The 57,671-nt window shown below is 44.2% G+C and carries 43 protein-coding genes and 1 rRNA gene (1 of these 44 running past the window's edge); 5 read left to right on the forward strand and 39 right to left on the reverse strand.

Annotation, left to right across the window (positions count from 1 at the left end; all coding sequences use genetic code 11):
* Positions 1 to 85, reverse strand: a 16S ribosomal RNA gene (locus AC3Y23_RS27760); the annotation flags it as partial.
* A 454-nt stretch (positions 86 to 539) separates the two neighbouring features.
* Here AC3Y23_RS27760 and AC3Y23_RS27765 point away from each other — a divergent pair.
* Positions 540 to 1,796, forward strand: coding sequence for an MFS transporter (locus tag AC3Y23_RS27765; RefSeq protein WP_379205264.1), 1,257 nt, complete (start codon positions 540 to 542; stop codon positions 1,794 to 1,796).
* Positions 1,797 to 1,856: 60 nt separating this feature from the next.
* Here the strand turns inward: AC3Y23_RS27765 and AC3Y23_RS27770 are convergent, their stop codons facing one another.
* The 29 genes from AC3Y23_RS27770 to AC3Y23_RS27910 form a co-directional block, all read right to left on the reverse strand.
* Positions 1,857 to 3,710 (reverse strand): transglycosylase domain-containing protein, encoded by a 1,854-nt coding sequence (locus AC3Y23_RS27770; RefSeq protein ID WP_379205266.1) that lies wholly within the window; start codon positions 3,708 to 3,710, stop codon positions 1,857 to 1,859.
* A gap of 59 nt (positions 3,711 to 3,769) precedes the next feature.
* A complete protein-coding gene (locus AC3Y23_RS27775) occupies positions 3,770 to 4,309 on the reverse strand; it encodes a hypothetical protein (protein WP_379205268.1) in 540 nt (179 codons plus the stop codon).
* A 215-nt stretch (positions 4,310 to 4,524) separates the two neighbouring features.
* Entirely contained in the window at positions 4,525 to 5,634 is a 1,110-nt protein-coding gene (locus AC3Y23_RS27780) for a sensor histidine kinase (RefSeq protein WP_379205270.1), read from the reverse strand.
* A gap of 20 nt (positions 5,635 to 5,654) precedes the next feature.
* Positions 5,655 to 6,362, reverse strand: coding sequence for a response regulator transcription factor (locus AC3Y23_RS27785; protein WP_379205272.1), 708 nt, complete (start codon positions 6,360 to 6,362; stop codon positions 5,655 to 5,657).
* Positions 6,363 to 6,505: 143 nt separating this feature from the next.
* Positions 6,506 to 8,518, reverse strand: a complete 2,013-nt coding sequence (gene ligA, locus AC3Y23_RS27790; protein ID WP_379205274.1) for an NAD-dependent DNA ligase LigA — start codon at positions 8,516 to 8,518, stop codon at positions 6,506 to 6,508.
* 75 nt (positions 8,519 to 8,593) lie between these two features.
* The gene (gene pcrA, locus AC3Y23_RS27795; RefSeq protein WP_379205276.1) at positions 8,594 to 10,945 is read right to left on the reverse strand and encodes a DNA helicase PcrA; all 2,352 of its coding nucleotides are present in this window, start codon (positions 10,943 to 10,945) and stop codon (positions 8,594 to 8,596) included.
* Between the two features lie 63 nt (positions 10,946 to 11,008).
* Complete coding sequence (gene pcrB / locus AC3Y23_RS27800; RefSeq protein WP_379205278.1) at positions 11,009 to 11,752, reverse strand: heptaprenylglyceryl phosphate synthase; 744 nt, start codon at positions 11,750 to 11,752, stop codon at positions 11,009 to 11,011.
* Between the two features lie 130 nt (positions 11,753 to 11,882).
* On the reverse strand, positions 11,883 to 12,761 hold the full coding sequence (locus tag AC3Y23_RS27805; RefSeq protein ID WP_379205280.1) for a phosphatidylinositol-specific phospholipase C/glycerophosphodiester phosphodiesterase family protein: 879 nt from the start codon (positions 12,759 to 12,761) through the stop codon (positions 11,883 to 11,885).
* 105 nt (positions 12,762 to 12,866) lie between these two features.
* Positions 12,867 to 14,273, reverse strand: a complete 1,407-nt coding sequence (locus AC3Y23_RS27810; RefSeq protein ID WP_379205282.1) for an undecaprenyl-phosphate glucose phosphotransferase — start codon at positions 14,271 to 14,273, stop codon at positions 12,867 to 12,869.
* Positions 14,270 to 15,217, reverse strand: coding sequence for a glycosyltransferase family 2 protein (locus AC3Y23_RS27815; protein ID WP_379205369.1), 948 nt, complete (start codon positions 15,215 to 15,217; stop codon positions 14,270 to 14,272). The genes AC3Y23_RS27810 and AC3Y23_RS27815 overlap by 4 nt, the downstream gene beginning before the upstream one ends.
* Before the next feature lie 135 nt (positions 15,218 to 15,352).
* Positions 15,353 to 16,321, reverse strand: a complete 969-nt coding sequence (locus AC3Y23_RS27820) for a glycosyltransferase family 2 protein (RefSeq protein ID WP_379205285.1) — start codon at positions 16,319 to 16,321, stop codon at positions 15,353 to 15,355.
* 105 nt (positions 16,322 to 16,426) lie between these two features.
* Complete coding sequence (gene rfbD / locus AC3Y23_RS27825) at positions 16,427 to 17,290, reverse strand: dTDP-4-dehydrorhamnose reductase (RefSeq protein ID WP_379205287.1); 864 nt, start codon at positions 17,288 to 17,290, stop codon at positions 16,427 to 16,429.
* A 100-nt stretch (positions 17,291 to 17,390) separates the two neighbouring features.
* On the reverse strand, positions 17,391 to 18,413 hold the full coding sequence (gene rfbB, locus AC3Y23_RS27830) for a dTDP-glucose 4,6-dehydratase (RefSeq protein WP_379205289.1): 1,023 nt from the start codon (positions 18,411 to 18,413) through the stop codon (positions 17,391 to 17,393).
* A gap of 78 nt (positions 18,414 to 18,491) precedes the next feature.
* Positions 18,492 to 19,040, reverse strand: a complete 549-nt coding sequence (rfbC, locus tag AC3Y23_RS27835) for a dTDP-4-dehydrorhamnose 3,5-epimerase (RefSeq protein WP_379205291.1) — start codon at positions 19,038 to 19,040, stop codon at positions 18,492 to 18,494.
* 20 nt (positions 19,041 to 19,060) lie between these two features.
* Positions 19,061 to 19,804 (reverse strand): sugar phosphate nucleotidyltransferase, encoded by a 744-nt coding sequence (locus AC3Y23_RS27840; RefSeq protein ID WP_379205293.1) that lies wholly within the window; start codon positions 19,802 to 19,804, stop codon positions 19,061 to 19,063.
* Positions 19,805 to 19,858: 54 nt separating this feature from the next.
* On the reverse strand, positions 19,859 to 20,755 hold the full coding sequence (locus AC3Y23_RS27845; RefSeq protein ID WP_379205296.1) for a decaprenyl-phosphate phosphoribosyltransferase: 897 nt from the start codon (positions 20,753 to 20,755) through the stop codon (positions 19,859 to 19,861).
* Positions 20,756 to 20,770: 15 nt separating this feature from the next.
* Positions 20,771 to 21,172 carry a divergent PAP2 family protein gene (locus AC3Y23_RS27850; RefSeq protein WP_379205299.1) on the reverse strand — a complete coding sequence of 134 codons (402 nt, stop codon included), beginning with the start codon at positions 21,170 to 21,172 and terminating at the stop codon, positions 20,771 to 20,773.
* A 40-nt stretch (positions 21,173 to 21,212) separates the two neighbouring features.
* Positions 21,213 to 22,331 carry a glycosyltransferase family 4 protein gene (locus AC3Y23_RS27855; RefSeq protein ID WP_379205301.1) on the reverse strand — a complete coding sequence of 373 codons (1,119 nt, stop codon included), beginning with the start codon at positions 22,329 to 22,331 and terminating at the stop codon, positions 21,213 to 21,215.
* A gap of 1 nt (position 22,332) precedes the next feature.
* Complete coding sequence (locus AC3Y23_RS27860) at positions 22,333 to 22,710, reverse strand: GtrA family protein (protein ID WP_379205303.1); 378 nt, start codon at positions 22,708 to 22,710, stop codon at positions 22,333 to 22,335.
* Positions 22,711 to 22,901: 191 nt separating this feature from the next.
* Positions 22,902 to 25,028, reverse strand: a complete 2,127-nt coding sequence (locus tag AC3Y23_RS27865) for a hypothetical protein (RefSeq protein WP_379205305.1) — start codon at positions 25,026 to 25,028, stop codon at positions 22,902 to 22,904.
* Positions 25,029 to 25,077: 49 nt separating this feature from the next.
* Positions 25,078 to 27,432, reverse strand: coding sequence for a glycosyltransferase (locus AC3Y23_RS27870; protein ID WP_379205307.1), 2,355 nt, complete (start codon positions 27,430 to 27,432; stop codon positions 25,078 to 25,080).
* The gene (locus AC3Y23_RS27875) at positions 27,429 to 28,634 is read right to left on the reverse strand and encodes a glycosyltransferase family 4 protein (protein WP_379205309.1); all 1,206 of its coding nucleotides are present in this window, start codon (positions 28,632 to 28,634) and stop codon (positions 27,429 to 27,431) included. Before AC3Y23_RS27875 ends, AC3Y23_RS27870 begins: the two co-directional genes overlap by 4 nt.
* 19 nt (positions 28,635 to 28,653) lie before the next feature.
* Positions 28,654 to 29,793 (reverse strand): class I SAM-dependent methyltransferase, encoded by a 1,140-nt coding sequence (locus tag AC3Y23_RS27880; protein ID WP_379205311.1) that lies wholly within the window; start codon positions 29,791 to 29,793, stop codon positions 28,654 to 28,656.
* Positions 29,786 to 31,084 (reverse strand): ABC transporter ATP-binding protein, encoded by a 1,299-nt coding sequence (locus AC3Y23_RS27885; protein WP_379205313.1) that lies wholly within the window; start codon positions 31,082 to 31,084, stop codon positions 29,786 to 29,788. Before AC3Y23_RS27885 ends, AC3Y23_RS27880 begins: the two co-directional genes overlap by 8 nt.
* 13 nt (positions 31,085 to 31,097) lie before the next feature.
* Positions 31,098 to 31,874 (reverse strand): ABC transporter permease, encoded by a 777-nt coding sequence (locus AC3Y23_RS27890; protein ID WP_379205315.1) that lies wholly within the window; start codon positions 31,872 to 31,874, stop codon positions 31,098 to 31,100.
* 12 nt (positions 31,875 to 31,886) lie between these two features.
* On the reverse strand, positions 31,887 to 32,840 hold the full coding sequence (locus tag AC3Y23_RS27895) for a GDP-mannose 4,6-dehydratase (protein ID WP_379205317.1): 954 nt from the start codon (positions 32,838 to 32,840) through the stop codon (positions 31,887 to 31,889).
* A 1-nt stretch (position 32,841) separates the two neighbouring features.
* The gene (gene gmd, locus AC3Y23_RS27900) at positions 32,842 to 33,834 is read right to left on the reverse strand and encodes a GDP-mannose 4,6-dehydratase (protein ID WP_379205319.1); all 993 of its coding nucleotides are present in this window, start codon (positions 33,832 to 33,834) and stop codon (positions 32,842 to 32,844) included.
* Positions 33,835 to 33,878: 44 nt separating this feature from the next.
* Complete coding sequence (locus tag AC3Y23_RS27905) at positions 33,879 to 34,955, reverse strand: mannose-1-phosphate guanylyltransferase (protein ID WP_379205322.1); 1,077 nt, start codon at positions 34,953 to 34,955, stop codon at positions 33,879 to 33,881.
* Between the two features lies 1 nt (position 34,956).
* Entirely contained in the window at positions 34,957 to 36,243 is a 1,287-nt protein-coding gene (locus AC3Y23_RS27910) for a glycosyltransferase (RefSeq protein ID WP_379205324.1), read from the reverse strand.
* Positions 36,244 to 36,421: 178 nt separating this feature from the next.
* Between AC3Y23_RS27910 and AC3Y23_RS27915 the strand changes: the two genes are divergently transcribed.
* Positions 36,422 to 38,878 carry an O-antigen ligase family protein gene (locus AC3Y23_RS27915; protein WP_379205326.1) on the forward strand — a complete coding sequence of 819 codons (2,457 nt, stop codon included), beginning with the start codon at positions 36,422 to 36,424 and terminating at the stop codon, positions 38,876 to 38,878.
* Between the two features lie 102 nt (positions 38,879 to 38,980).
* Here the strand turns inward: AC3Y23_RS27915 and galU are convergent, their stop codons facing one another.
* From galU to uvrB, 5 genes are all read right to left on the reverse strand, one after another.
* Positions 38,981 to 39,868 (reverse strand): UTP--glucose-1-phosphate uridylyltransferase GalU, encoded by an 888-nt coding sequence (galU, locus tag AC3Y23_RS27920; RefSeq protein ID WP_379205328.1) that lies wholly within the window; start codon positions 39,866 to 39,868, stop codon positions 38,981 to 38,983.
* 428 nt (positions 39,869 to 40,296) lie between these two features.
* Positions 40,297 to 42,849 carry a U32 family peptidase gene (locus AC3Y23_RS27925; RefSeq protein WP_379205331.1) on the reverse strand — a complete coding sequence of 851 codons (2,553 nt, stop codon included), beginning with the start codon at positions 42,847 to 42,849 and terminating at the stop codon, positions 40,297 to 40,299.
* 221 nt (positions 42,850 to 43,070) lie between these two features.
* Positions 43,071 to 43,280 carry a DUF2759 family protein gene (locus AC3Y23_RS27930; RefSeq protein WP_379205333.1) on the reverse strand — a complete coding sequence of 70 codons (210 nt, stop codon included), beginning with the start codon at positions 43,278 to 43,280 and terminating at the stop codon, positions 43,071 to 43,073.
* A gap of 427 nt (positions 43,281 to 43,707) precedes the next feature.
* The gene (gene uvrA, locus AC3Y23_RS27935) at positions 43,708 to 46,581 is read right to left on the reverse strand and encodes an excinuclease ABC subunit UvrA (RefSeq protein ID WP_379205335.1); all 2,874 of its coding nucleotides are present in this window, start codon (positions 46,579 to 46,581) and stop codon (positions 43,708 to 43,710) included.
* Positions 46,582 to 46,807: 226 nt separating this feature from the next.
* Complete coding sequence (gene uvrB / locus AC3Y23_RS27940) at positions 46,808 to 48,799, reverse strand: excinuclease ABC subunit UvrB (protein ID WP_379205338.1); 1,992 nt, start codon at positions 48,797 to 48,799, stop codon at positions 46,808 to 46,810.
* Positions 48,800 to 48,976: 177 nt separating this feature from the next.
* Here uvrB and AC3Y23_RS27945 point away from each other — a divergent pair, with 177 nt between their 5' ends.
* Both AC3Y23_RS27945 and AC3Y23_RS27950 read left to right on the forward strand, forming a co-directional pair.
* Entirely contained in the window at positions 48,977 to 49,759 is a 783-nt protein-coding gene (locus AC3Y23_RS27945) for a flagellar motor protein (RefSeq protein ID WP_379205340.1), read from the forward strand.
* The gene (locus AC3Y23_RS27950) at positions 49,756 to 50,625 is read left to right on the forward strand and encodes a flagellar motor protein MotB (RefSeq protein WP_379205342.1); all 870 of its coding nucleotides are present in this window, start codon (positions 49,756 to 49,758) and stop codon (positions 50,623 to 50,625) included. The genes AC3Y23_RS27945 and AC3Y23_RS27950 overlap by 4 nt, the downstream gene beginning before the upstream one ends.
* A gap of 94 nt (positions 50,626 to 50,719) precedes the next feature.
* Here the strand turns inward: AC3Y23_RS27950 and AC3Y23_RS27955 are convergent, their stop codons facing one another.
* Positions 50,720 to 53,464 (reverse strand): S-layer homology domain-containing protein, encoded by a 2,745-nt coding sequence (locus AC3Y23_RS27955; RefSeq protein ID WP_379205344.1) that lies wholly within the window; start codon positions 53,462 to 53,464, stop codon positions 50,720 to 50,722.
* A gap of 385 nt (positions 53,465 to 53,849) precedes the next feature.
* Here AC3Y23_RS27955 and AC3Y23_RS27960 point away from each other — a divergent pair, with 385 nt between their 5' ends.
* Positions 53,850 to 55,535 (forward strand): methyl-accepting chemotaxis protein, encoded by a 1,686-nt coding sequence (locus tag AC3Y23_RS27960; RefSeq protein WP_379205346.1) that lies wholly within the window; start codon positions 53,850 to 53,852, stop codon positions 55,533 to 55,535.
* A gap of 87 nt (positions 55,536 to 55,622) precedes the next feature.
* On the opposite strand, the gene AC3Y23_RS27965 is transcribed toward AC3Y23_RS27960, so the two are convergent.
* The 3 genes from AC3Y23_RS27965 to AC3Y23_RS27975 form a co-directional block, all read right to left on the reverse strand.
* A complete protein-coding gene (locus AC3Y23_RS27965; protein ID WP_379205348.1) occupies positions 55,623 to 55,811 on the reverse strand; it encodes a hypothetical protein in 189 nt (62 codons plus the stop codon).
* 66 nt (positions 55,812 to 55,877) lie between these two features.
* Positions 55,878 to 57,032, reverse strand: coding sequence for a cation:proton antiporter (locus AC3Y23_RS27970; protein ID WP_379205350.1), 1,155 nt, complete (start codon positions 57,030 to 57,032; stop codon positions 55,878 to 55,880).
* Between the two features lie 196 nt (positions 57,033 to 57,228).
* A protein-coding gene (locus tag AC3Y23_RS27975) for a M56 family metallopeptidase (RefSeq protein ID WP_379205353.1) crosses the window boundary here: on the reverse strand, positions 57,229 to 57,671 show its 3' end. 1,798 nt of this gene lie beyond the right edge of the window; 443 of the gene's 2,241 nt are visible here — the last part of the coding sequence; its start codon lies beyond the right edge, outside the window — the gene reads right to left on this strand; it ends in the stop codon at positions 57,229 to 57,231.

Below are 57,671 nucleotides of genomic sequence, written 5' to 3' on the forward strand. Positions count from 1 at the left end.
AGCTTTCAAATCAACTCCGCTCGACTTGCATGTATTAGGCACGCCGCCAGCGTTCGTCCTGAGCCAGGATCAAACTCTCCAAATAGGTTTTTTCGAGTGTTCACTTCCTCGAATTACTCCGAGAAAATAACCATCCGAAAACTTATCGAAAAGAGCGATTGCTCATTTTGAAACTGACGATTCATTAAATGAATCTTGTTAAATCAACGTGTTCCATTTGTTCAGTTTTCAAAGAACTTGCTCCAGTTCGTTAATGACTCTCGTCCGAACCAGGAATTAGATCATATCATGTTTCTTTATTTCTTGTCAACTTATTTTTTCAACGCTCTCGTTTCCGTTAAGCGATGTCTCATAAGCACAAGAGATAATATACCATGGGAATCGAATGATTGCAATACTTTTCTTAAAATAATCTATTACACGTATATTTCTCCCCCCTACAGCACAAATTGTTTCCCATAATCCATTGCATATGGCTAAAATAGGATCTATCGTAAACATAAAAAAGAACCCTATCACACATATGGAGAGGAGCCATAATGAAAAACAATTCAACAACCGCTGCCCCTAAGCCAGGCCTCCCGGCTGCAGAGCAGCGCAATATGCAACAGGCCACGATTTACCGCATTCTACTCGCTGTAAGTTTTGTTCATTTATTTAATGATTCTATTCAAGCAGTCATTCCGGCGATTTTCCCGATTCTCAAAGATAACTTGCTGCTTTCCTTTGCTCAGATCGGCTGGATTTCGTTCGCCTTGAATGTAACTTCCTCGGTCATTCAGCCTGTTATCGGCTATGCCGCCGATCGCAAGCCACGCCCGATTCTACTCCCGCTCGGGATGTGCTGTACGTTTGCCGGGGTCTTTTTGCTGGCCTATGCCAACAACTATATACTCGTGCTATTTTCAGTTGTTCTTGTCGGATTCGGATCCGCTGCCTTTCACCCGGAAGGTATGCGTGTTGCCCATATGGCCGCAGGACTTCGCAAGGGACTATCCCAATCCATTTTCCAGGTAGGGGGCAATGCCGGGCAATCGCTTGGACCCATGCTGACGAAGTGGATCTTCATTCCTTTCGGGCAAATAGGCGCCCTCGGCTTTACTATCGTTGCCGCCGCAGGAATCGCCGTGCAGACCTATGTAGCTCGCTGGTATCGGGAAATGCTGAATTCCGGATATACGTTCCGTAAAAAATCCACAGCCAAGCTAATGGACCCTGCAAGGCGCAAAAGCATCCGGAACGCAACGATCATTCTTGTCTTCCTGGTATTCGTGAGATCCTGGTACGGGGCTTCCATCGGCAGTTATTATGCATTCTACTTAATGGATAAATACCGGATGTCTCTGGATAGTGCACAGGTGTATATTTTTATGTACTTGGCAGCCGGAGCTGTAGGTACATTCTTTGGGGGACCGCTGGCAGACCGTTTCGGGCGGCGTAATTTGATTCTCTTTTCCATGGTAGGCACGGTTCCATTTGCATTGGCTCTACCTTTCGTCAGTCATTTCTGGGCTGCAGTGCTGCTGCTGATTGGCGGCTTCGTACTTCTGTCCAGCTTCTCGGTTACCGTCATTTATGCGCAGATGCTGTATCCCGGCAATATCGGGACCGTATCTGGACTAATCACCGGACTTGCATTTGGACTTGGTGGCATCGGCTCACTCGTGATTGGGAATCTTATTGATGTGATCGGGATTTCAAAAGTATTTGTGGCCTGCGGCTTCCTGCCTCTGCTGGGATTATTGGCTTTATTGCTCCCAGGTGACAACAAGCTGGAGGAATGGGCGGCGGAGTAAGTCTCCTCCCCTATTAGATAGCTCATCCGTTCTCTACTTGAGGACCGATGAGCTTTTTTCTTATTTTCCAGTCTTCGCCAAGGCTTGGGACATGATCTTGGAGAAGAGCGCTGCCGCCGTCCCACTGCCTGCCGTCATATAATTGTGCTCATCCGTCCGGTCAAAACCAATCCATACCGCTCCCGTCCATTCCGGGGTGTATCCGACAAACCAGAGGTCCCGATTGCCCTTACGACTCACCCCAGGCAGATCCAATTGGGTCGTCCCGGTTTTTCCTGCAACTGGGCGGTTCATCTGAGCCTTTTTTCCGGTACCTTCATTAACTACACTCCGAAGCATTGTGGTCATCCTGTCTGCTGTAACTGGCGAGATGACCTGAGGTGAAGCTGACGTGTACTTATAGATGACTTCCCCACGGGCATTCTTCACCATCCGTACAAGATGACCTTCATTGTACTTCCCTCCGTTTGCGAACACGCTGTAGGCCTGGGCCATTTTTAACGGAGAAATGCCTTTATGCAGGCCACCAAGTGCGATTGCGAGATTATTGTCCTCCTCTGTTAATTCAATACCAAGCTTAGTCGCAAACTTACGCGCCTGACCTATACCTACCTGCTGCAACAGCCACACCGCTGGTGCATTGATGGATTGCTTGATCGCTGTCTGCATAGTTACCTGTCCACGGTAATTCCCGTTCAGATTCTCCGGTTGATAGCTTCCATAGGCCGCCCGTTGATCAGACAACAGACTGTCAGGAGTAAATTTCCCACTTTCCAGCGCAGGTCCGTAATCGATAATTGGTTTAAAAGAAGACCCCGGCTGTCTGGCATCCATAATCGCCCTGTTCAGCCCCCCTTCCTTAGGCTCCCTCCCTCCCATAAGCGCTACTACCTCACCATTGTGATGATCCATAATTACCATAGCCGCTTCCACTTGTCGGTCCTTCCCATCTGGAGGAAAAGAATTAGGCTGCGAAAAGGCCTTCTCAAGCACGCTCTGAACCTGCACGTTCATGGCAGTAACAATCGTATAGCCGCCACTCTGCAATTCTTCTCTAGACTTGCCGGTTAGCCTGGCTGCTTCCTGAAGCGCGGCATCGCCATACGATATCCCGACAGCCGAAAGCTGCGATTCCACTGATGGAGCCTGATACTTATGAAGCAAAGCAGTATTCATCTGTGCATGAGAAATCAAACTTCGCTGCTCCATGATGCGCAGAACAAGCTCCCGTCTTTCAGCAGATCGCTTTGGATCATCCACAGGATTATAGATCGAGGGGCCTTTAGGAATCGCTGCGAGCGTAGCAATTTGCCAAATCTCGAGCTTTTTCAGATCGGTAATGCCAAAGTACCGCTCTGCGGCAGCCTTGATTCCATACTGACCTCGGCCCATATACAACTGGTTGAGATACAACTCCAGAATCTCGCTTTTGGACAAACGCCTCTCCAGCTCCAAGGCAATAGACGCCTCGTTCACCTTACGTAAGAGGTTCTTATCCCTGTTCAGATACAGATTCCGGGCCAGCTGCTGGGTGATGCTGCTCCCGCCCTCAGCTATTTCCATATTCGTTGCATTGGTTACCAGTGCCCGCAGTATTCCTTTGTAGTCCAGTCCCTCATGGATATAAAAACGGCGGTCTTCCACCGCCAAAAACGTAGCAGTCAATAGCTTCGGCACCTCTGCAAGTTGTAGGGAACTCCTGTAACCAGACCCAGGCAGAGGAACTCTGCGCATTAAGGACCCATCCGCAGCAAGCATTACACTGGACTCCGGTAAAATCAGCTTGTCAGGATAACGACTAACTACGGTGCTTCCATATTCATGAATGTACACAAGACCGGCTAACATCAGCAGGACAGCAAGTACCCCAAGATCAAACAACAGGTACAGGATGCGCATAACCCTAGCACGCATGTTGGACCAATGAATCCTTCTATAGAAGCTCTCATCGGGTCTCCTCTCCAGCGAACTACTCATGACCCAGTAATCAGGCGCTCCAGAGCCTGCTCCATTGCGGTTGCCTCCTGCCTGGCTATTACGAGAAAACCAAGCATAGCACTACTGTCATCCCCCGCGGCTTCCGCCTCATCAAGACATCGAATTGTAGCTTTAACCCTGAGGATCATTTTCATGACTTCTTCGGTGGTCAGCACCGAGGGTGAAATAGAAGCCGGGTTGGGAGCGAAATCCCCTGTAACAAGATGTGGGTCAAAGCCTCTCCTATTGCTATTTATCCGCTCCAGATGTCCGGCTAATGCCTGTAATTCCCCCGCGGACAACACCTTCAGTTCCGTGAAAGAACCGTGATTGGCGAGCTGCTCGGCTGCTTGAAGCAGTGATTGCATATCCTGTGCCGGCTTCTGCGAGCGCAGCAAAAAGAGCCCCGAGAATACCAGCACAAATAGCATGGCAGCAAAGGGAGCTTTTCCAATATGATTGATAATCCAATGAGCCAACGTTACAACTAAAGCCCCCGAATCCGGGCTGTGACGGGAATACATCCATACAAACATTCGATATAACACAAAAAGAAAAGCAGCACTCAAGAGTGTGCTTCCTCCAAAAATATATAGATATACCAACCTCACAGTACGCCGCTTCCTCAATCCAATTCCTCCTTTCAGAAGGGGGTATTTCCCTCTGACACAAGGATAAGGAGCAAATCTTAAGAATGGCTCTATAACTTCTTAAGATTTGCTGAAGAAATAAACGAGAAGGTGGACAAAAGCTACCCTTGTGAAAGCGGAATACGGGCGATAAAGTCCGTACGTTGCCTGTTGCTTACGGCCAAAATAACACCCCCGTGCAGTTCAATGATCCCCTTGGCAATCGCCAGCCCCAATCCGGAACCGCCGGTATGCTGTGAACGCGAGCGCTCCGCCCGATAAAAGCGTTCAAAGATATACGGAAGATCGCCTTCCGCTATCATTTCTCCGAAATTGCTAACTCGCACCACGGCTTCATTACCCTCCCGGCTCAGTCCAATCTCCAGCTTCTTGCCGTCACGACCATAGCGGATTGCATTGGTGATCAGATTATCAAAAGCACGAACCAGTTCATACGGAGCTCCTAGTATCCATAGCGATTCGGTATCGTCTTCAATCTCATATTTCATACCGGCCGCAGTCAGTGCGGGAACAGCTTCCTCTGTGAGTTGCCGCATGAATGCCTTTAGATCCAGGGGGGCCAGAACAAATGGCAAGCCACCACTGTTCACCCGTGTGTATTCAAAGAGATCATCAATCAGCTTTCTGAGCACCAGCGATTTCTGATAAGCAATGCCTACGTAATAACGCATTTCTGTCTCATCCCGGCAGCGGTCCTGCTCAATGTATTCCAGATAGCCTAACACAGAGGTTAACGGAGTACGAAGATCATGGGATACACCGGTAATCAGCTCGTTCTTGGCGGTTACCGCTTTGCGCTCTTCCAGCAGGGAATGCTGAAGACGATCGGACATGATGTTGATGTTCTCGGCCAGCACACCCAGTTCATCCCCTGACCTTACTTCAATCCGGTGTGACTCCCCTAGCTTGGTGATTTGTTGGATGCCTTTGGTGATCTCTTCGAGGTAAGAAATGATTTTACGGGTATAGATGAAGAAGAATAGCAAAAAGCTGATGATTCCGGCCGCCGCCATAAGCGGAGCTGAACCGATATGGTTAATAATCCATTTCAGGATCAAGGAGTACGGTGCAGAGGGCGGAGCCGGATTCAAATACACCATGGAGTTCACCAACTGATAGCATGCTGCGAGCAGGATAGCGCCCGAGAATACACTCAGCAGAAAAGCCCATATAAACTTCCAGCGGATTGTACTGATATATTTGGAGTTCAAAATTAATCACCTCCGGCCGATCAGGACGGCCCGTCCAGTTTATAACCAATGCCCCATACGGTCTGCACATAACGAGGCTGTTTGGGATCAAGCTCGATTTTTTCACGGATATTGCGAATATGTACCATTACTGTATTGCCTCCGTCAAGAAAAGGCTCATTCCAGAGATTGCGATAAATCTGTTCCATGCTGAGCACCTGACCCTGATGCCTCGCTAGCAGCTCCAGAATAGCAAACTCCCGGGGAGTCAGCTTGACCTTGCGGCGATCCACACTGACTTCATGTTTGGCCGTATCGATGATCAAATCCTCAAACACCAGTTCATTCTCATTCCGACGTATGGGACTGCCTGTGTTCAGTTTATGATAGCGACGCAGCTGCGATTTGGCCCGGGCTACCAGCTCCAGCGGGTTAAAGGGCTTGCCCACATAGTCATCAGCACCGATGCTGAGTCCGGCGATTTTGTCCATATCGGTATTTTTCGCGGACAGCATAATGATCGGCATGTTCCGTTCCTGTCGTATTTTCATACAGGCAGCAACGCCATCCAGCTTTGGCATCATCACATCCAGAATAATGAGATCCACCTCTTCATTGTTCAGGCACTCCAGTGCTTCCAGTCCATCATAAGCCTTAAGCAGCCGATAGCCCTCGTTGCGAAAATAGATATCCAGCAGGTCCACGATCTCTTTCTCATCGTCTACCAGCAATATTGTCTCAGGTCTCACAGAAAGAACATCCTTTCCAGTTCTTTTGTTAACGTTCCTTCCTTATTCTAACAAAAGATCCCGGCCAATTCGCCTATGCAAATTAACCGGGATCTATAATATTTATGCTGAGCCTGAGCCGCAACACTTATTGCACTGTAATTCTAGCCTTCCAACAGCCGAATCAGTTCTTCCTCGTCCTCAATGACCTGAATGCCGAGCTGCTGGGCTTTGGCCAGCTTGCTGCCTGCCTTCTCGCCGGCAATGACCAGATCCGTCTTCTTGGAGACACTTCCGGTGACCTTCGCTCCCAGCGCTTCCAGACGTTCCGCCGCTTCGTCGCGTGTCAGCTTATGCAGTGTACCCGTAAGAACAACGGTTTTGCCGCTAAAGAAGGAATCCGTACTTACCACACGCGGTGCTTCCGGAGCCTTCGCCTCAACGCCAAGCGCCAGCATACGATCAATCCCTGCCAGCACGAACGGATCAGCAAAGAATCCTACGATGCTCTCAGCCACAATACCGCCAATATCCGGCAGTTCAGCGAGTTCTTCGGCTGTCGCCTTCATCACTGCTTCCAGATCGCGGAAATGATCGGCCAAGGTACGCGTCGTTGCCTTCCCTGTGTTAGGGATACCTAGCGCGTACAGGAAGGAGGCCAAATCCCGTCCCTTGCTATCTTCCAATGCCTGAAGGAGATTGCGAGCTTTTTTCTCACCGAAACGCTCCAGCCCTAGTAGCTGCTCGAAGGTCAGACCATAGAGATCAGCCGGCTGGCGAACACTTAGCTCCTCAAAGAGCTGTCCTGCTGTCTTCTCGCTGAAGGTCTCAATGTCCATGGCATCCCGTGAAGCAAAATGCGTAATCCGGCTGACGATCTGTGGCTTGCAGTCCAGCTTGTTGTTGCAGAAGAGATGCGCACCGCGCATTTCCAGCGTAGACCCGCAAGCAGGGCATTTATCCGGGAAAATAATCTCCCCACCGTCGCTCTCCTCGGTCACTTTGCCCAAAATCTCCGGGATCACATCATTAGAACGACGGATGAAGACTCTTGTGCCCAGTGCATGCTTCAGGTTCTTCCGTTCGATGTCGCCCACATTGTTCAGTGTGCAGTTCTGGACAGTAACCCCGGCCAATTCAACCGCCTCAACTCGCGCCAACGGCGTGATTTTGCCGGTCCGTCCCACATTCCAGCTGACGGATTCGAGAATCGTCGTTGTCTCTTCTGCCTCGAACTTGTAAGCAACTGCCCAACGTGGAAATTTGTCTGTATAGCCGAGCACTTCCCGAATCCGGAAATCGGTGACCTTGATCACCGCTCCGTCTATGAGGTAGTCCAGAGAAGAGCGTTTTTCTTCGATCTCTGCCAATTGCTCAGTCACATCGTCAAATTTGTCGTAGTAAGTCACATAAGGGTTCACCTTGAACTGATTATTCCGCAGGAAGTCCATCATCTCCTGATGATCGCTAAACTGCACTCCCTCTGAATAGCCTATATTGTAGAAAAAGGCATTCAGACGTCGCTCGGCTGTCGTCTTAGGATTCAAATTCCGCAGTGCACCCGCCGCGCCATTACGGGCGTTCTTCAACGGCTCGGCTGCCCGGGTATTATAATCGGCCAACACCGAGAGATTCATGATTCCCTCGCCCTGCACCTCAATCAGGCCTTCCTTGAACGGGATGGTCAGCGGAACCGACTTAATCGTCTTCACTTGGGCCAGAATGCCCTCGCCTGTCACCCCGTTGCCACGCGTGGCAGCTTGCTCCAGCACACCATTACGGTACGTCAGATTCAGCGTCAGCCCGTCAAATTTGAGCTCAACAGCATAACACGGGTCTGGCAATGGGGTATCCGGGTTCTTGGTGTTATAATCATTGACCAGCTTCAGTACGCGGGCATTCCAGCTCCGCAGCTGTTCAATATTCTGCGCCTTGTCCAAGCTCCACAGGGGGGCCAGATGGCGGTGCGGTGTAAAGCCCTTGAGCAATTCTCCACCCACCCGCTGTGTTGGTGAATGGGGAAGTACAATACCGCTCTCTGCCTCCAGCGCCACAAGCTTGTCATAGAGAACGTCGTACTCTTTGTCACTAACGAGCGGTGTGTCGAGCGTATAATAATGATAGTTATATTTGTGAAGCTCTGCTACGAGCTCTTCCATTGTATGCATAACATCCATACAGGTATATCCCTCCGTCAATAAGTGTCCTATGATTAGCGTCGTCCAAAAAGACAATCGTTAATCGCAGCCGATCTATTCCACCTTGGCGATCGGCGCAAAGCCGGCCAGCAGCCGTTTCACGCCCACCGGCGCCGGAAAAGCAATCTGCAGCTCCGTATCGTTGCCGGTGCCTTTGACGGACACAATGGTGCCTATGCCCCATTTACCGTGGGATACCTTGTCGCCCGCCTTGAAATCGGCGGGCCCTGAAGCCCCTGCTCCGGCTGAGGGCTTCGCCCCGCCGGAGGTCACGGTCACACGGCCCTGGCCAGCAGCGGCCGTGGCCGTGCTTCCGCCGAAGCCTGCGGCATTCGGCGTAGATCCGGCGGCCCCGCCTCGGCCGCCGAAATTGCCCCGGCCGCCGCTGGCGAAGCCGCGGCCGCCATAGGCTCCTCCCACTTCCGTCCCGCCGCGGCGGAAGCGGTCGTGGGAGGCTGGGGCGGTATCTTCCTTCAGCTCCTCTGGAATCTCCTCCAGGAAGCGGGACGGCGGGTTGGCCGTCGTCCGTCCGAAGAGCGTGCGCACCCGCGCGCAGGAGAGAAACAGCTGTTTCTCGGCGCGGGTAATGCCGACATACGCCAGCCGTCGCTCCTCTTCCAGTTCATCATTGTCCTGGAAGGCCCGGCTATGCGGGAAGACACCTTCCTCCATCCCGACAATGAACACTGTCGGGAACTCCAGCCCCTTGGCGCTGTGCATCGTCATCAGCACCACCGCATCGCTGCGATCTTCCTCTTCATCATTCATGCTGTCAATGTCCGCGATCAGCGCAAGGTCTGTCAGGAAGGAGACGAGCGACTTGTCCTCATTATTTTTCTCAAACTCCATCGTTACAGACAAGAACTCGTCGATATTCTCCAGTCTGGAGCGGGATTCAAGCGTGTTCTCATTTTGCATCTCCAGACGGTATTGCGACAATTCCAGCACTTTCTCGGTCAGTTCAGTCACCGACAGGAACTCTACCATCCGGTGCAGCGCTTCGATCATATCGTAGAACTCCACCAGCGCATTCCTGGTGCGTCCGGCAAAGCCCAGATCGTCCACCGTCTCCAGGACACGGAAGATCGATACGCCACGTTCGGCTGCAGCAGCGGCAAGCTTGCCAACGGTCGTATCCCCTAGCCCGCGCTTCGGCACGTTGATAATCCGTGTTAAGCTGATATCATCATCCGGGTTAGACAACAGGCGCAGATACGCCAAAATATCCTTGATTTCTTTACGGTCGTAGAACTTGATGCCGCCCACGATTTGATAGGGAATATCCGACTTAATCAAAATTTCCTCGATTACCCGGGACTGGGCGTTCGTCCGGTACAGGATCGCGTGATTCTGGTAAGCCTGACCTTGTTTCACATTCTTGCTGATTTCTCCGGTGACAAAATACCCCTCATCATGCTCAGAGTCTCCGCGATAAACCTTAATCTTCGCCCCTTCATCAGAGTCCGTCCACAGCTTTTTGGGCTTGCGTCCAGTGTTGAGCGCGATGACACCATTGGCGGCATTCAGGATATTGGAGGTGGAACGATAGTTCTGCTCTAGCAAGATAGTTTTCGCTTCAGGGTAATCCTCTTCAAAATTGAGAATGTTAGTGATATCCGCGCCGCGCCAGCGATAAATCGACTGGTCACTATCGCCGACTACACAAATCCGGTGATGGCTGTCAGCCAGCATCCGGCACAGCATATACTGCGCACGGTTCGTATCCTGATACTCGTCCACATGAATGTACTTGAATTTCTTCTGATAAAAATCCAGAACCTCCGGTACTTCTTTGAACAGTTGAATCGTAGCCATGATCAGATCATCAAAATCCAGAGAGTTGTTGCTCTTCAACCGCTTCTGGTACATCGTGTAGACCTTGGCAATCAATCCTTCAAAATAATCGCCGACCTTCTGCTCATACTGGGCCGGGGTTACCAGCTCATTCTTCGCCGTACTAATCACTGACTGAACAGCCTTCGGCTCGAACTTCTTCGTGTCGATGTTCAGTTCCTTCATACAATTTCGAATCACCGACAACTGGTCTGTGGAATCCAGAATAGAGAAGTTGGAAGTAAAGCCGATCCGCTCGATATCCTTCCGTAAAATCCGTACGCACATGGAGTGGAAGGTCGAGACCCAAATGTCGCGGCCCTCCGGCCCGACAAGCTTGGATACACGTTCCTGCATCTCCCGCGCCGCTTTATTCGTAAAGGTGATAGCCAAAATCGCCCAAGGCGGCGCCTTGCGGTTCGCAATCAGCCACGCAATTCGGTGCGTCAGCACCCGCGTCTTGCCGCTGCCCGCGCCAGCCATGATCAACAGTGGTCCTTCAGTAGCCTCCACAGCCTGTCGCTGCGGAGGATTGAGCCGACTTACGGCGTCTTGTATGTTAACAGGTTGCATGTATAACATGCTCCTTTCTTCATTCATATGAATTGCATTTCAGAGTAATTCTCTCTATAACGACTACTCAAAATGCATTTGCCCTGTATTCTTTACCGCCTGAACCGTCAGCAGTGCCTGCTGTAAATCCTGATAGATGATATTGCCGACCACAACCGTATCACATAGCGCTGCCATCTGCACGGCTTCTGCTTCGGATGTAATTCCTCCGCCATAAAAGAGCTGACTATGTTCAACTGTCTCCCGTACGGTCCGCACAGTTTCCACCTCTCCGAATCTACCGCTATACTCCAGATACACCACAGGCAGGGACATCAGCTTGTCCGCAACCTGTGCGTAGGCTGCAGCTTCTTCAGCTTGAAGCTCCGTATCAGCTTCTGTAAGTCTAGCCACAGTAGAATTGTCGTTCAACACAATGTAACCCTCAGTCAGTAGCATATCCCAAGGGATCAAGTAGCCGTAGCGTTCAATCGCCCGGCGGTGATGACCCACAATCCAGCTCGGATCCGGCGTGTTAAGCACCATAGGGATCAGATACAGATCAAATCCCGGGACAGCCGCCTCCAAATCCGATACCTCCAAGGCTACAGGCAGCGCATAGCGTCTGATTCTCGACATCAGGTCCACAGTATTCTCATAAGTGACCCCTGAAGAGCCCCCTACGATTATGGCATCCGTTCCCGACAAACATAATGCCTCCAGCTCTCCATCCCCCAGCTCACGGTCCGGATCCAGCTTGAATACATGCCGCCACGGCTTGATCATCTGCTGCACTGCTCTCATGTTCTTCCATCCCTCATCAGTCATTTAGGCAGGACAAAATCCCCCCTGCCTCCGCTAAAGATATAACTCTAGTCTATGCCAGCGGGAAGGGGGGTGTCAATTTAAAGCAGGTAAAAAATACGAACATTTTTTCGCTTTTTTACCATATGAAAGACTACAGACTGCTGCGCAGTCCCTTGATCCGGTTCAGATCATTCTCAGCCACAAAATCAGTATAAAATCCGTCTACACCCATACGGGACAGCTTCACAATCTGATCTTCCTCGTTCACGGTGTGAACGTATACCCGCGCCCCCGCCTTTTTGAGCTTCTGCACAAAATCTCTGCTCGCCCGGCTAGCTGGCATTGTTATATCCACCTTATTGTTTTGCACAAATTCAAGGACCTCAGCATCTGTATCCTTGGAGTTATAAAGGGTATAAATTACCGTGGGGAACATGTAAATATTGTTAAGCTCATCCAGCATAGCACGACTGTAAATCTGGGGAACGATCCGCTCCAATAATGCGGAATCTCTTGTCCGGGCCGCTTCAGTCAGCATCTCGAATTGTTCCATGATTAACCCGGAATCAAACTCCTTGGTATCCGTAACTATGTACGCATCTGTATAGTGCTGCATCAAATCCAGAATCTTCTCTAAATCCAATGGAGAATAGATATTCATTATCGGGCTGTTCATAAACTCATCGTGGCTTAGCGGAGCCCCTACTTTATCGGACGAAAGGACTTCGGTCTGACCCAGCAGCTTGCTCATATTCGCCGTCCACTCGTGTCTGGCAATGAGCTGATTATCCGTACTTAACAATAGATCCGTCTCAAAAACTCGGGTGCCCTGCTCATAATTCGCTATAAAAGCTTCAAAAGCATTAGTATATGTATGTCCCCCGATTCCGCCCATCGCATGAGCAACGACCCGGTGAGCGGCAAAGCCCGAGGCCGGCTGTTCCTGTTTCTGTCCAAGTGCGAATATAACTAAGAGTCCTAGTGCCAAAATCATGATTACAGAAGCCATTATCTTCTTTTTCTTATTCATATAAAAGTTTCCTTTTAGTAGTAAGATTGGAGAAGCTTAAACACAATACCCCGCTTTGCCGGAGGCAAAACGGGGTATCTCTCATACGTTCACCAGGCGTTTGGTTTAGTAGGCATTCTTATTCATAAATCCGTTACGAATCGTCTTAAATATAATTCGAATATCGAACAGCAGTGACCAGTTCTCAATATAGAAAATATCATGCTTAATGCGCTCCTCGATCGAGGTATCGCCACGCAATCCATTGCTTTGAGCCCAGCCTGTAATACCGGGACGCACATGGTGTTTCACCATATACTTTGGAATCTCATCACGGAACTGCTGTACATAATATGGCCGCTCCGGGCGCGGACCCACAACGCTCATATGGCCGAGAAGAACATTAAAGAACTGTGGCAGCTCATCCAGACTGGTCTTGCGGATAAAGGTGCCGAACTTGGTTCTACGCGGATCTTCGCGTGTACTCCAGCCGGTATCTTCTCCGGTATCCACCTGCATCTTCATGGAGCGGAACTTGTACATCATAAAGTTACGGCGATTCAGTCCCACCCGCTCCTGCTTAAAAATAACCGGACCAGGTGAGGTGAGACGCACACCAAGCGCAACAATCAGCATTACCGGCAGCATCATCACAATCGCAAACAGCGCGAACACGATGTCAAACATTCGTTTGGCCAGCTTGTTGCCTGCCATATCCAGCGGAATATCCCGTACATTGATCATCGGCATGCCCGCAAAATTATCGAAGTATGGCCGGGCCGGCAAATAATCGAAGAAATCAGGAATGATGAGTGTACGTACACCTGCTTTTTCACAAGCGGCAATGATTGAGGGATACTTCGAGTGAGCATCCAGCGGCAGCGCCAGGATCACCTCATCCACAGGCAACATCTCCAACATCCCGGACAACTGGTCTATCGTTCCCAGGATTGGTTTGTAGCGCTGTTCCTCGATTCTGTCCCAGGTATGGTAATCATCCAGAAAACCTACAGCCTCATAGCCCAGTTCAGGGTATTGCTCCAGATTATTGTAGAACCTTTTGCCAAGTGTACCGGCACCTAGAATAAGTACGTATTGACGATTGAAGCCTTTTTCGCGAATGGATTTAAGCATGGATTTGACAAAATAGCGGTAGAACATGACGGAGAGCAGATTAAAGCTCATGTAGAGTGCCAGATAAGTACGTGAAATATTGATTTCCTTGACGAAGAACATGAGACCAAGCATGATGAAAAGCGCCATCACATGCACTTGAAAAATCTTCATGAATTCATCGACAAAACGTTTCTTACGCTTCGGTAAATAAAGCGATATTAAAACCCCAATCAATACGGCAATAACGCCATAGATCATACTCCAGTAAGCATAAGACTCTACAGGCAGCGGGTTCTCATATTCCATCCATCCGCTCTTGAATTTCAGCCACCAGGCCGCCAGAAAAGACATCTGTATGACCACAAAGTCTGCAACCATATACATTTGCGTTAAAAATTGTTGATTACGGCGAATCATAATCTCACCTCATCTTTCGATTCAGTGCGTGTACCGGCATCGCCGGCAGCCGACAGACTCTGAGCTGGAAGAGGTACTTTTCTAGGTGATATCATGGCGTTCCGCACCAGCGATAAAACAAACTTGAGACCCACTCCGGCATAAACCATTCCATTAATCATACTGTTGTACTGCTGGCGATAATGCTTACGATGAAATAAAATCATTGCTCTATGAAATTCATACACAATCTTGAATGGTCTGCGACGTGCGCTACCGCCCTTAAGATGGATAATAGAGGTCTGGGAATAGTAATAAATCTTCCATCCTGCTGCCTTGATGCGGTAACACCAGTCTAAGTCCTCTCCATACATAAAGAACTCTTCATCCAGACCGCCGACATGTTCAATCGTCTCCCGCCGGAGCAGCATGAACGCGCCAACCAGACAATCGACAGGATAATTCTTATCCGGGTCCAGATAACCCAACTGGTAACCGTTGAAGCGAGGATTATTTGGAAATAACTTACTGAAGCCAAAGGCATAATAAAAAGAGGCCGAAGGTGTAGGGAAACCACGTTTGCAGGCCTTATCCAGTGATCCGTCGGGCAAAATGATTTTGCAGCCAGAAGCCCCAACGTCTGGGCGACTATCCATAAAGGAAATCATCGTCTCCAGCGTATCTTTACGCACGACCGTATCGGAATTCAGCAACAGTACGAAGCGTCCGGTAGCAATCTCCATGCCCTGATTATTGGCCCTAGCGAATCCTGTATTCTCCCCATTAGCTATCAAGGTAACGTTCGGAAACTCCCTACTAATGGTCTCTACTGACCCATCATGGGAATTATTATCTACTAAAATAATCTCATAGGAAAACTTCGTCTCCGAGTCATATACCGACCTTAGACAGTCCATCGTCAGGCGACAGGTGTTGTAATTAACAATCAATATACTTACATCCACACTCAATGCTATTACTCTCCTGACAAATATAGTAATCTCTCGACAAATAGTATAACACAAAACCTCCAAGAAAGGCGTGGCCTTGGCAGGGAGGTTTTGTATAAGATATCCTATATTGTTGTTACTTTCTTATATTCATCTTGCCCTGTCCTTCACCTTACGCTGCACCGCCTTACGCTTCTCCTTAAGAGCCGGCAGCTGCGAGAAAAAGGACTTCCATGCTTTAAATAACCCAGGCTCTTTAAGAAGCATGTATCCATGTGCGGCAATTTCGTAGGGTAATGATATGAGTACGGTTGCCAGCAAGTTGCGGCTGTGTTCATTTTTATACATCATTTTATATCTATTAATATACGATATCCGCCTAATGAACATCGATTTCCCACTTCTCCCGGAAGTCTTCCAGCCACGCTCATGATATCCAAGAGCTTCTGCATCATAGTAACCTTGCCAGCCCAGCAACTGCGCCCTCCAGGCTACATCTACATCTTCCTTATATGCAAAAAAGTCCGCATCAAAAAACTCGCCGCCTACGCTTATATCATCTATCATTCTCCTGGAATACATCGCAGCGGCACCCGATACGCCAAATACTGGACCAGATTCCTGCCAGTTTGCAGCCGCTTCTCCAGCCCCCCGGTCAAAGGCACGACGTGCTCTGTTCATTCTGAGACCTGTACTGTCGACCAGATTGGGATCTGCTTTTAACAAAAGCTTTCCCGTTGCACTCCCAATCTGCGAATCGACTGCCATATCTGCAACCAGTCTGCTAACATAATCAGGTGCCAGCGTCAGATCCGGGTTAAGCACAAGAACATAATCTGTATTGGTTAAAGAAATGGCCTGATTATGCGCAGGGGCAAAGCCAGTGTTAACCGAATTTTGAATAAGCTGTATCCGCTTATGAGAGGAATCGGGGTTGCTATGTCCACTTTGTAGGATATAGTTCTTAACCCTTTCCGCTGTTCCATCTCCGGATGCGTTATCAATCACCACAATTTGTTCAAGAGGATAATCCTGCGCCAACACCGCATCCAAGCATTCTACGATATCCTCTCCACTATTATAAGTAACAATTTGCACGCTAACTGTTTTGTTATTCATAAGGATCCTCGAATCTTTATTTTTCACTATACAGACTATTGCTCTATTATAGCGAAAAAATTAAAAAAACTCCCGCACCGTGTGTCGGTTCGGAAGTTTAATTTGTTATTCTTTTAACTCAAGCAAGAAATCCCTTAATCCTTCACGCCAATGCCGAATATCTTCAAATCCATTGGTGCGGATAGATAGATGCTCCAATACGGAGTTACGTGGCCGAGGCGCAGGCAGCGGGAACTCCTCTGTAGTACAAGGCTCTAGCTTGGCTGTGAAATCCAACCCCAGAATATCATGGGCATCTTCAAAAATAGCCTGAGTAAACTCATACCATGTACAAGACCCACTGTTCGTAGCATGATACACTCCGTACTTTTCAGTCTGGATCAATTCCAGCACAAAGCTGGCCAAATCCACCGTATATGTCGGCGAACCCTTCTGATCATTCACAACTTTAAGTAATGGCTTTTCCTGGCCGAATTTCAGCATCGTCTTCACAAAATTCTTACCGTATTTGCCGTATACCCAAGCCGTACGCACGATGAAATACTTGCTGGATAAGCTTTGTACTAAATTTTCACCGGCCCGTTTGGATTTTCCGTAAATGCTCCGCGGTGCAGTATTATCATATTCATGGTACGGTTCTGAACTCAGCCCTTCAAAAACATAGTCCGTACTGATGTACACCAGCTTGGCACCAACTTTTTCAGATGCAAGAGCTACATTACGGCTTCCCGTGGCATTAATTAAATAAGCACCGTCCACGTCGCTCTCTGCAGCGTCTACCGCTGTGTAGGCAGCGCAATGTATAACCGCATCAGGGTTAAAGTCACCAACCACTTTTACCGTTTGTTCCAGATCGGTGATGTCCATCTCTTGTCGGTCACAACCAAATACCTCATGGCCTTCCTTTTGCAGCAATAGAACAACGTCCTGCCCCAGTTGTCCAGCAGCACCGGTAACTAATACCTTCATTGTAAACCTCCGTAAGTTACTTATAGGCCATGACCCACCAGTTAAAAGAGGTACTGATCCGCTCTATAAGTTATTGCATACTCTGAAAGAAATAGATAGCCTATAGTGAGTCCCCTAAGCGACTTCCATATTGCAGTTCCGCATACTTTTGGTATTCCCCGGACTGAATGCGGGTCCACCACTCACGATTATTCAAGTACCATTGGATCGTCTCTTTAATTCCTGTTTCAAAGGTATGCTTCGGCTTCCAGCCCAACTCGTTGGTGATCTTGGTAGGATCGATACCATAACGACGGTCATGTCCTGGGCGATCCTGTACATAAGTAATCAAGGAGTCCGGTTTGCCAAGCTCCTGCAGTACAGTATTCACGATGTGCACATTCGTCCGCTCATTGTTGCCACCGATATTGTAGACTTCACCATTCACACCTTCGTGAATAACGAGATCAATCGCACTGCAATGATCCTCTACATACAGCCAATCGCGAATGTTCAAACCATCACCATACACAGGTAGAGCCTGATCAGCTAGTGCACGGGAGATCATCAGCGGAATCAGCTTTTCAGGGAACTGGTAAGGACCATAGTTGTTCGAACAACGGGTGATGTTCACCGGTAACCCAAACGTTTCATGGTAGGCACGAACCAGCAGATCCCCGCCTGCCTTACTCGCAGAATACGGACTATTAGGAGTTAGCGGAGTCTCCTCAGTGAACAAGCCAGTGGCTCCCAGCGTACCGTACACCTCGTCAGTCGACACTTGAACAAACTTAGTGACACTGTATTTTTTCGCTGCGTCCAATAGAACCTGTGTACCAAGTACATTCGTTTTTACAAACACATCCGGCTCTAGGATACTTCTATCTACGTGTGACTCTGCCGCGAAATTAACGACTACATCAACACCCTGACTGAACAAAGCATCCATTGCTTGGACATCCGTAATATCAGCTTTAACGAACGTATAATTCGGATTGCCCTCAACAGATTTTAGGTTTTCCAGATTTCCTGCATAGGTCAGTGCATCCACGTTAACGATTTGATATTCCGGATGCTGATTAAGCATGTAAATTACAAAATTGCTGCCGATAAAGCCGGCACCGCCAGTTACAAGCAGTTTCATGAAACCGACCACCTTCTTATACAATTATTAATAATATTCTATTCATCTGTTTCTCACAGAATCAATGAAGTTGGATATTTAATCAAAATTAAGCTCAGCATCTTTAAGTAAAGGATGACGTTGATCTTTATCGGATAGAATCGGATTGGTCACCGGCCAATCAATTCCCAAAGCAGGATCATTCCATTGTATGCCACGATCATGCTCTGGGGAATAGTATTCGTCTACCTTATATAGTACTTGAGTATTCGGTACGAGCGTGCAGAAGCCATGGGCAAAGCCCTTGGGTACAAGGAGTTGACGTTTGTTATGTTCACTCAAAATAACTCCAATCCATTGACCGAAGGTCGGCGAATTGCGGCGAACATCTACAATAACGTCGTAGATCACGCCGGACAAAACACGAATCAATTTTGTCTGTGCCTTAGGGTTTAATTGATAGTGCAGTCCTCGCAATACTCCAACCTCAGCTGAAAGAGAATGGTTATCTTGAATAAATTCATGCTTGATACCGATGGAATGCATTGTTTGCTGGTTATAACTCTCCATAAAAAAACCCCGGTTGTCGCCATGGACCACCGGTTCAAGAAGGCTTGCGCCTTGTAGTTTTAAAGGAGTGACTTTCATAATGGATATCCTCCTTTTATCTATAACTTCAATTTCCCAAAATCCTCATCAAACAAAATATCCTTGGCCAATTCATTAGCTTTTGCAAGTGAAGCATGCGTTCCAGCATCCGTCCACCAACCCTCAAGGATATCGTAAGTCAATTCGTTTCTTTTAATGTATGCATTATTGACGTCGGTTATTTCAAGTTCTCCACGGTTAGAGGGTGTAAGTGTCTTGATAATTTCAAAAACCCTACTGTCAAACATATATATCCCTGTCACAGCATACTCACTTTTAGGTGCAGAAGGCTTTTCTTCGATTGAAATAATATTATTCCCTTGTAGTTCAGGTACACCGAACCTTTGGGGATCAGGAACTTCCTGAATCAGAATTTTAGCACCGTTTCCCTGGCGTCTAAATTTCTCAACAAAAGGATTAATATTTTCTTCGAATACATTGTCACCAAGAATTACTACACATTGTTCCTGTCCCACAAACTGCTCTGCTAAACCCAAGGCCTGTGCTATGCCACCTGCTTCATCCTGAACCTTGTAGGTGAAGGATACATCCAGGGTATTCCCACTCCCAAGCAGATTGACTACGTCTCCCATGTGGTCTTTTCCTGTAACCACCAGAATGTCTTGAATTCCTGCCTGCTTGAGTCTATAAATTGAGTGAAAAATCATCGGATACTTGCCTACAGGAAGTAGATGCTTGTTAGTTACTTTTGTTAAAGGGTACAGACGAGAGCCCGTGCCTCCGGCTAGGATTATGCCTTTCAATAAAAGAACCTCCAATATCATGAAATTCCTGAAATATAAATATTTTAATAAAGATTAAGTGAATTTTTTAATAAAAACGACTAATACAGAGAACAAAACCACTGTAACCAGAATATGCTTATCATTAAGTAATATTTCTTCAGGCTTTCCTCCAGCGTTTTTCATATGGATTAAGTAATAGTATCTAAAAATTCCATATAACACAAAAGGTATTGTAAACATCATCGCTGATTCTTCTGATGCTGCATACATAGAGTAGAACATAATTAATACACCTGTAATTATAGTCATGAGTTGATCTAATAATTGAACACTATAAAAACTCAGAACTTTACGCTGATTGGTAGGATCATCTTTGAAAAGTATCAACTCATGCCTTCTTTTGCCCAAGGCTAAAAACAAAGAAAGCCCAAGCGTACATAAGACAAACCATGACGTAAGAATGCCATCTACTGCTAAAGCTCCCGTTACAGCTCTTAATACAAATCCAGCAGCTATAATCATAACATCAATTATTACAACATGTTTCAAATAAAGACTATAGGAAAGATTCATTGCGAAGTAGACTAGTACAGCGCCTATCACATAGTAATTAATAGAATAAGCTAAAACAAGCGCTATTAAAAAAGTGATAATGCCAATACATATTCCTGCGGGAATGCTTATTGCACCTGACGCAATCCGTCTATTGCGCTTTTCTGGATGCAGACGATCTTTTTCAACGTCAACAATATCGTTAATTATATATATCGTACTAGCCATAAAGGAAAAAGAAAGAAAAGCTAACAAAGCGTGTATCAAGGTTGTCGGATTTAAAATAGCTCCTGAAAAAATAGCAGATGCAAAAACAAGCAAATTCTTCGTCCACTGTTTAATACGCATTTCAACCAGTACATCTGCTAGACTAGTAAGTAATGTCCTTTTCTTAGCCAATGCTACTTGATGATTCAAAATAATACACTCCTATTAAATAAGATATATTATATATCCCAATAAAACACCTAGAATAATTCCTCCGGTTACTTCTATTTTGGTATGTCCTATTCTTTCTCTTAATTTTACAGCTGAATCAATATTAAGAGAGTTAATATTCTGCGCATGCTGACCTACGTACTTTCTCAATCCAGTAGCATCAAATATAACTATCATCACCAATGCGGTGCCTAGACCAAAAATTGGTGAGTCAAACCCCTCCCTTAAACCAATCAACCAAGTTATTGTGGTTACAACTGTTGTATGATTACTTGGAAAACCGCCATTTCCAATATAGCCATAAGCAGCACTACCAAAACGAAATCTATTAATTAAATACTTCAAAGTACCTGCCACAAGCCATGCTACAAAAGGAACAAAGCAATAATATATCATTTAATGTCTCCTATTCATTATACACGAGTTATAGCCTAAATCAGATTAAATTAAAACACTCTATATACTTGGTAGCCGCACTCTCCACTCCAAACAATTCATTAATTAGAGTTTTGTCCTTAATGTAGCTATCCCTGTTCTTTAATACTTTAATGATAGCCTGTGCAAGCTGTTCCACATCTTTTAGAGCGGCAGTTTCGCCCATTTTGGTCCTTCTTGTTATCTCTCTTACACCAGGTAGATCCGAGGCTACTACAGGAACCCCCGCCAACATGGCTTCAACTTGCACCATCCCAAAAGCTTCTAGTGAGTTTGTGCTTGGTAGAACAAATAAGTCAAGCGAATAATAAAATTCAATTAATCGGTCAGTAGATAATTTCCCTAAAAAACTCACATATGTTTCATCCCAGCCAATCCTTGTTTTCAACTCTTCATATATGCTCCCACCTGCAACATTTGTGTAGTCACCTGCAATTAAGAATTTAACATCCGGCAATGCTTCTTTTACAATAGGAGCAGCTTGAAGCAGAATATCTATGCCTTTCTCTTCTACAATTCTTCCACAAAACCCTACGTATGTCGCATCCCTATTAGTTCTATTTCGTGAGTTTTCGAATTCTTTATAAAATGATGAAGTAGGATGAATCTCTAACCATTTATCTTTGAACTTAGGCAATACTCTTGAACTCTGTGCATAATCATACGAGCTTACGACTATCTTTTTCGCTCTTTTAAAACTCGCCCTTGAAGATCTATCCATCAAATTAACTATAACAGAATTAGTAAGAGATTTAGGCAAATTGACATCACATTGATAAGTTAATATTAGTTTTTCTTTGCTTGTCAGATGGCTAACAATGGCAGCTTCCGCCATTGGCAGATGTAAGTTAACGATATCAGCTGCTTTTTGTAGTTTATAATATTTGTTGAAAAAATCCAGACTTATATAGCCTTTACTTATTTTAAACAACAAATTAGCACGCTCTATCTTAACACCATTAATTTCCTCGTACTCAGGAAGGTTCTTTTCATGCTTAGCCGTAAGAACTGTTACATCATGTTCTTTTGCCAACTCCTCAGCTAATGACTTGGCACATTCAGAGAGGCCACTTATATATGGGTAATAATAATTAAGAACAATTAATATCTTTAATCTCATTTTAAATACCTCTTTTTTTTGTATTAAATACAAAAAACTTATTTACTCCAAACGTAGCAATAATAATAACAAAACTAAGTGCAACCCTTGATATATTTACGTCGTATTTCAGTATGGTTACCATTAAGTAGAACAAAAGGTTGTCTATAAATAATGACACTAGTCTGACAGCGAAAAACTTAAGAAGTTGGCTACTATTTTTCTTTTCATTTGAAGCAGTTATAAAAACAAACTTCTTGTTTAAAATATAGTTCACTAGAACAGCCAATACATAGCTAATAATATTAGCAATAATATAGTATAAGCCTAGCCTCTCAAGTAAAAAAAACAATAAGAGGTTAATTCCTGTTGTTATGGCTCCCCAAAAACCATATTTCACGAATTCTTTGATATTACGAATTGTATTCCTATTTTTATCGGAGACAGTTGAACTAGGCAAAATTAAACACCAACTATCGTTGTATTATATTTACTTGATGTACTGAACTACCGATTGCTTCCCTAGAAAAGAAAAGTACGTTTTTCTAGGGAAGCAATGTTCTTGTGTCAGTTTCTAAATAAAATCAGAAATCAATTTTCGAAGACCTTAATATTTTGTACTGCAATTCCCAATTCCCTTGTATCTTGACCTACGCGTACCGCTCCTTCTTTGACTATGAATTTAATATTGTTTACTTTGTTCAATTCAATGTTCAAATTTGAAGTTGTGAGTATCGTATTACTTGTCACTTTTTTCTCTTCAACAAATTCACCATTAACATACAGGAGAATAGTTCTTTCCGTTACATTTGGCGGTAAAACTGCGTTGAAACTAATAGAGACCTTGTTAGTATTTAAGACTTTAGCAGAAAGACTAAATTCAGACTTCGTCCATCGTGTAGGGATACCATTCCAATCCTCCAAACCATGCCAGCCCTCATCCATCGATATGTTGAAGTCCTTGTATAAACTGAACTTTTCATTATGCCAAATCAAAAAACCATCATAATTTAAAATATCACCACTACCTTTTAAAGTATAACTGGACTTTGAACCTTCTGGTATAGATGACGGAGCAAAGTATGAATTAGAGTTCTTAAAGGAGATATTTGTATTCTTTAACAAAAATGAAAGTATATGCTCTTCATCTTTAGTTACATCTTCTATAGACAATATTTCGTCTTCAGGAATCAATTTATTTATTTCTTTTACTTCAGTATATTCTTTTGTGACAAGTAGTCCTTTATAGAGGATAATATTTTCCAGTTTACTTATTTGGAAACAATTCGAAAGTAGTACAAGTGCCAAAATACCCAACTGAAGATATTTCGATGCTTTAAGTTTCATTGCTAAGTAATTAAAACCAATGGAAAACAATAATATAACAAATGGCTGGGCAAACATTAACGTTTTATAGTAGCCATAAGGAAATTTATTAATGAAATGCAAATATAATAATAGCGCTACTATAAATAAAGAATAAATCATCAAATAAACTTTTATTTCTTTTTTTGCTATTAATGATCCTATTATTACGAAAATCAACAGTAGTGATCCTATTATTATATAAAAACCAGATGTAGAGCTATAATCTAAAGATTTAAATCCAAATACCATGAGAATTTGGTTAAAGAAAGGTATATATTCTACAATACCAACTGAGTTTTGGGTGGAAGTATACGCAAAGATATTGTACCTTAACGCTATAAATGTACTTACTGGATTGAATATAACTGCAAGAAACATGATGTAAAACAATATCTTAGTATATAATCTAGTATTCTTATAGTCCTTAAACACACTAAACACAAAAAACATCATTGCGGGCACTAAAAGGTACAAAGTATATTCACTATAAACCGCTATGAGTCCTGCAATACTTAAACTTGTGGGAACGACTAAATTAATTTTCTTTTCTTTAATAACCCGATAAATAAAACCTGCTGATAGAACATAAAATGCATTACCTCCAATCTGAGGCATATACTGTGTAGTAAACATCCAAAATAATAATGTATTAATTGTAGATAAAGTAACCGCCGTTAATACAATCGAATTTGATAATCGGAAACTATACTTGCAAGTGTAATAAACCGAAAGTGAAAATAAGAAAACAAAAAAGCAAGAAATCACATTAAACGTATGCATTGCATCCGTATGAAAGAATGTCATACCAAGTGTATTAAAATAATCTGCTCCCACTCTAGAAAATCTAGAAAAATGAATCTCTGCTATTGAGAAAAACGGATGAAAACTATCAGATATAGCATTTGTAAAATACCCCTTTTCTATTAGCCATTCTGGTATGGATAAGTAGAAAATAAGATCATTGTTTATACTTGCAAAAGATGTAGGAAAGCCTGCAAATAAACTAGGAAAAAAATAAATTAAAAATACGATTCCAAAAAAAGAAGCATAGTAAAGTTTTTCCGTTGAATTTTGTATTGATATTTCATTTTTCTTAATAAGAGAATTATACAATACTACAAATAAGATTATTATTCCGCCAAGAATTATGAATGGATTATAGAATTTCGCCCCCAAAAAAATTCCTAGAAGTTGAGAAATAGCTACTAAAAAAGAAAACCCAAAGAAAGGATACAAAAGATGTATCCCTTCAATATCTTTAATAAAGCCTTTAAAAAGGGTCCTAAAAAGAATTCCGTATGCATAAGCAATAAAAATATAAAATAAAAAAAGTGAGATTATATATATCATCCATTTCCCCCTTAAACATTCGACTTCTAAATATTCCTAACAGTAATATTTAATTCATAAATCGTTTATATAAAGATGCAGTAATATTAAAATCACACTTCTCACTTATATATTTCTTAGCGTTTAAGCTCATTTCATTTCGGATGGTGTAGTTATTACTTAGCTCTATTAAGTATGATAATAGTAGCTCTTCTTCGTATTCATCCACATCAACTTTCCATACACAATCATCAGGATATTCCATGTACGATCCTACATTAGACACTATACATGGAACACCATAGCCTAAAGCTCTCATCAAAGTACCTGAAGTCTCTCCCATCGTTGGCCATCTTAGATTTATGCATAAATCAATTTCTCTTATATAGGTTTTGAATCTTTCAATATCAGGAGAATCTATGAAGGTAACATTCTTTTTTATCTTCAGACTTTCTACTAGCTTGTACAGTTCTTTTTGATAGTTTTCCTCAGAGTGCCCAATAATGTATAAGTGTGTTTCTGGATTTGTTTCTAAAAGTCTAGAAACAGTGTTAATAATAATATCAACTCTTTTGTTTGGTATAACATTTCCAAACACACCAATAGAAAATTCCCGAGCCTTCTTATCATTACTGAAATTATTTTTTTTTGATACTTCGTTATGCTCTAACGTGAAGCCGTGTGGAATTACTTCAATAGGACCTTTAAATTCATTATTTAGAAGAATAGATTTCTTCACCCACTCACTATGAACAATCACACCATTACTTAAATCAACTATTCTATTACTTAGTGGGAATTGCTGACTTTCTGGTATAATACCTGAGTTTAATAATGAATTTGCTGCTTCTTCACCTTGAACTCCACTGTTATAAGCCAATTCGTATACAAAATTATCTTTTTGACCTTTTAAATAAGTAGTATATACGAAGAATCCGAATAAATTAAAATCATGAAGTACTATATAACCCGGGTACCTTTCTAACGCATTTACTATCCATTCATGGTACTCATTATTGCCAATATGATAAAGTCTCTTTTCGAATTTCTCCATTCCATCATGAAATTCGTTAATATCTATAATATCAAATGTATCAACAATGAACTTATTGGTGGGCTGATACTGATTAACAAAGATAGTAATGTCATAATATTCTTTTAAATACATTAGCAATTCTTCACTGTAGTCTGAGATCCCAGAAGTTTGGGGATTAAAAGGGCTAAAATAAGCAAGCTTTTGTTTATCTGGGGAAGACACTTTATTGTTCTCCTCATCATAAATCAATTGAATAAAATGCCCCAAACTCTTTGACACAACAATTTCCCATGAAAATAAACGCGACTGAGTGTATCCTTGGTCAATAAATCGTTCTCGAAGAGCATTATCAGAAAGCAATTTCTCTATTGCGGCTTCGATCGCTTCTTCACTACTAGGATCTACGAGTTCCGCAGATGTGCCGACGATTTCTGGCAATGAGGAGCAATTACTAGTAATAACCGGTGATCCACATCTCATCGCTTCCAAAACGGGTAGCCCAAATCCCTCATAAAGAGAAGGAAACACAAATAATTCACATTCCTGATAAAGCGCCACCAAGGCTCCTTCAGAAACATAACCTAATAAAATCAAGCGATCTTCGCTTAAACCTTTACTTTTCGCGAAATCAATCAATTCTTTTTGTTCTTGAGGTTGTTTAATGCCACCAATTACAAGCTTTATAGCATCTCTTTTCTGAGAAATTCTCGCAAAAGCACTTATAAGCCCTTTATTGTTTTTTCTTGGATCATATCCTGTCAAAGAATAAATAAAAGGTCCATCAATACGCAATTCTTCTTTTAAGAGTTTTATTTGATACTCACTTGATTTTGGATTAAACAATGATTCATTAGTTGAAGCGTATATCACATTGATTTTACTAGAGTTTATTCCCAAATACTTTATAATATCCGATTTTGATGCCTGAGATATTGTTAAGATTAAATCTGCTTCTTTTAACTTTTGCGATCTTTTTTCATACAGAGACTGTACATGTTTTGGCCATTTTAAAAAGTATTCCTCTTTCATCACTATGGGAATCAGATCATAGACTAAATAAGATATCTTCACGCTTTTATTTTTTATATCAGGTATCTCTATATCAAACATATACGGACTTGTAAAATGAACAATATCCACTTTTTTTTGCTCAATGAACTCTTCTAAATCTTGTTCAAACCAATATCTTTCTTCATTTAATCTCGAATTATAATCAACAAATTTTGATACAAAACTAAAACACCATTTATCTGCTTTTCTCTTCATTAGATAAATCCTATGATGAGTGCTCTGATTCACAAAATTTTCAAGCCAATGATGGGTATATATTCCAATACCCCTCTTTTTTTCATCAGTATATAGAGTTTGTACATCAATTAGTATTCTCAAGTTAGGACTTCCTCCTTGCTAAAGCCTTTCTCATTTAAAAACTGAATGATTCGTTCGGCGGTGATTTCCCAATTGTACTCGGTTTTAACATACTGTTTTCCGTTCTGCCCCATTTGTATCGCATTCTCATTTGAATCAAGATATATATTTAGAACCTTCTCGAAAGAATCGTAGTCTTTATAGTAAAGTCCACCTTGACTTCTGTCACAATGTCCTTTGGTTACTGGACAATTTTCATGAACAATCACAGGAGCTCCACAAAGCCAACTTTCCATAATAACAATAGAGAAACTTTCCATTAATGAGGGTTGTATTAACGCTACGCTTCCAGCAATTGCATTAAATTTATCCTCGTCATTGAGTTCTCCCATATGAATTATCCCTGGTGATCTTTTAATCGTTTCGACTATCTGTTCTTCTCCTTTACCCACTACCAGTAGCTTTACATTCTTTTCGTTTTCTTCATAATATTTATTGAACAGTTCAATCATTTGAGGCACATTTTTCCCGCCTACAAGCCTACCTACATATATAAAATAATCCGTATCTATCTTATATTTTTTACGGAAAGCTGTATTATCAGGAATATGATCAACCACCACACCACCGCCAGATATAACTGAATCAGAAATATCGATGTTATGTAGCTTTTGAGTAAGTTCCTGTTCTTCAATTGTATTAAAAAGAATTCCCTTTACCCTGTTGAACATATGTCCAATGGATTCTAAATAAGCCATCTCCTCATCGTGTAGACAAGGGATCACGAAGCTTCGTTCTGGGACCATCTTACTCCCCCAGTAAGAAGTACCAAAAATATATGGAATAAAGAGGAATACATACCGTTCCCCATTATCCACAATAAATTCATACATCGTGTCGCTATTTACAGTTTCATGAAACAATTGCATTTCTTCAGAATATTTAATTTTCTCATTATTAAGCAACTTACCTAATATTTCTTCATATTTTTTCTTATTTCTTTTTCTCAAAGCAAATCTTCGTACAGATATATTATTTATTTCGTAAATTCCAGGATCATAAAAATTATTGTCCCATTCCCAGAAAGAATCTTTCCCACATGTAGTCAATATCTCAACATCGCAACCTGCATCTTGTAAGCTTTTAGCAATACCACCCGCAAATCGCTCTGCCCCTCCAGATATACTATCTGTAAACCAAGGAGTTACTATTGCAATTTTCATTCCCGATCTCCTTGCATGATTATTTTTCCAAGATTAATGAATAGTTATAATACTCTGTATATTCTGTTCTTCCATTAGGTAATATTATTTCTTCACTCAAATAAGAATTTACGACCTTAAATCCAGCCATTTCAGCCAAATGCTTTAAAGCCTCCGGAAATAATGGTTTTTCATGAGTAGGATCCAGATAATACAGATTGTTCATTACAAATCCGGAGGTTGCATTAGGTGTTTCAATTATTAAAACGCCACCTTTTTTTAACTTTTTAAAGCATAAATCTAAAAAAGATATCTTTTGAGGCACAGTTAAATGTTCAATAACATGTGCAAAAAAAACAGCATCCAAGCTTAAATCTCTTTGCTTCAAAAGGTATTCGCTGCCTTCAACAACATAAGCTTCCAGGTTTTTTTCTGTACATTCATCGATAAGCTTAGGGTCAGTATCTACACCTATCCCTTTTAAGTTGTTCTCTCTCAACAACTCTAAGAAGTATCCCTTTCCACACCCTATATCGATTACCGTATCGGTTGGCTTGAAAAATTGTATATATTGAGAAAAAATCCGTTTCACATCTTTACCTGAGGCCATAAATCTTTTAGCAAAATCAGAATAGTGGAAATTTCCAATTGTGTATTTTTGGTTGAACTGATCTACAAACTTCCGATAATCGTTAGTATGATTATCTTGGGCAGCTTGCAGATTGCTTTGCTCTTTTTCTAAAATAGAAATTCGCTCCGCTAAACGAGTAATTAATTTATTTTGTTCTGAAATAACTTCAATTGAATTATTTAATCCGAACCACACATCGTTATTTAAGTATTTTTGCTGATTGGATACCGTATCCACATACCACTTTACAAACAGTCTATTCCCGAATCTTCTTAGTGGTGTAATGAACTTATCCAAGAATTTATAGCGAGATACCAATCGAGGCTCCATAAAGGCAACAGGCATGTTGGGGGTTATTCGATGAACTAGCCTACTAATTTTAGCACTTAACACCTGCAAATCTTGTTGCAAATCACTATCCATATGGATGACACTAGTGAGATCCCCTTCATTTTTCCCCATTATATCTGCAGTCGTTATTTCCTGTTTTCTAACTCCTGAACGAATTTGATGCATTATCTTAGCCGGATTAGCTTTATTATCAGACATCTTGAGGTCCATCTCCTTTTACATATTGTGCCCATTCATGAGGGATCTTTGAAATCCCCAAATCATTGGAGAGACTGGTTACCTTAAATGAGAATTTCTTATCATGAAAATCAAACTGATTTCCATGTTCGTCGTGTACTGCTGCTGTAACTAGATATGTTCCTGCACATAGATTCAAAGAAGGAATGTTAAACTGAATCACACCTTCATCATTAGGATAAATGTCGCTAATTTTATGATAATCAATAAATGTATTTGTACCATAACAATGAATTTGATCAATTGTATGAATAGCGAGCCCAAAGATTGGGTTCTCGACTTTTTTTCTACCCTTATACTCTATTTTTATAATCATTTTATCCTCTGACAAAAAACTAAACTTACTTTTATGATTATAGTCAGTAAAATAAACATTAGTTATTTCTATAAATCTATTCCCCCATCTTTGGGGATCAGAGTTATCAACTGATTCAATCCCTTCTTTGTTCACAATTACTTCATCCTCAAAATTTACATCTTCTTCCATTTTAACTGAAGATTCATCAATCAGTCGCTGATTCTCTTCTTCTGCAAGGTAAGATAGATATTGGTCGATGACTTTTTTTGGACTACCATCGTTTATTACGTCACCTTTATTAATCCATACTACTCGATCACATAATTTTTCCATTGCACCCAGATCGTGTGATACAAATACAATCGTTGTGCCTCTTGTTTTCATTTTCAATAATTGATCCATGCATTTTTGCTGGAATGCCGCATCTCCAACAGCCAACACTTCATCTATTAATAGCACATCTGGTTCAACCATAATTGCTACAGAAAAAGCAAGCCTCATATACATACCCGATGAGTAGTTACGGACTGGATTATCTATATATTCTTTTAGCTCTGAAAATGAAATTATTTCATTTAGTTTCTTTTTTATTTCTTTTTTATTTAGACCTAATATTGCTGCGTTCATGAATATATTCTCTCTACCCGTAAAATCAGGATGGAATCCCGCCCCGAGTTCCAGCAGACTTGACACTTTACCCTTAACATTAATTTCACCGGAATCAGGATGTAATATTCCAGTTAATAGTTTAAGCAAGGTGCTTTTGCCTGATCCATTTCGTCCCATAAATCCGACTGTTTGACCTTTTTCAATATTCAGAGATACATTGTTCAATGCATAAAATTTCTGGAAATTATTTTTCCTACGATTAACGATTCTATCTTTCAAAGTCCCTGATCTTTCAGTGAATATTTTAAAAGACTTGGTGACATTATTAATGGAGATTGCATCCATTAGGGCACCCTCCTTAGATCTCTTCTGCAAAATTTCTACTTAATTTACCGAAAATTGTGTAACAAATCAATAGAAGGACTATTGAAAGGATTGTAACTACTCCAAGACCGCTTAAATCAGGCATCCTGTTATAAAAAAACACATCATGGAAACCTTCCATAATAGTCGTCATAGGATTAAGACTAAATACACCTTTCAAACCTTCTGGAATCATGTCAGAAGTAAACACAATGGGAGTTAAATAGAACCATGCCATTATTACGACTCCAATAATATGCTCTAAATCACGGAAATAAACATTTAAACAAGAAACTAAAGTTGTTAATGCCAAAGTAAATATCGAATATATCAGTAAAAGTACAGGGACTAGTAGTAGCGACCAACCTAACTCTATATGTGAGAAAATCAGGACAGGAAAGAGGACAATTAGACTTAATGAAAAATTAATGATACCACCTATAACTACTGCTAAAGGAAGTATTTCTTTGGGAAAGTATATTTTTTTTACAAGTCCAGCATTCCGAATAACAGAAGTCGCTCCAGATGTAAGAGATTGACTAAGGAGATTCCAAGTTACAATTCCTATAAATAAATACGAGGTATAATTCTCAAGAGAAATTCTTACAACATACTTAAATATCATCGAGTACACTGCAAGCATCAATAATGGATTAAGGAGCGTCCAAAAAAAACCTAAAAACGATCCTTTGTACCTAGTTCTTAAATCCGTCAGTACCATACTTTCAAGCATCTGTCTATAATTAAATATTTCCCTTATCTTTCTCAACATTTAGTAAGCTCCTTAATTCAAATTCCTCCAGTAATTTAATATATCCTGTAGTGATTTTTCAATCAAATATTCTTTTCTCCATCCAGTATGTTCTCTAATTTTTGAGGAATCACCTATATATATTGGGAACTCAGAAGGTCTCATTTTATTCTCATCTTGCTGAATTTCTATATTTTGATTAGTACTTTGTGATAAGAAATTATATAAGATATTACGTATAGATATAGGTTCACCAGAACATACATTATATACTTCGCCTATTCTCCCTTTTTCCATTAACATTGTATAGGCTCTAACTATATCCCTTACATCTGTAAAATCCCGTTGAGCATCCAAATTACCCACTGCAATAACCGGAGCAGATTTACCCTGTTCAATTTTAGCAATTTGCTGAGCAAAATCAGATGTTACAAAACCAGGACCCTGACCAGGCCCAATGTGATTGAATGGTCTTGCATAAAGAAGATTCAAACCATATACATTAACATATTGTTGAAATAACAAAGAAGTTGCAGCCTTTGATACGCCATAAGGACTTATCGGTTTTAAAACATTCTCCTCTAGAATAGCTGTGCCCCCATTAATAATAGCCCCGTATTCTTCAGAAGAGCCGACCATAAGTAACTTTGTTGTTTTAGCCATGTCACTCTTACGGAAAGCTTCCAGCAAGCGTACAGTTGAAATCATGTTGGTTTCTATAGTTTCTACTTTATTGTCCCAAGAAATCCTAACAGAACTTTGCCCTGCCAAATGATAAATCTCGTCAGGTCTTATTTCATTAATGATGGCTTGGATATTTTCTTCATTATTATAATCAATCGGAATTATTCTTCCCACTGGCGTTTTAAAACTAGTACTAGGACAACTTTTTCGAGTTGTCCCCCATACTTCATATCCTTTTTGATGTAGTACATTTGCTAAATTAGTACCTACAAACCCACTAATCCCCGTAATTAACGCTCGCATATTAGAGACCTTGTTTTATATCATTTTGATGTAATTTAGACACTCTTTCCAAGTCACTATCCACCATCATCTTAACCAATTGTTCAAACCCAACTTCAAGCTCCCAACCCAGCTGTTCCTTCGCTTTAGTACAATCGCCAAGCAAGAGATCAACTTCAGCTGGTCTAACAAATTTTTGGTCAATTACAACATAGTCTCTCCAGTTCAAACCAACGTGACTAAAAGCGATTTCCACAAGTTCTTCAATTGTGTGAGTTTCACCCGTTGAAATCACATAATCATCAGCCTTATCCTGTTGAAGCATCAACCACATAGCTCTCACGTAGTCGCCTGCAAAACCCCAGTCTCTCTTGGCATCCAAGTTACCTAAGCGAAGTTCGTTTTGTAGTCCCAATTTAATTCGTGCAACAGCATCAGTAACTTTACGGGTTACGAATTCGATACCACGACGTGGAGACTCATGGTTAAACAAGATACCCGAGCAAGCATACATGTTGTAGCTCTCTCTATAGTTTACAGTGATCCAGTGACCATACACCTTTGCAACACCATATGGACTACGTGGGTAGAAAGGTGTCGTTTCTTTTTGTGGGGTTTCTACTACTTTACCAAACATTTCACTACTCGATGCTTGATAAAATCTAGCCTCTGGTTTTGTTAAACGTACAGCTTCGAGCATGTTAGTTACACCAACGCCCGTTGCTTGTCCAGTCGCTACCGGTTGAATCCAAGAAGTAGCTACAAAGGATTGAGCAGCCAAATTATACACTTCATCCGGATCAGATATGCGTACAGCATTAATCAGTGATCCCAAATCGAGCAGATCACCATCAATAAATTCAATTTCATTCTGTAAGTGTTCAATATTTTCAATAATAGGCACACTCGTTCTACGACGCAAACCGAATACTTTATATCCTTTAGAAAGCAAAAGTTCTGCCAAATATGAACCGTCTTGTCCTGTGATTCCTGTGATTAGAGCGCGTTTAGTCATTTTCGTAGTTCCCCTTTATATAAATTAATAAGTAAATCTAACTATTATAGATATTGTTCAAGCTTCTGCATACGTAATTCCTTGAGCAGTAGCTTCACTTCTTGAGCCTTATCTTTAGTACAAATCAATGTTACATCCTCAGTATCAACAATTATTAAATCCTCAATTCCAAGAGTAGCAATAAGCTTCCCATTGCTCTCAATAATACAACGTTTTGTATCGAGATTTAAAATATTCCCTTTAATCACATTACCATTCTCATCTAGATCGCTAATTCTCTCTAAAGCTGTCCAACTCCCTACGTCGTCCCAACCAAACATACAAGGAATAACATAGATATTATTCACCTTTTCCATAATCCCGTAGTCAATGGATTGATCCGGCATTTTAATAAACTCAGCTCTGATAATAGCATCACGTTCTTCAGATCCTAGAACTGTTTTCATAGTCTCTAATATATCATGCATATCAGGCATCAGTTCTTTAATATAACCCCTAATCGTCTCTGTTCGCCACACAAAAATGCCACTATTCCAGAAGAAGTTACCTGACTCAAGGTATGATTGGGCTGTTTCAAGATCAGGCTTTTCAACAAACTTGTTAACTTTATGAACCGTCAAGTCATTCACTTGCTTAGTCTCGCTACCACTCTCAATATAGCCATAACCGGTCTCAGGATATGTAGGTTGAATGCCGAGGGTCACCAAATTACTATTTTCTTGAGCAACTTCTACAGCAGTTTTTAAAATTCTTACAAAACCTTCTTCGTTCTCAATAATATGATCAGAAGGAATTACTATCATCGTACTGTCAGGGAACCGTTCTTCAATAATAATTGAAGCCAATCCTATACAAGGTGCAGTATTCCGACCTACCGGCTCTATAATGATGTTCTCTGGTGGCAAGTGAGGAATTTGAGCTTTAATTAATTCAGCGTACAATTCATTTGTAACAATAAATATTTGCTTGATATCCATCATATTTTCAAGCCGCGCAATAGATTGCTGAATCATCGATTTGTTACCCGAGATATTTAGAAATTGCTTCGGTAAGTTTGTTCGGCTTTTGGGCCAGAACCGCTCGCCCTTTCCTCCTGCCATGATCACACTAGTAATTGTCATTTTATCCTCCAAAATTCCATAACGAAATATAATCCAATCTCTTTTTGATAATTTCCCCAACTGCCTTTGGTGAGAAATCTTCTTTTATATCATGTTCGCCTTTTGACGAGATTTCTTTATAAAAGTCCTCATTGTCATAAAGCTTACGCATGAATGAACTTGCATGCTCAATATCTGGTTCTGCCCAATGCTGATAGGATTTATATGGGCCATGGTCCTCTGTGAGCTGAACTAACCTATAATCAACCAGACAAGAATTGTTAGCATTCATAAAATCAACATTCGAAGACCAATTTGTGCCAATCGCTGGTTTCCCTAGATACATTGCCTCTGCTAAGCCCAGCCCAAAGCCTTCACTTCTATGAAGGGATATGTAACTATCCGTTACAAGCAATAATGCATTAGTATCATTACGAGATAACGTTTGCTTAATTAAATAGATATTCTGATAGTTTCCAACTAAATCATGGAGTTCAGAAAGTTCTTTAGAATTATTTGTGGCACTGTTCACCTTAACAACAAGACCAACGCCCATATCATTCGGTTCAAATGCAGCTTTAAAAGCATTAATAGAAGCCTGAGGATTTTTCCTTTCCTGATAGCTTTTCAGATCATACATAGTCAGAAATAAGAAAGCTTTTTCCGGTAGTTTAAAGTATGAACGATCCCTAACCGTCTCAATTTTCACTTCAATACTATGAGGGATTTTCACAACAGGAACAGGGCTTTTCATAGAAATAGCATCTGCTACAAAGGTAGAGGGAACCCAGATTTCATTCACAAGATTAAAACTTTCTTTCCACTCGTCCGGAAAATCCGGCAACTCCCAATGCCAATACCCAATGTTATAACGCTTCTCAAAAATCGAATTCCCATAATTCGCGTAAATTTCAATCATCTGTTCAGCATTTATATGGAATATATTCACGTTATATTTAGGACTATCAATTTCTTTAGCTATCCAACTGGTATCATTCATTGATGCAGAGTTAGTACCGGTAAAATTAACTATTCCGAAGGGAATTTCACTTGCGGTAATGCTCTTGGCAGCAATTCTGCATGACTCACCAATCCCCATCTCAGCCCTAGCATACCCTATTAGATTGATACCACTAATTTTATCATCTAATAGACTAGAGTCTTTCTTATCTAAAGGGAAGGCGGTTTTCAATAGCTTATGTTTTACAAATTGCCTTGCCGAAAAAGGGACTAATTTGACGACAACAGGTTTAAGAAAAACCGCAGTTCTATAGAGATGTTTAAAGAACCATGACTTAACACTGCTCATAAATCTGAACACACTTTCTGTATAATAGCATTAATAATAGCCTCCACACTAGCCTTCTTATAATTTTTCACTATAATACCAAATTTACCCGCACCTTCTATCATAATTGAATGTGCTAGCTCTGCCCCTTACCATATGCTAAAATATTGTCGTACCTACAGGAAAAGGAGATTATAACGTGTCGAAACCAGTATACGGTAAAAACGCTGTGCAGTCGAGAAATGTTGCAAAGATATCAGGCTCGATGTGGGCATTAGCTGTTGGTTTTATTTTGTTTTTGTTCTGGACCCCGTTTCAGGTGGGATTGTTTAATGGGCAGGCAGTAGACTTTGAGAAACCGATCTATGTATCTGCATTACTTGGAGTGCTTTTGCTGCTGATTTGGGTGGGTCTTGACTTCAAGAAGTTCAAATTGGATGAGCAACGGGACTTGGTAAGCGTGGCTGTCCTGCTTCTACCCATTACATACGCATTGTCGCTGTTTGTCGCTGTTTCGCATTATATGGCAATGAATATGTTCTTTATTCAAAGCATGTATGCCGCTGTATTCATTATAGCGTTATATCTCTTGAAGCAAAAGCAAGTAAATGTTGTCATCGAAAATGCTGTGCTTACAATTGCTTATTTAATTGTGGGCTTTGGTCTCCTGAATTGGCTTGGAGGCGGGAAACTGGCGGGCAGTCTGGTAGGCTGGTTCTCTAACACTGTACGAAACGGTATATATTTGGATGCAGTGATGACAGATTCCAACGGTCTTCGACTAACTTCTATTTTCCAATATGCCAATACTTATGCAGCCTTTCTGATGGCTTTCCTATTCGTTGCGGTGTTCGCATTGGTACGCTCACGGAAGTGGTACGGTATTTTGACCCACAGCTTTATGTTGGTGCCTATCATTGTATCCCTGCTGCTGACACTCTCTCGCGGCGGTCTTGTGATGCTGCCTGTGGTGTTTATATTGCTTTTATTGTTCTTAAAGCCTGCGCAACAAATTCTGTGGATTATCCATCTGGGCGTTTCTGGATTGTTATCCCTCGTCATTACTAACCAGGTTACGAATCTCGGAATAGAATTAAATACTGCCTTCTCCTCTTCAGCAGCGCTCAAAGGCTGGGGTTACCTCCTTGGAGCTTCAGTAGTTGTTGCAGGTCTTGGTTGGGTCATTCAACGTTTTGCCGCTCCATGGCTGCAAGACAAGCTCGGAAATTGGTCTTCCCGTAAATGGACAAGCTTATGGCTTCCGCTGGGTTCTGTTGTGCTGGTCGGCCTCATAGCGTTCTTACTTATTGGCACAAGCGCCAAGAGTATCTTGCCTAGTAATATCGAGACACGTCTTGAAAATATCAACTTTAAGCAGCACAGCGTGCTTGAACGTTTCACCTTCTATAAGGATGCTATCAAAGTAGTGAAGGATTACCCGATCCTTGGCGCTGGCGGCGGTGGATGGTCTGCGCTTTATGAACATTACCAAAATAACCCTTATACGAGCCGTCAGGTGCATAACTTCTTTCTGCAGTTCCTGATCGAGGTTGGTATTTTAGGTTTCATCGTATTTATGGGCTTTATTCTGTATATCTTCTATAAGTATATCCGCGGATATGTGAAACGGGACAAAGATGACTTCAATAACGGATTCTTCTATCTTATTATTACGCTTTCCATCCTCATTCACAGCTTGCTAGACTTCAATATGAGCTATGCTTTTATGGGCATTCTCGTGTTTCTTGGTCTAGCCGGGATGGCCGCTGTCATGGACAGCAAACCACTGCGTCGCAATTGGAACAAAGCTGGGCTTCGTCTGGGGTATATGGCGGTAATTACGTTAGGATCCTTGTTCCTGCTGTTCCTCTCAGTTACCTACATTAGTTCCAGCAACGCTGCAGTCAACTCCAAGAACCTTATGAGTGTCAGTCAATCATATGAGGAGATTAAAACCTCTCTTACCAAAGCTCTGAAAAACCGTCCGACCCATCCTGAATCGGTGGCTTACCTCTCTGCCATGGATCAGCAGGTCTACAGCCAAACTCAGGATGAACAATACCTGAACGAATCCTATAGCCTGTTAACTCGTGCGCTTAAGGATGAGCCGTATAATAAGACTCTATTGAACCAACTGATCGCCTACTATAACCTCAAGGGTCAAAAGGATCTGGCTCTAGCGGTGTACCAGGATAATGCCGACAAGTTCAATTGGGACATCGTTTGGTACAGCGGGCTGATCAGCAGCTCTTTCGAACTCGGTCAAGAGGCATACAACCAAAAGGATACAGCGAAAGAACAGGAATACTTTAAAACAGGACTGGCAGCTTATGAACATGTTGTAGCTGGTGTAGAGCATCTTAAGACGCTCCCGCCTGAGCAATTGCAAGGCCGGCCGTTCTCAGTTACTCCGGAAATTGCGCTGAATGTCGGTAAAATGCAGTACATGTCCGGACAGATTGAGGTTGCAGCAGAAACTCTGAAGCTCGGTCTCAGCCAAGATTATAGCGATCAAAAGAACCGTGAAATTGCCCGCTGGTACTTGGCGGCACTCAAGAAAAACGGCGGGCAGGATCAAGCCGTATACGATCAGTTAATCGCTGCGGAACCTGCAGAAGTAGACCAAATCAATGAAATCGTAGCTACACAATACTAAGGCATCTGAATAAATGCACTAGACAAATAACACGGGTATCTTCCTCAAGAGGATAGTTACCCGTGTTTTTTTATTTTTAGTAGATGAAAGATTCAAGTTTGATTATTCCGTCGCTTTACCCGTTTCACTCTCAATGATCTCTTTAAGATAGAGAAGCAGATCGTCTTTTAAATCCTCATGCTGGAGTGCATAGTGTATCGTAGTTTGAATGAAACCCATTTTCTCACCAACATCATGACGGTGGCCCTCAAAATCATAAGCAATAATCCGCTCCACTTCGCTTAGACGCGCAATGGCATCAGTGAGCTGAATTTCTCCACCTACACCCACCTGCTGCTCACCCAACATGTCAAAAATCCGCGGAGTCAGAATATATCGGCCCAGTATGGCCAGGTTAGAAGGTGCATCCTCGCGTTTGGGCTTCTCCACAAGCCGGCTAGCTTTGTAGACCCGATCAGCGATAGAAACTGCATCCACGACGCCATATCGGGACACCTCTTCCCAAGGCACAGGCTGCACGCCGACTATAGAGGATTTATATTGGTCATAGACCTCAATCATTTGTCTCAGGCAGGGTTTATTTGATTCGACAATGTCGTCACCCAGCAGAACTGCAAACGGCTCATCCCCGATGAACTTGCGTGCACACCAGATGGCATGACCGAGGCCTCTCGGTTCCTTTTGCCGAATATAGTGGATGTCAGCCATTTCGGATGACTTGCGGACGGATTCCAGCAGCTCCCATTTTTGTTTCTCGGCCAAATTGAACTCCAGTTCGAATGAATTATCAAAATGGTCCTCAATGGCACGTTTGCCTTTCCCTGTTACGATAATAATATCCTCAATCCCTGAAGCTACAGCTTCTTCTACAATGTACTGAATAGTGGGCTTATCCACAATGGGTAGCATCTCTTTGGGCATAGCCTTGGTCGCAGGCAAAAAACGTGTGCCGAGACCGGCGGCCGGGATAATGGCCTTACGAATCTTCATGACATAGGCTCCTTCTATTGGTATCAATTCGATATCTCGCGGATGATGAGCTATATAAGATGAACTTAAGATCCGAACGATAGCTCGGTCGTCACTACGGTGGAATGTTTGGACTTCCGGCCGCTGTTGTCTCCAGATTTCTTTCATTGTACCGCTGTTTGCGGTTGAAATCCGGAGACAAAGGCGGGCGCTATCGCTCCTTCAGTTCCAAACTTCCCCCTTCGTTCCTCTTCGCTTTTTGTTATTTTCTTTTGCTCATCTTATATAGCATTATTTTTTTAATTATAACAGTAATATCCCAATTTTGGCAGTTCGGGACCCCTTAAAAATTGCTGAATGCTCTATTCACCCAAAACCCTCAAAATAAAACAGGCGGACAATCGGGGAAATTTCCCCGTTTTTGTCCGCCTGTTGTGTATATTCTTTAATTATTTGGCATTCACGAGTTGTCCACGGGTAACACCAAGCTGGTTGGTAGCCTTGAGACTCTTCCATACTTGGGTACCGGAGATCTCACCACGCAGTGCACGGCTGTACAAGCTAATTACCTCAGCCACCTGTTCAGGTGTCTCTTCCAGGAACTCTACCCGGTATGAGGAAACTCCCAGCTCACGGAAGTTGTTCAAATACTCTGCGCCCGATTGTTCTACAGCGTTATACACTGTGTTACGGCAGCCTTCATCCACACGTACAGGGTGGGACATGCCGATCCGGTCCTGGAGAGACGCCCGATGCTCTTCGCACGGCCGTCCGCAGTTCGTGTAGTCTGTTCCTTCGCTCATGAAGGTACAATATACACAGTGCTCGGTGTGGAACATCGGTAGATGCTGATGGATTACAATCTCCATCCGTGAGGTATCACTGCGACCGAGCAAATCAACCATTTGCTGAATGTTCAGGTCGTAGGACGGTGTTACCATATCGCAACCGGCTTCCAGGAACAGATCCACGGCCTTGTGATTGGCAATATTCAGCGAGAAGTCGCCAATCAGTCGCGGATGAACAGCATCCGGCTGCTCCATCCGGCGGCGCAGATAGTAATATAATGCGCCTGTATTGCGCACCAGCACCGCATCCGGCTGAAGACGCAGGATGTTGGCATGGTAGCCGTTCTCGTTCGGCATGTGAATACGCGGCGTTGCCAGCGCAATGCTTGCGCCCGCGGCCCGCACAGCCTCCACGGCTGCCGGGAACTGCTTGATGAACTCAAAGTCGGCGTAGATGTTCTTCACGCCGGCCTTGAGCGCAGCCTCAACCTGCGGGAGGCTGCGGCACAGCGCGGTAAGCCCTGCCGCGCCGCTCACACCCCAGCCATCCCGCACAGCCGGGATGGCTGCTTCAGCGACGCCCCTGCGGGTCGCGTCGCCGTAGACCTCTACCGCCCGTTTCACGTAGACGGGCGGTTTCGGGCGCTCGCCCGCAAGCAGCTCCACCGCGCGGCGGCGGATGCTGTTCAGCTCGCGCATAGGCACGATAACGTCGCCTTCCAGATGCGACTCCAGCGCTTCTAGCTGGAACACCGTGCCACCGAGGCGGCCGAATTGTTCTTCCAGCAGGGCGGCGTCCATCGGACGCTTTTGCGCAGTCTCCAGCGCAAGCTCTGAATCCACCTGCACAGTCACACCTTTCTGCGTATCTGTCCACCAGGTCTCCAGCTTCTCGCCAGCGCGGCCACTAACCTTCACCTGAACCGGGAATACCCGGTATGGCTTCTCTGTCTCGTACGACTGCCGCAGCGCTTTATCCAGCGCTGGGTCATTGGTTTTCCAGATCCGATCACCGACATGCAAACGGCGCAGATCCACATCATTGCGTCCGGCAATAATATCAACAACCCAGCCTTCACCAGCTTCGCCTTCCAGCTTCACGCCTTTACGGCGCAAGTCGTAGACGCGTCCGCCTTCTTCCTTCTTCGTAGGATCACCTGCGTCGAATACAATCCCGTCGCCACGTTTGAGCGGTGCATGAATGCGGCAGACTACACCGTCACGTAGAATTTGTTCAACCGTACCCAGGTAGACACCACGGCTTTTTGGGAAAGTCCCGTCAACCAGCTTCTTATTGTTCGTTCCCTCTAAGAAACCATGCGTGAAGCCCCGCGAGAAACTCTGCTGCAGCTCGCGCATTTCTTCCTTGGATGGTGCAGACCATTCACCGTCAAAGTAACGGTCGATGGCCTTACGGTATTTGCTAACCACGTTAGCTACATACTCAGGGCTTTTTAGACGGCCTTCGATTTTAAAAGAGGTTACGCCCGCTTCAATAAGCTCCGGCATCAGTTCAATAGCCGCCAAGTCCTTCGGTGAGAGCAGGTAAGTCACGTCACCCATCGGTTTAATCTCCCCATCGACCATCAGGTCATATGGCAGACGGCAAGCCTGCGCACATTCCCCTCGGTTGGCAGAACGTCCGCCCCACATTTCCGAGGTCAGGCATTGACCGGAGTAGGAGACGCAAAGCGCACCATGAACGAATACTTCCATCGGCAGACGAGCCTGATCACCGATCATGCGAATCTGCTTCAAATTATTTTCGCGGCCCAGTACCACACGTTCCATCCCGAACGGCTTCGTAAATTCAACCGCCTCCGGCGAGGTAATCGTCATTTGTGTAGAGCCATGGATCGGGAAATCGGGGGAGATCTCGCGAATAAGCTTAACCAATCCCAAATCCTGTACAATTACCGCATCAACGCCGGCATCCACGCAGGCATCAATCAGTTCCTTAGCATCAGGTAGTTCATTCTCGAACACAAGTATATTAAAGGTCAGAAAGCCTTTTACACCATAGCTGTGTAGAAAAGCCATAATCTCCGGCAGCTCGTCCATGCGGAAGTTGTTCGCTCTAGCCCGCGCATTAAATTTCTCTACGCCAAAAAAGACAGCGTCCGCCCCGTTCGCCACAGCCGCCCGCATGCAGTCCCAGTCACCAGCTGGAGCCAACAGCTCCACGTCTTCTCTGCGTATGTCCTGCTCTTTCATTTATATCCTCCCAAACCGTCCAAGACGGGTCATTTCTATACGTTTAACTTATTTATTGTATCAAAAATCACACCTATTCGCCATGTGTTTGCCAATATTTAATATAGCCACGAATGTAAATTACCGTCTTTGTCCGCAAATAAAAAGACACCTTTATTTCGCCACGGCGGTAAAGGAGTCTTTCAGACTTCACTTTTCAATTATCCTGGATTGCCCTTATTCTAGCTCAACCAGTTCATCACCATGGCATAGTCGGAAACGACGAAGACAAGCAAGCTCACTGCACCAAAAGCGATGGCGAATTTGTTCTTCTGCGGAGCCTTCAGCAGCCGTATCACCCCAACCAAGATGAGGATCGTGAACAAAATCATAAATACATCAAAGGTATGAAATTTAGATGGTCCTTGCGCGGCAGCTTCTGCAAGCAGCATGGCGATACCTCCTCAAAAGTTTTGTCAAGCAAGCGCCTCTATTTCCATATTCCCTTCTATGTTATCGCTACCATTTGGGCTGCGCAAGAGGCATTGTACAAAAAATGAGGTAAATGTCATAAAAAATATAATTTTCATCCATTTTTCACTTGAAAGAGATGATTTTCATCATTTACAGGAAGGAATGGAATCACTCGGAACGATACTAAACTAGATAAAGCTAACTTGGGATATGAATACAAAGCTCGGTAATTACTCCGGTGAATGTTTGGGCTTCCGATCGCTGTTGTTCCCAAGTCCCTTCTTTATAATTGCTCCTACCGAAAAACTTTCAGGGGAGTGCTTCGTTCCTCCTTGCATACTTTTGACTTGCAAAATAAAAAAAGAGCCACGCTATCGCGTGGCCCTCTAACTAAGGTTACATCAACTAACTAATGTCCGATGTCTCGAGCTGTAGAGCTTCAGTCCGCTCCGTGTCCCGGAGCAGGATAGGCTTCAGGTATCTGCCTGTGTAGGACGCCTCTACAGTAATCAGCTTCTCTGGTGTACCCGTAGCCAGCACCGTTCCTCCACCGCTACCGCCTTCAGGTCCCATATCGATGAGATAGTCGGCGGTCTTGATGACATCCAGGTTGTGCTCAATAACAAGCACGGATTCTCCAGAATCAACAAGGCGATGTAATACTTCCAGCAAGCGGCCGATGTCATCCACATGCAGCCCGGTTGTAGGCTCATCCAGGATATACAAAGTTTTGCCTGTGCTGCGACGGTACAGCTCGGAAGCCAGCTTCACACGCTGTGCTTCCCCGCCTGACAGTGTCGTTCCCGGCTGGCCAATCTTAATGTACCCGAGACCAACATCAAGCAGCGTCTGCATTTTGCGGTGAATACGCGGAATGTTAACGAAGAATTCCGTCGCATCCTCCACAGTCATTTCAAGTACATCGGATATATTCTTGCCTTTATATTTCACTTCCAGCGTCTCACGGTTATACCGCTTGCCTTTGCAGACTTCACAAGGTACATAGACGTCCGGCAGGAAGTGCATCTCAATCTTGATAATTCCATCCCCTCGGCAGGCCTCACAGCGTCCGCCCTTGACGTTGAAGCTGAAGCGACCCTTCTGGAAGCCGCGCACCTTAGCCTCATTGGTCTTGGCGAACAAATCACGGATATCATCGAACACGCCGGTATACGTCGCCGGATTAGAACGAGGAGTCCGACCGATTGGCGACTGGTCAATTTCAATTACCTTGTCCAGATTTTCAAGCCCTCTGATCTCCTTGTGCAGCCCCGGACGAACCTTCACCGCTTTGTTCAGATGGCGAGCCAGGCTCTTGTAAAGAATCTCGTTAACCAACGAAGACTTACCGGACCCGGATACACCTGTTACGGCCGTAAAGACACCCAGCGGAATTTTGACATTAACGTTCTTCAGATTATTCTCTTTGGCACCACGGATCTCCAGCCAGCGGTCATCCGTTGGACGGCGTTTGGAGGTCACCGGGATAAACTTCCGACCACTTAAATATTCTCCCGTCAGAGAATTAGGGTCCTTCATAATCTCTTCCGGTGTCCCCTGAGCAATGACCTGACCGCCATGAATCCCTGCACCTGGGCCAATATCAATGATATAATCAGCAGCCATCATCGTGTCTTCATCATGCTCGACCACAATCAAAGTGTTGCCAAGGTCACGCATATGCGCAAGAGTGGAAATCAGACGATCGTTGTCACGCTGATGCAACCCGATGCTAGGCTCATCCAGAATGTACAGTACGCCCATGAGGCTGGAACCAATCTGGGTAGCCAACCGGATACGCTGCGCTTCCCCGCCAGACAAGGAGCCTGCTGCTCGGCTAAGTGTCAGATAATCCAGACCTACGTTCACCAAAAAGCCGAGACGGCTACTGATTTCTTTGAGAATCAAGTTAGCAATAGCCTGCTCTTTCTCAGAGAGAACAATATGCTCAAAGAATTCCTGGCAATCCCCAATAGAAAGATCCGTAACATCCGCAATATGGCGATCATTGATCGTCACTGCCAGAATCTCTTTCTTCAGACGTTTACCTTTGCAGACGTGACAAGGCTTCGCGCTCATAAAACCTTCGATGAACTCGCGAATGCCGTCCGAAGCCGTCTCACGGTAGCGGCGCTCCAGATTGGGGATGATACCTTCAAAGGCAACCAAGGCGTCTTTCTTTTGCCCAAAATCATTCTCATAGCGGAAACGGATTTTCTCACTACCTGTGCCGTTCAACAGCTTATCCATCTGATCCGCTGCCAGTTCGCTTACCGGTACGTCCTGTGGAATATTAAAATGCTCACAGACCGATTTCAAAAATTGCGGGTAGTAGTTGGAGGTGCTTCCCGTCCAAGCCAGGAAGGCTCCGTCTTCAATGGATTTGCTAGTGTCTGGAATCAACAGATCAGGATCGACCACCATCTTCACACCAAGACCATCGCACTCACCGCAAGCTCCGAATGGGCTGTTGAAGGAGAACATCCGTGGAGCCAATTCTTCTATACTAAATCCACAGACCGGGCAAGCGAAATTGGAGCTGAACAGCAGCTCTTCCTGATCGATAATATCAACGAGGATTTTGCCGCCCGACAATTTCAGTGCAGTCTCGATGGAATCTGTCAGCCGAGTCTCGATATCTTCCTTGATGACAATCCGGTCTACCACTACTTCAATGGTATGCTTCTTGTTCTTCTCTAGCTCAATATCCTCGGTCACATCACGCAGTTCTCCATCCACGCGCACGCGGACAAAACCTTGCTTGGAAATATCCGTGAAAAGCCCTTTGTGCTCTCCCTTACGTCCTGAAATCACAGGAGCCAGGATCTGCAGGCGTGTCCGTTCCGGATACTGCATAATACGATCCACCATCTGTTCAACCGTCTGCGAGGTGATTTCAATACCATGGTCCGGGCAATGCGGATGACCAATACGTGCGAACAAAAGCCGCAAGTAATCATAAATTTCTGTAACTGTCCCTACCGTGGAACGAGGGTTGCGGCTAGTAGTCTTCTGGTCGATTGAGATTGCCGGCGACAACCCATCGATGGAGTCTACATCTGGCTTCTCCATTTGCCCCAGAAACTGGCGTGCGTAGGCCGACAGCGATTCAACATAACGTCGCTGACCTTCGGCATAGATCGTGTCGAACGCCAGCGACGATTTGCCGGAACCGCTAAGTCCCGTCAGCACGACGAAGCGATCACGGGGGATCGTCACGTCTATATTTTTAAGATTGTGCGCCCTAGCGCCTTTAATTACAATATTTTCGTTCGCCAACGCTATAACCTCCTAGAGTTCACCCACCCCACTTCAACCTTCCTAAGTGAACCCGAAGAGCTCGAGCTCTTAGGGCAACGCTTAAGAGGCGAAATGATGGATGGGATTGTGCGGAATGAATCGACTGAACTACAAGCCATACAAAGGAATGATCTAAAAAGAACGGCCTGGGAATAGCGCCGTTCAAATTATATTTTTTTAGCGGAAAAAGAGAGTGTTGAATCGGCTACTCGGCACGCAGTTCCAACAATGCGTCACGAAGCTCTGCGGCGCGTTCGAACTGGAGGTTCTTGGCCGCGTCTTTCATCTCGGCTTCTAGACGCTGCATCAAAGACTGGCGCTCTTTCTTGCTCATCTTGCCACCAGCTCCGGTCAAATAATTCGCCTTCGATTCTGCAACCTTCGTTGCTTCGATGACATCACGTACCCGCTTATGGATCGTAGTTGGTGTAATCCCATGCTGCTCATTATAGGCGATTTGAATGGAACGACGGCGCTGGGTCTCACTGATTGCCTTATCCATGGACTCCGTAATCCGGTCACCGTACATCAGTACACGCCCTTCGGAGTTCCGCGCCGCGCGGCCAATCGTCTGAATAAGCGACCGCTCCGAACGAAGGAAACCTTCCTTGTCAGCATCGAGGATTGCGACCAACGATACTTCTGGCAAGTCAAGGCCTTCTCTCAGCAAGTTAATCCCCACCAGCACATGGAACGTGCCAAGACGGAGATCGCGCAGAATGGCCATCCGCTCCAAGGTCTTGATATCGGAGTGCATATAGCGCACCTTGATTCCGATATCTTTAAGGTAATCGGTTAGATCCTCCGACATTTTCTTGGTGAGGGTAGTGACCAGCACCCGTTCATCCTTGGCGATACGGTCCTGGATCTCGCTAATCAGATCGTCGATCTGACCCTCGGTTGGACGAACCTCAATAATAGGGTCCAGCAGACCTGTAGGTCGGATGATCTGCTGTACCATTGTCGGACAATGCTCCATTTCATACGGTCCTGGTGTGGCCGATACATATACGAGTTGGTTAGCCTTGCCCTCGAATTCCTCGAATTTGAGCGGCCGGTTATCCAGTGCAGACGGCAAACGGAACCCGTGATCCACGAGAACGTTCTTACGCGCTTGGTCACCATTGTACATCGCCCGGATTTGCGGTAGCGTCACATGCGACTCATCTATAACAATGAGCATGTCATCCGGAAAATAATCCAATAACGTATAGGGGGTCGCCCCCCGTTCACGGAAGGTAAGCGGACCGGAATAGTTCTCGATCCCAGAGCAGAAGCCCACTTCCTTCATCATCTCGATATCATAGCGCGTACGCTGCTCCAACCGCTGTGCTTCCAAGAGCTTACCTGCATCGCGCAGCGCAGTTAGCCGCTCTTCCAGTTCACGCTCAATATTTACGAGGGCCACTCTCATGGTCTCTTCCTTCGTTACAAAGTGGGAGGCCGGGAAAATAGCGACATGATCACGCTCACCGATCAGTTCACCTGTCAGTACATCAATCTCTGTAATACGCTCGATCTCATCGCCGAACAGCTCGACGCGGATGGCATGCTCCCCTTGCGAAGCTGGGAAGATCTCGATGACATCGCCTCGCACACGGAAGGTCCCGCGTACAAAATTCATATCATTACGCTGATATTGAATATCCACGAGCCGGCTCAGAATCTGGTTGCGCGGTTTCTCCATGCCCACCCGCAGTGATAACAGCAATCCACCGTATTCCTGCGGTGAACCGAGGCCATAGATACATGACACACTGGCTACGATAATCACATCACGGCGCTCGAACAAAGAACTGGTCGCCGAGTGTCGTAGCTTATCAATCTCTTCATTTATGCTGGAATCTTTCTCAATGTAGGTATCGGAGGAAGGAATATAGGCTTCAGGTTGATAGTAATCGTAGTAACTGACAAAATAGTCAACCGAGTTGCTAGGAAAAAACTCCTTGAACTCACTCGCAAGCTGTGCAGCCAGCGTCTTGTTGTGTGCGATCACCAGCGTAGGGCGGTTAAGCTTCGAAATCATTTGTGCGATGGTAAAGGTCTTCCCCGTTCCTGTCGCTCCCAGCAGCGTCTGGTGCCTCTTGCCCTGCCGGATGCCGTCTACTAATTCCTCTATGGCATGAGGCTGATCGCCCTGGGGTGTATATTCGGACTCCAGCTCAAAAGTCTTCGTGCTGAGGACAATATCACTCATTTGCCCGTCTCCCCTCTATCGACTAAAATATATTAATATATTATTGTTATCTGAAAATAAGCTCTTCATACGATGGTGATAAAATTTGGAAGATAAGAATACTTGTTCCCGTTCATTATACAATGTTGACGGTAACGTTGCAAACCATAATATATAGAAACTTAAGGAGCATGCAGCATGGATATCACTTCAATTATTGGCATCGTAGCCGGACTTGCCGCCATGGTCGGCGGCTTCTTCTGGGAAGGTGGAAGCCTCTCTGGCCTGCTACAGCCGAACGCCGCCCTCATTGTTTTTGGAGGAACGCTTGCAGCCATACTGATCAGCTTTCCGGCATCCAAATTACGAACCCTTCCTGCAGCGCTATCGCTGGCTTTTGGCAAAAACGTCGGAAACAATGAAGAGAAAGCTGAGGAAATCATTGCGATGGCTGCGATTACCCGGCGCAACGGGGTTCTTGCCCTGGAGAAAAGAGCTGAGGAGCATCCTGATCCCTTCACCCGTGAAGGCCTGCAGCTCATGATCGACGGGACCGACCCCGAGCAGGTCAGGCAAATCCTGGAGCTGGAGATGGACGCTCTGGAGGCCAAACATGAAAGCTATGCCAAGATTTTTGAAGCAGCCGGGGGCTATGCACCTACTATGGGTATTATCGGTACAGTCATGGGTTTGATTCACGTGCTGGGAAGTCTGACTGATCCTTCAAGTCTAGGTCCCGCCATCGCGGTCGCCTTTACGGCAACACTGTATGGGGTTGCCAGCGCGAATCTTATTTTTCTACCCATTGCCTCCAAGATCAAATCCCGCAGCCAGGAGCAACTACATGTTATGGAGATGCTGCTTGTGGGTATCCTGGCTCTTCGTAACGGGGAGCATCAGCAACTAGTGCGTAAGAAGATGAATTCCTTCATTGATGACTCAACTCCCACTGAGTTCATTCGTACAAGAGGCAATTCATGAGACAGCGAAATCGCCGGAAGCAGAGAAGAACCGAACAGGACAGCCGTGACCGCTGGATGATCACTTATGCAGACCTTATTACGCTGCTACTTATTTTTTTCGTCGTGCTTTATGCTATGAGCAGCCTGGACACCGAGAAGTATAATGTCGTCACCGGCTCCTTGTCCCATACCTTTAAGACCGGGAGTTCCTTGCTAGACGGAGGCAACGGCCTTCTGGATGGGCAAAAAGGAATAAACGGCACAAGCCCAGGCACACAGCAGCAGCCAGGCAGCTCCCAAGGTCCAGCTCCGGGAAATGGACAGAATGCAGGCGGAGCCCAAGCCAGTGAAGGACCATCGCCAACGAAGCCGGACAACCTGAAACCTTCGGAGCGAGAGCTGGCTTTCCGTGAACAAGAGGCCCGGCTTGCCGAACTGATGGGCGTGATCACCAAATACGTACAGGACAACAATCTGGGCGACCAAATCTTTGTGGCTGATAAGCCTCAGGGCATCGCGATCACACTCAGTGACCGTTTTCTATTCGATCCCGGCAATGCAGCGCTTAAAGCCCCTGCTCTTCCAGCGTTGAAGCAGCTTTCGGGTCTATTCCACGGAATAGGCGCTACTATAAGCATTGAAGGCCACACCGACAACATGCCCCTCTCGAAGCTATCCCGTTATAGCGACAACTGGGAGTTGTCCGGGGCACGGGCCCTTTCTGTACTGCGCTACTTTGTGGACAAAGAAGGGCTGAACCCAAGTACATTCCAGTACGCAGGTTATGGCGATACGCGCCCGGCCTCCGACAATTCCACCGAAGCCGGACGGCAGAAGAACCGCCGCGTAGAGATTATCGTGCTGCGCCAACTACAGGGCAAATAACGAACTTATGCAGGTATATACGAAAACAAGAAAAGCTCCCGCGCCGTCTAATAAACGGCTGGGAGCTTTTGTCATACAATATCAGCAGTTCTATCTATTCTTCAACAGTTATAACCGCGCCTAAACCATACTTTGTTCCCAAATAATAGTCTCCTGGCGATAAGGCTGTTATTTGTAGTCTTACGGGCTGATTTACTTTGGAAGCGTCAACCTCCATTTTCATTCCCCGATTTTCTGTAACTATTTTATCATAGTCAGCTTGGGGGCCGGTCTCCATGAAAGGAACCAAATAAACGGTACCCGGTGCATCAATGTTAAATGTCAGCATGTCACCAGCTTTGGCTTTCGCCTTCGATTCTCCCATAGGTGGCCTTGGTGACAACAAGTACAACCTGATGGGCAGGGTATGGTGACTACTGACAAACTCGACGTTCTTTTCCCCATTCGCTGTTGTGACTGCCCCTGCGATCAGCTTGAAATCATAGAAGTTGTCGTATTTCATCAAGCTGCTAGCCGTTTTGATGCGAATCTGATTACCTATAATCTCAACCCTGCCTGAAGCGGGAGTAAAGCTCTTAAACTCTCCGTTATTTTGACGGAACTGTACAATGCTTTCTAGACTTTGTCCCTCAGTAAGATAAACACTGCGATTATAAACGAACCACACTTCATATTCGGGATATCCAAAAAAAGGAACGGCATCAGGCTTGTCCAGGAGCGGCTCATTTTCATTAAGAATAGTTAACGACACATAACCTCTATACCCATTGTCATCGTAGGCAATAATATTAAACAGATGGTTCTGAGGGAAGCCAACATTCTTAAGACTACTTGTATCAAAGTAATTCCGTTCCCCCGCCTTCACATGTTTCTTAATCCCTTCACCATTTTGTACAGCCTGTTCAAGTGCATCCTTATATTTGGAAACTTTTGTACTTACAAGATATACATCATAATCAAGATTTGTTGTAAAATAAACAGCTTCTCCAACCCCAACGTGTCGTTTATCCAATTTAATAAAGTTATCAGGCTCCGTAGGAATATTTGTTGGCTCCGGAGTCATTGTTGCTTCCGGCGTTGGCGCTGGTGTTGGTGTTGGTGTTGGTATTGGTCCAAATGTTGGCATCGAGCTTGGTGCTGCACTAGGACTTGGGCCCGGTGTCCACTCTGGTAACGGTGTTGCTGTGGGTACAGGAGTTTCCGTGCTTGCCGGTGTCGCCGAAGGTATCGGCGTATTCGACGGTTTCGGTGTCGCTGTGAACACAGGAGTTTCCGTGTTTTCCGGTGTCGCCGTCGCTGTGGACACTGGAGCTGGTGTACTTGTTGGTGTCGATGTCGCTACCGGTGTTGCCGTCGGAACAGGGGTTGGTGTACTTTCAGGAATGCCGCCAGTTCCTCCACCTCCTCCAGCTCCGCCACCGGCCTGAACCGGAACCTGCGTTGCTGCCGGAGCTGGCGTAGATGATGCCTTTGGAGCTATTGTAGCTCCTGGCGCTCCTCCGATGCTTACAGTGAGATCGGCAGGCACGCTGCTGCCCAGAGTAAGGTTTTCCGGTTTATTTTCAAAAGAAATCCCGAGCGCATTAACGACACTATTCTGGATGCTGCCCAGACCTATAACCTTGGCTGAAGCATTCAGCACCATGGACAGGATGGAAGATTCCTTGGAGACCTCAAGAGTAGCGTCCCCTGCCTGCTTAGCCACGTTCAACTCTTTTACACTTCCTGAAGGAATCTGGAGAGTAATGCTGTAAGCCTCTACATCCACTGTATTGAAATAGCCTGTAAGACTTACAATGCTGTTGGGCGGCAGATTCTCGGTCAATGAGACCCGGTTAATACTAACACCTTGGGACACATCCAGGATGGCACTGGTATTCATAGCGACTTCCTGCACTGTGGAGTTCCCTTCAGCTACTAACCGGACGGTACCCTCTTTTTTATCGATGATGATCTTGACAACTACACTATCCTGCAGATGGATACTGTTCTTACCACCGCCATAGATATATACCTTTCCTTTGACCTTGATATTGTTGAGGTAAACATCCCCAGAACCAACACCCTTACCGATAATCAAATCACCTTTGATCTCGGTGTTCTTCAGACTAATGCCCGGCGCGTTAATAATAACGTTGCCTTTGGCCTGATCCAGTCCAGTGGCTGGACCATAGGTTCCGGCTTCACCGTACCAGTCACCGTAGTATTTCACCGCACGATCTGCCAGAGCCACTGCTTCCGCACGGGTTAACGCTTTGTCCGGCTGGAAGGTATGATTGCCATAGCCTGTGAGAATCCCCTGCCCCACGACCGCATTGATCGCGTCCTTACTCCAGTCTTTGATATGTTCCTGATCTGCAAACGTAACCCCGGAAGCTACTGCTGGCAGCTTTAGCAATCTCGTTATCGACACAGCTGCTTCTGCACGGCTCAATGTAGCTGTCGGCCTAAAAGTCCCATCTGGGAAGCCCTGAATATACGCGCCATAGACCGCAGTACTTACATCAGTGGCAAACCACTTATCCTCCGGCACATCCTTGAAAGCTGTCTTCTCACCCGATTGTAACTGGAAAATGCGATTGAGCAGCGCTACCCACTCACTACGGGTTACTGCACGTTCAGGCTCAAATTTATCTGCCGCGGTCCCATTTACTATTCCCCGTGCGCTCCAACGGTCGATAGCTTCCTTAGCCCAATGTCCCTTGGTATCAGACCATGTCACCTGGCTTTGCTTGTCACTGTCTGTTGTTCCCACCGGCGCCGCCGCGAAGGCCAGGCTCCCCCAAATCATGCTGGCTGACAATAATGTCGCCAATATCTTGCTTGTTTGTTTGTACATCCTAATATCTCCCCGTGTTTGATCAATTTGATCTGCGAAAACTTGAATAGCTGGCTAGCACCCCAAGATATAAAATCTTCTTCATTAGGTAAACCAAGGCAATAATCGTCTATATTATAGTGATTTGAACCATTTATTTCTATCTATTTTTTGGATAAAGTCCGACCAGGAACGTATACAACTAGAACTCCTGTTAATATTAGGCCCATAACAATCATTAAACTAGGCCTAATATCTCATTTTTTTCGTTAATGCGAATGTATGTTATGTATAAAAATTCATTGTTAATTTCAGATAACAACCCACTAAAAATGGCTTCTCATTAATGGAAAATCGTGTTATTGTCGAATTGTGGTGAATAACTGATGTCAAAAGGGGATGACTTATGAGGTTTAGTATCAGCAACAAAATATTAACTGGTTTTTTAATTATTGCAATATTTTTAGGATTTATCAGTTTCATATCCTTTTACTATTTACAGGAGATTGACGATTCTTACACAGATCTTGTTGACAGACGTGAGAAGATTTTAGCTAATTCCAAAGATATCCGAGCAGAATCTATACAGCAAATGAGTAGTTTAAGAGATTATATGCTCAACCAGAACAAAGAGCAGCTTGATAAGCTGCATGATGTGAATGGGAAAATGTCAGAACTGGCGACCACTACTTTAACTATGGTACGGCTGGATATCGATAAAAAAGACATTCAAAAATTACAGGAACTGAACCAACAATTTAACACAGCTGCCACCGAGGTTACCGCATTAATAGATTCAAATAAAGAAGCCGGAATAAAGGCCTCTACCAATGTACTCCAGATTGGTCGGGATATGCAGGAGCTTGCGAATAATATTGCTGACAGACAGCAAAAGATAGTTGATAAGGAGGCCCAAAACAATTCAACGATGGTCGATTCCATCAAAAGAGTGATAATGATTATTAGTATCATAGCTTTTCTACTAGCTATTCTTATTGGTATCCTTATCTCCAGAATCATTTCCAAACCCATTGTTTCTATAGCAAACGCTGCCAAAGAAATCGCTTCGGGCAACTTGACTCTTAAAGCCATCGAGACGAAGAACCGGGATGAAGTCGGTGATTTAGCTAAGTCCTTCAACCAAATGGTGATAAATCTTCGGGAACTGATTGCTCAAACCACTACAAGCGCCGAGCATTTGGCGGCTGCTTCGGAAGAATTGACAGCAAGCGCTCAACAAACTAACGTAGCGACAGAACAAATTGCTATCTTTATAGAAGAAGTGGCCACTGGATCAAATAAACAGACTCATAGCGTAAGAGAAAGTGTACTAGCCGTCAACGAAATGTCCTCAGGCGCACAGCATATTGCTGCCAATGCGCAAAATGTCTCCTCCTCTGCCTCTGATGCCGCAGAAAAATCGTTTGAAGGCAGCCAGGTCATCCAGCGGGTGATGGATCAGATGAGCTCCATCCACCAAACCATCAAAAATCTATCAAACGTGATTCATAGGTTGGAGAAGAGATCCCAAGACATTGGGGAAATTGTTAAAATGATTACCGGTATCGCCGCACAAACAAACTTGCTGGCATTAAACGCTTCAATTGAAGCCGCACGGGCAGGAGAACAGGGCAGAGGATTTGCAGTAGTGGCAAGTCAAATTCGAAACCTCGCTGAACAATCTTCCCAGTCTTCACGCCAGATTGCCGATCTAATCTTAAACGTACAACAGGAAACACAAGATGCAGCGCAATCTATGGAAGCTGGTATACAAGAAGTAGATGAAGGTATTCTTGTAGTACATATGGCGGGCACATCATTTGAACATATCGATCAATCGGTACAACGAGTATTAACTCAAATTCAAGAAGTTGCTGCTGCTGCTGAAGAGATGTCTGCAAGTTCAGAACAAATCAACAACTTAATGGAATTTATATCTACGATCGCTCATGAATCCGCTTCAGGCCTTCAAGAAATCTCCACTTCAACAGAGGAGCAACTAGCCTCTATGGAAGAAATCTTCTCCTCTGCTTCTTCCCTATCCCAAATGGCTGAACAATTACATAGTCAAATCGATAGATTCAAGGTTTAAGCAGGTCATCGATCTAAAGATTTATTTAACAACAAAGAGCGAACGGACATATACCCGTTCGCTCTCCAGATTAAATTAAAGATCTCGTCAAAAAATTCTCACTAGAACAACAATCAATGCGATAATTCCCACCAGAATCAGCAGATTCGTTACCTGTCTTATGAACCCTGGAGGCCCTTCGAGATGCAATTTCTTTTCATTGACATCAAAATTCGCTTTGGCCCCATAAGGGTCCATTGGCGGAGACTGCGGTGGTATGTTGTGACCATCGGACATAACGCCAGCTCCTTTTGTGAAAGATACTTAATTATAACATTTATATGCATTTATTCACAGTTACGTTTACTCATCCTCCACTTTCTCTGGATCATGAAACATGTATTTCAGCAGCGGTGGAGTAACGAGTGTTGTTACAATCACCACAATGATTACCGATGTGAAATACTCCGGGTGTAGCAGCCCGTTTTGCAGTCCAGTAGCCGCTATAATTAAGGCAACCTCTCCCCGTGAAATCATACCTGCACCGATAATTGCTGAAGAACGCGCGTTAAAGCCGGTCAAGCGTGCTCCAAGGCCTCCACCCAGCATTTTAGTGAGAATGGCAATAACCGTGAGCAATACAACAAACCCAATCTGTCCTCCTACACCAGCAAAAGTTACGTTTAATCCGATGCTTACAAAGAACACCGGTACAAAAATGGAGTACGCAATGGGTTCAATCTTGGTCTCTACTGTATGCTTGAATGAAGTTTGGGCAATGGCAATGCCAGCTGCAAAAGCGCCAATAATCCCGGCCATTCCGAGCAGCTCAGCAAAGTATGCATAGCCAAAGCAGATCACGAGCGCTGCAGTAATCGTAGCCTCAGTAACTCTAAGCGGGGCCAGCCATTTCATCAGCCTTGGAACAAGGAAGGCACCCGCGATGATGGCGACGGCAAAGAACAGCACCTTTTTACCAATAAGAAGTCCGATAGACACTCCCGACCCTGTACCGAAAAAGCTCATCAGCACGGCCAATAAAATCACCACCAGAATGTCATCGACTACAGCAGCGCCGAGTATGGTTGAGCCCTCGCCTGAATTCAGCTTATTCATATCCTTCAACACCTGAACAGAGATGCTCACTGAGGTGGCGCTCAAAATAACCCCCATAAACAAGGCATTATGGTCAGCAAAACCGAACCATTCCCCTATAGCAAAACCACCTGCAAAGGGTAATATGATCCCGCCAACGGCCACAGCAAAGGCCGATTTCCAGTTCTTGCGGAGCTGCTCCAGATCCGTCTCGAGACCTGCAATAAACATCAGCAATAGCACGCCTATCTCCGACATATAATGAATAAAGTCCCCATCCTGCACCCAACCCAGCACCGCAGGTCCTAGCACAATCCCGATTATCAGCTTGCCCAGGACAGCAGGTTGTCCCAGCCTTACAGATAAATCCCCGGCCAACTTGGTAAACAACAAAATCAACATCAAATAAAGAATAAATTGCATGGTTTCTTCCACTCCTTTTTCTCTCTGCCTGAGCCCCTCCTGTAATATTAATGATGTCCTAAAAAAGACAAAGAGGAGCCCTTGGTGACAGGCTCCTCCAAAAAACAATAAGATATGCAATTGAGTTATTGTAGATTTATTATAACATGAGCTTGCGGTGATGTCTGCCCATGGTGCTTATGCGTTAGCATCTTACCTATTCAAGAATCATCGGCTGGGTTTGAATCAATGCAGCTACAATGTCTTGTTGATTCTGTACTTGTGCGTTGCGAAATACAGCTTGGTAGCATACGCCCTGTTCCAGCCAGAAGTAGCTGATAAAATCAGGCTCATCTGGTGTGCTTAGCTCTCCGTCAACTTTATAGGGGTCTGTCCGCAATACTTCTTGACCGTCCACCATGATCGGAGCTACCGGTACCTTTACCTGACCACGATCGATTCGATAGAAGAGCGCTTGCCCATTATTCTTTATTTTTGCATACTGTCCATTATCCTTGATCTGTGTAAAAGTGAACTGTTCCGGATGCTCTTTATCCGCTGATTCGTTATCTACATATCTGTTATAAATTACTCGTGATAACGCGTCTTGTTCGTTCTCCGGATAACTAAAATTGACTTTGCTGGTCTCATTGGCACGTT

The organism is Paenibacillus sp. MAHUQ-45, from assembly GCF_058133325.1.

Bases quoted from the DNA above. Each gene is read 5' to 3' on its own strand.
- AC3Y23_RS27765 (WP_379205264.1), top strand. From the start codon at position 540: ATGAAAAACAATTCAACAACCGCTGCCCCTAAGCCAGGCCTCCCGGCT.
- AC3Y23_RS27770 (WP_379205266.1), bottom strand. From the start codon at position 3,710: ATGCGTGCTAGGGTTATGCGCATCCTGTACCTGTTGTTTGATCTTGGG.
- AC3Y23_RS27775 (WP_379205268.1), bottom strand. From the start codon at position 4,309: ATGTTTGTATGGATGTATTCCCGTCACAGCCCGGATTCGGGGGCTTTA.
- ligA (WP_379205274.1), bottom strand. From the start codon at position 8,518: ATGGATGTTATGCATACAATGGAAGAGCTCGTAGCAGAGCTTCACAAA.
- pcrA (WP_379205276.1), bottom strand. From the start codon at position 10,945: ATGCAACCTGTTAACATACAAGACGCCGTAAGTCGGCTCAATCCTCCG.
- pcrB (WP_379205278.1), bottom strand. From the start codon at position 11,752: ATGACTGATGAGGGATGGAAGAACATGAGAGCAGTGCAGCAGATGATC.
- AC3Y23_RS27805 (WP_379205280.1), bottom strand. From the start codon at position 12,761: ATGAATAAGAAAAAGAAGATAATGGCTTCTGTAATCATGATTTTGGCA.
- AC3Y23_RS27810 (WP_379205282.1), bottom strand. From the start codon at position 14,273: ATGATTCGCCGTAATCAACAATTTTTAACGCAAATGTATATGGTTGCA.
- AC3Y23_RS27820 (WP_379205285.1), bottom strand. From the start codon at position 16,321: ATGAATAACAAAACAGTTAGCGTGCAAATTGTTACTTATAATAGTGGA.
- rfbD (WP_379205287.1), bottom strand. From the start codon at position 17,290: ATGAAGGTATTAGTTACCGGTGCTGCTGGACAACTGGGGCAGGACGTT.
- rfbB (WP_379205289.1), bottom strand. From the start codon at position 18,413: ATGAAACTGCTTGTAACTGGCGGTGCCGGCTTTATCGGCAGCAATTTT.
- rfbC (WP_379205291.1), bottom strand. From the start codon at position 19,040: ATGAAAGTCACTCCTTTAAAACTACAAGGCGCAAGCCTTCTTGAACCG.
- AC3Y23_RS27850 (WP_379205299.1), bottom strand. From the start codon at position 21,172: ATGATATATTATTGCTTTGTTCCTTTTGTAGCATGGCTTGTGGCAGGT.
- AC3Y23_RS27855 (WP_379205301.1), bottom strand. From the start codon at position 22,331: ATGAGATTAAAGATATTAATTGTTCTTAATTATTATTACCCATATATA.
- AC3Y23_RS27865 (WP_379205305.1), bottom strand. From the start codon at position 25,028: ATGATATATATAATCTCACTTTTTTTATTTTATATTTTTATTGCTTAT.
- AC3Y23_RS27875 (WP_379205309.1), bottom strand. From the start codon at position 28,634: ATGAAAATTGCAATAGTAACTCCTTGGTTTACAGATAGTATATCTGGA.
- AC3Y23_RS27880 (WP_379205311.1), bottom strand. From the start codon at position 29,793: ATGTCTGATAATAAAGCTAATCCGGCTAAGATAATGCATCAAATTCGT.
- AC3Y23_RS27885 (WP_379205313.1), bottom strand. From the start codon at position 31,084: ATGGATGCAATCTCCATTAATAATGTCACCAAGTCTTTTAAAATATTC.
- AC3Y23_RS27890 (WP_379205315.1), bottom strand. From the start codon at position 31,874: ATGTTGAGAAAGATAAGGGAAATATTTAATTATAGACAGATGCTTGAA.
- AC3Y23_RS27895 (WP_379205317.1), bottom strand. From the start codon at position 32,840: ATGCGAGCGTTAATTACGGGGATTAGTGGGTTTGTAGGTACTAATTTA.
- gmd (WP_379205319.1), bottom strand. From the start codon at position 33,834: ATGACTAAACGCGCTCTAATCACAGGAATCACAGGACAAGACGGTTCA.
- AC3Y23_RS27905 (WP_379205322.1), bottom strand. From the start codon at position 34,955: ATGACAATTACTAGTGTGATCATGGCAGGAGGAAAGGGCGAGCGGTTC.
- AC3Y23_RS27910 (WP_379205324.1), bottom strand. From the start codon at position 36,243: ATGAGCAGTGTTAAGTCATGGTTCTTTAAACATCTCTATAGAACTGCG.
- galU (WP_379205328.1), bottom strand. From the start codon at position 39,868: ATGAAGATTCGTAAGGCCATTATCCCGGCCGCCGGTCTCGGCACACGT.
- AC3Y23_RS27925 (WP_379205331.1), bottom strand. From the start codon at position 42,849: ATGAAAGAGCAGGACATACGCAGAGAAGACGTGGAGCTGTTGGCTCCA.
- AC3Y23_RS27930 (WP_379205333.1), bottom strand. From the start codon at position 43,280: ATGCTGCTTGCAGAAGCTGCCGCGCAAGGACCATCTAAATTTCATACC.
- uvrB (WP_379205338.1), bottom strand. From the start codon at position 48,799: ATGAGTGATATTGTCCTCAGCACGAAGACTTTTGAGCTGGAGTCCGAA.
- AC3Y23_RS27945 (WP_379205340.1), top strand. From the start codon at position 48,977: ATGGATATCACTTCAATTATTGGCATCGTAGCCGGACTTGCCGCCATG.
- AC3Y23_RS27950 (WP_379205342.1), top strand. From the start codon at position 49,756: ATGAGACAGCGAAATCGCCGGAAGCAGAGAAGAACCGAACAGGACAGC.
- AC3Y23_RS27955 (WP_379205344.1), bottom strand. From the start codon at position 53,464: ATGTACAAACAAACAAGCAAGATATTGGCGACATTATTGTCAGCCAGC.
- AC3Y23_RS27960 (WP_379205346.1), top strand. From the start codon at position 53,850: ATGAGGTTTAGTATCAGCAACAAAATATTAACTGGTTTTTTAATTATT.
- AC3Y23_RS27965 (WP_379205348.1), bottom strand. From the start codon at position 55,811: ATGTCCGATGGTCACAACATACCACCGCAGTCTCCGCCAATGGACCCT.
- AC3Y23_RS27970 (WP_379205350.1), bottom strand. From the start codon at position 57,032: ATGCAATTTATTCTTTATTTGATGTTGATTTTGTTGTTTACCAAGTTG.